Below are 57,671 nucleotides of genomic sequence, written 5' to 3' on the forward strand. Positions count from 1 at the left end.
CTGAGCCCTTTTTCTTTGCTCCGCAAAACACGGTTTGCTCCGCAAATCTTCGATTGTTCTACAATGGCGCCGACCATCAGCGCCGGGCCGGCGCCGAGACTCATACAAAAAATCAAGCGCCGCGAGCATTCGTAATCGCAGTAGCTCGCTGACAAATCGACAACAAAGAACGATTCCAAATGGCTGCGAGCATCCAACTCACACTCGACGGCGGACTGCTGCAAGGTCCGCACAACGTTACGGTCCGTACGCTGAGTCGGTCCATGACGAGTATCCAAGCGGCAGTAGACCGAGCCTTCCTCGATATCCGCTTCGGGCAAGTCTTTAAGCATGCGAGGCTCAGAGTAGTTGACTACGCCGATGCCGATTTCCTTGTCGGCGAAATGTATGAAGGCAGCTTCGTAATCGACTTTCTGTCCGATCGCGGCGGACCGATCGTTCGGCGCATGATCGAAGCGATCAAAAATCCGTACGAGCAAGCTGTTGCGGGAGCAGATCAGGAAGTACACGATATTGCGAGGCAGATTGAAGGCGTCAAAGGTCAGGTGCTAAACAACATCGTGCATCCCCAAGCCTACGAGGACTTTCTCAACGCGCCGGATCCTGAAGCGACCCGCGCCTACGGAGATAGATCGATAACGAAGAACATCGATCATATGTTAACCCCGGTGCGCAAAATCGAGGATGCAACCCTGAAGCTCACCATGAAAGCAAGCGACGAGGAAGGGGCGCAAACTTTTGATTTTAATCCGGCCATCGCAAGTGACTTCTCCCGTATCGTCAGCAGCCGCAAACTCGGTGCCCCGGTGATCTTTCGAGGTAGTCTGAGAGCCTTGGATCGCGGACACCGAAAATCAAATTTCAAAGGAAAGTTTACTAACTTTGTCAATAACAAGGACATGATCCTTCAAATTCAATCGGAAGCAGACTTGGTTCAACTGGTCCCCTATCTGAACGAAGAAGAAATGACTATCATCGCCTGCCCAATTATTGAATACGATGCCTTTGATCCAAACGCTGGCGATATCCAGTTTTTGAGCATTGTTCCATGAGCGAAAAAACAACCGATAAGATCAAGGAGCAATGCCTAGAGACGATACTGAGTGTCGTCCCAATGGGACAATTTATTTTCGTCCTTGCAACAGCCGTAATCCTGTTCCGCATAGATGCGAACGGAGCAGCCTCACCAATCCTCGCTTTAAAAGACCTTGGAATTAAAGGACTCGTCGGCTTCGAAAAGGGGCAGTTTTGGTTGATAGGCGCTCTATATATACTTGCGTCTTTTTTTCTCGCTCTACTCAACGATTATCTTTTCAAACTAGGGCTGAAACGATCTTATGACGCAAGCAAAGTTCTCAGCAAAATCGACGGCTGGATGGCGCGATCCAATACGGCAATGGACCGAGCCGACAAAGACTTGCGAACGTCAGTCCACGATTCGATATCGAAGGAGCTAGACAAGAGAATTTCGCGCTACCGATCAAAAAGGCTTCTTTGCGAAATGTCCATCTCATTTGGATTGACGATTATTTATGCTTCCGCGTACCTGTGTCTGCGCAATACGTCTGCATTCGGACACATCCATTTTTCTACAGTCGATTTCTTAGCCACTGTTTTCTGCTTCGTTGTGGGGTGGGCTCATCATCGCTCATCCGTGATTTACGCAATACGAAAAATAATTCCGCTACAAGTTTATCTCAGCGCTTCGACGGGCGAACTGGCATTCTTCATTGATATTGATTGATTCCACACGACTTAGCGGCCGAACGTCGCCGCTATTTTGTCGGATCGACCCTATCTCCTTTACGCTCCCTCACGTAATGTTCAGTCATTTGCAAAGACTTGTGGCCAAGTTGACGCTGAGCTGCGCGAATATCGCCCGACGATTCGGCTTTATCTGTCCCAGCCTTTGCACGTAGATCGCGGAACTGGAACAGGTCTTTCTCCACGTTGGCCGCGAGCCGCGCCCGATCAAAGCGAAACCGTAGTGCGTCGCGCATCAGTCGCTCACCCGTTTCATTCACGACAAAGAAGTCACATTTCGATTGGCACGCCAGCTTGCGCTCGCGGATTCGCTGAATTACTACGGCAAGATCGCCCGAGACTGTGATGCGCAGCTTCTTACCTCGCTTGCCCTGCTCCACCCACAGCTCCCCCGCCCGTATATCGCTCTCAGCAAACTTTAACGTATCCGCTGGGCGCTGCCCGGTTAGATAGGCTAGATCCATCGCATCACGCGTCGGTTGGTCCGCCACGGACCACACACGCTGAAATATGTCGTCCTCGACGTAGACCGTCCGCCCTTCCTCTTTATGCCGCCGAACGCCCACACAAGGATTAACTGCGTCCGTGATGCCATGTTCACGTGCGAAGTTAAAGATGTGCGAAAACAACGCAATCTCTCGATTCCCCCGGACATGGCCAGGCCGAATCGGAACCACCCTGTTCTGTGCGACGTACCATTGCCGAGCTTGGTCGCCGCGCCACGCAAGATATTGCTTCACGTGAACCGGCCTAATTTCATGAAGTTGCGCCGGCGGATCGTCAAAAAACCTGTAGAGATTCGCTAGCTCAAGCATATTGTCCCGCTGTGTACGACGCGCTTTCGTGGGCAATACTTCGCGTACGTAACGCTCGGCCGCATACCTGAACGTTACCAGCTCCGAGTGCCTGTCGCGCCCTTGAGCCTCTAGCTCAGACCATTTCCTCACCGCCTCGATAAAATCTGCCCCCAACGGCACCTCGCGGCGCGGAACGCCACCTACATCAAAATAGTAATAAACAACGCCGCTGCGTTGCTTGCGAGCACGCATGCCAGGCGGCAGGTTAAGGTTCTTCGACGGACGACGGCCCATGTCAACCCACCACGACACGAGGTTGCCACACAGCGCGAGGCGCGCGTTCGCTTACGACCGGTGTTCTACCTTCGACGGCGACGCGTGCGACAACTGGCTGCCCCAGCGCATTGACAAAGAAGGGAACGGCCATAGAACGCAAAGCCTGTATCTGCTTCGCTTTCACTTTTCTACCCGTAAGTTGTACTAATTCTTGTGGTGAAAGAAACATATCGCAATCGCTCAATTTTCCCGAGTGGACAACCAAAAACACCCTAGCTCTTGATTCCAATATGCTTGACATCTGTCGAGAGTTGACCCAACTCTAAGGGCGGAATCGAAAACCAGCTTAATCGCATCGACAGGGCTATCGGCTAACAGATGCGCAATCGGCAAATCCTCCGGAACAGCAATGCCTCTGCTCGTCCAATATCGCTTCTCGTTCACTGCGTGCTCCGCGAAGTCCTTCGTCATGTACTTGCATAGGTACGACGCCAACTTATGGCGCAGTCCCTTTTCTCGGAACGGGTTGCGTACGTCGATATTTCCATTGTCCTGCCCCACGACGCTTCGCCAAATTGCACGCAAGACCCGATAGTTTTGGCGCCCCTTTACAGCGACATGCAGATGCCATGCCCCGCGCTTCTGGCGTTCAGCGACGGCAACATACTGAAAATCGACCAGGCGGCCAAGACGTCTGCGTAGAGCGTCAAAATCCTTTTTCAGCCGGTCCTTGTCGGTCATGTTTTCACGGTAAGTCAGGGTAATCATCCGGTCAGCGCGAATCGCTTTGCAACGAAGCCTCACCTGCTTCTTCGCGCGCTTAGCTGCATCCATCTGGTTCTGCTCTGTGTTCTCCGACTCACCGCGTTTAGCCCGAGGCAATGTACTCAGGTGCTGAGCACCCATATAACGATCGAATCGAGTCGCCGTTACCTCCACCTGACCATCACCAAAATTGCGCCCGCGGACCACCCATTCGCGGCGAAACGCCGAGAAATTGCCTATACTGTCGTCGTGCATTGCAACTAGTCCTTGTAATGCTGTTGTACGAGCCTCGAACCGTTGCAGCGGTCGGGGCTTTTTTTATTGCCGTTTCCTACAAAACATCGCGCCACCTACGACCGACGCCCCCGCAAACGCGGCCGCCTACCGCGCACCGGCAATACCACCGGACCCAGAAGGTCAATAGGCCTCAGACGACATCGAACGATGAACCTTCGACCGCTCTTCACCCGCTTAACCAACTTATAACGCCAGCCCTTCGCTGCTGCGACACTCACCATCTTGGGCCGCCACGAACTGAAAAACCTTTTGGCTAGCTTTGACGCCAATCTCTCGCGCATCATTTAGCCTTGTACGTTAAGTGTCCCTGATATAAATCTAGGCGCGCTTCGCGCGCCGGCTGTCCTCGCTGCCGCTGCGGGCAGGCGGCCGCACGAAGCACCCCTAATACCCCACCGCAGGCAGCTTGGCATGGGCTTCGCCGACCTGCGGCCGCCTCTGCCCACACCAATAGCGTACGCGTCCACTACCGATGTCAAGGCCGAGCCGCTGCGCGGTCGGCTACGCCGAGCCCTGACATCGGCGGCCAGGCATCTGCCAACTTCACCGACAGCGGACCGCATACCGCCTCAAATCCTGTTGATCTGTAGGACAAGCACGATGTCAGACCGAGCCCTGTCTGTTGACGGCCACCCAAAATTGACCCGGATGCAGGGAAAATTTTCATCGAAAATTGACCCACATGTTCGAACGCCTGCTTGGGAAGCCAAGCGGGAGAACCGGAGTGATTACGGTGAGCATGTTGGCCAAGATCAGGCGGATGCATTTCCGCGATGGCATCCCGCTAAGGGATATTTCTAGACGCACCGGGTTGTCTAGAAACACGATCCGACGATGGCTTCGTGAGCCTGCAAATGAAGACCCGCATTATCCGAAGAGAGTCAACGCGAGCGTCGTTGACCCATGGTCGGAGCAGTTGCGTCTGTGGCTCGTCGCCGACTCCCGGCGATCAAAACGTGAGCGACGAACGGCAATGCAGATGTACGAGGCCTTGCGGGCCTCCGGATATGACGGGAGCTATGGACGCGTTTGCGCGTTTGTACGTCAGTGGAAAGACAAACGCGATCAAAACCCGCAGCGCGGCGCGTTTGTGCCCATGTCATTCGAATACGGCGAAGCGTTCCAGTTCGACTGGAGTTGCGAGTACGTCTTCATAAGTGGACTTCGTAGACGTATTGAAGTCGCCCATATGAAGCTCGCGGCAAGCCGTGCGTTCTGGCTTGTGGCGTATCACATGCAAAGCCACGAAATGCTGTTCGATGCGCACGCCCGCTCCTTCACGGCGTTTGGAGGCATTCCGCGCCGCGGCATCTACGACAACATGAAAACCGCGGTAGACAGAGTCGGCCCGGGCAAGGAACGCGCTATCAATGCCCGGTTCCATGCAATGTGCAATCACTACCTGTTTGAACCCGAGTTCTGCAACCGGGCCGCTGGGTGGGAAAAAGGTATCGTCGAAAAGAACGTCCAGGACCGCCGTCGCCAGATCTGGTATGAGGCTCTACGAATCCGCTGGGAGTCGCTAGACGTACTCAACGTCTGGCTGTCAGAGCGATGCTATCAGGCATGGCATGAACTGCGGCATCCGCAATGGCCGGAACTAACGGTTGCGGATGCATTGCAGGACGAACAGCCACGCCTGATGCAGAACCCGAAACCCTTCGACGGCTATATCGAACAACCCGTAAGGGTTTCGTCCACCAGCCTGATTCACTTCCAGCGCAATAGATACAGCGTACCCACCGAACACGCCAATCACGTCGTCAGCCTACGAATCTATCCGGCGTTCTTGAGCATCGTTGCCGACGGTGGCGAAATCGCAAGACATTCAAGGAGCTTTGATCGGTACCAGACCTTCTATGACTGGCGCCACTACATCGGCCTGGTTGCGAGAAAGCCTGGAGCGCTGCGCAACGGTGCTCCGTTCCTCACTATGCCGGAACCGATGCAGCGGCTGCAACGCCATCTACTGCGGCAGGAGGGCGGCGATCGTGTGATGGTGCAGGTGCTATCAGCCACCCCCATACACGGCTTGGAAGCCGTGCTGGTTGCCGTCGAATTGGCATTGGAATCCGGCCGTCCCAGCGCTGACCATGTGTTGAACATACTGGCCCGCCTGAAATCGCCGGCAACCCGACAGGGGGGGAAAGTACAAACAGCGATCAGGCTTCGTATCGAACCGCTCGCCGACGTCGATCGCTACGAGCAACTTCGTTTGCAACCCGGCCAGGAGGATGATCATGTCGAATGAGACCGCAGCACAGCTGAAAGCACTCAAACTCCACGGCATGGCTCAGACATGGCCAGAATTGCTAGCGCAGGCCCGACATAACGAGTTCGACCCGGAGATGTTCATGCAAACGCTGCTGAAAGCTGAAGTTGCGGAACGCACAGTCAGGTCGATCAACTATCAGATGGGCTCTGCGCGCTTCCCGGCTCATCGGGATCTGGCGGGTTTCGACTTCTCCCAGTCAAGCATCGACGAGGCACTCGTACGTGAACTCCACACTGTCCGGTTCTGCGATTCAGCACAGAACATCGTGTTCATCGGCGGCCCAGGTACCGGGAAAACACATCTCGCAACAGCGCTCGGAATCGAGGCCATCCAGCGACATGCAAAGCGCGTCCGTTTCTTTACCACCGTGGAACTGGTCAACCAGCTTGAGGCTGAGCAAGTCGCCGGCAAACCTGGGCAACTTGCCACACGTCTGATGTATGTGGACGCTGTAATCCTGGACGAACTGGGATATTTGCCGTTCACTCAAAACGGTGGCGCACTTCTCTTCCACCTATTCTCCAAGCTTTACGAGCGAACGAGCATCATCGTCACAACCAACCTTAGCTTTACCGAGTGGTCGAGCGTATTTGGGGACGCAAAGATGACAACCGCGCTGCTCGACCGCCTCACCCATCACTGTCATATTGTGGAAACCGGCAACGATTCGTGGCGGTTCAGAAACAGCACGGCGGGGCAGCCCGCAAAGCGGGCTGCAACCCGTAAAAGCTCACCTAAAACAACTGAAAACACAGAAATTGAAGCCCCAGATTAGCGCTCGTGCGCTTACAGGGTGGGTCAGTTTTAGATGAAAACGGTGGGTCAAATTCTGGTGAAAATCAACAACAAAATGCGTCTGAGCCACGAATCTATTGCTCCGCAAAGATTGCCACATCCCTTACAAGACGGGGCTGCGCAGAATACGAATGCGCGATAATTGCGGAGCGAAATTCGATGGATTAACTTTGTTTTTATTACGTTTTTATTCGGACTTTTAATCCGTTGGTCACAGGTTCGAATCCCGTACGGCCTACCAAAAGATTCAAGGGCTTGCACGCGTCAGCGTGCAAGCCCTTTTCTCTTTAGCGCGCACTTTCACTCTGCCCCACCCCCGCGCGCCCATTCATTCCCCCGAATAGTTCGCCACCTCACAGACCGCGCGAGTCCTCCGCTCGCATGATCGCTTCACGGCGCCTGTAGAGCGTTCTAAAAAAGACCACACGACAGGGTTCCCGGGCAAAAGACCCGTGGCCCAACCGCCCAGGGGGGCGCCCATGAAAACTGCAAAAGTAATCTGGGTAGTAGGTTTGACGGGTTTGACGATCTCGATCGGAACGGCGCACGCCCAGCAAGTCTTCGTCGAAGGCGGCACGCTCGGCGTGGGTATCGGCGCGGCGCTGAACGTCACGTCATGGTTTGGCGTGCACGCGGACTTCAACGCGATCAACTTCTCGCACAACTTCACGGTGGGCGGCAATCGCTACGAGGACGGTGTACGGCTTCGCCAGGGCGGCATCTATGGCGATCTCTTTCCGTGGACGACCAGCGGCTTTCGCATCACCGCCGGCCTTCGCTTCACCGACGACGAAGTCAGCGGCAATTCCGTTCCCACCAACGGCACTTACACCTTCAAAGGCAAGACCTCGCAGGCCTTCCCAGGCGAATACGCGACAGCCACCGTGAAGTACCCGACCGTCATGCCGTATCTGGGCGTGGGCTATGGTTTGCGTCCCGCAGCCAAAGGGTTCGGCCTGGTCGTCGACGTGGGCGTAGCTTATGGCTTACCGCGCTCTTCGTACACGTTATCGCCAGCACTCGCCCAAGCCGCAGGGCCGACGATGAGCCAGGATATCGCCGCAACCGGCTTGCAACAACTGCGGGATAAGGCATCCTCCTATCGGTGGTATCCGACGCTGCAAATCGGCGTCTCGTACCACTTTTGACTAAACACCGGAACCGGGACCCAGCACTTTCCTACACACAACATCCACGCCACTGACAGAACAACGCCAAGCCCGAACCTAATTATTTATTGAGACGTAAAGACGTGCAATGATCGCCGCCGGTCCAGCAAAACACGCTTACGGGCCGGATCGCAAACACTTCGGCAATGCCGCAAACCCTGCGCTTTCATTCCGTCGACATGTCCAATTTTCTGTTCGGTATCCTCTCGAACCTCGCGTTGATGGCGGTCGTGCTGATCGCTTGCCACGTGTACAACCGGCTCACACCCGGCACGGCGCTCAATGGCGCACGCGTGTTCGTCGCGCTGGAGTTCGCCGCGTTGCTGCTCGACACCGCGTTAACTTTCCTGGTCTTCGCCGACGCGCAAAACCGCTACGGCCAGTTCTGCACGCCTGCGGCATTCTTCAAGCGCGTCGGCACATACGGCGTCGCCGTGCTTGCCGCGTTCGGCTGGCACTACGTCGCGTGCCGCCGCACGCGCTCCAGGAAAACGCGCACCGGCAAAACGCTCGTGATCCGCACTTCGCCGTATTCAGAATCGCATCTGCCCATGTGAATCGCCGCAGCGTCGGCACGATCGTCTCGTCGCACGGAGTAGGCTCCACCTGCAATCCGCGAGATCCTCACACGCGACCGCCTCAATGCCTGGCATTCCCCGCCAGCCACCAGGCATAGCCGTCGCGGACACGCCTGGAACGGTCCTTGCGCATGCGCGCGCCGTCACCTATAACTTCCGAAGATCGCGTGTTACCGTTCGCGCCCATCGCCGGGCATGTGCCGCTGTATTGCGCCACCACCGTCCAATCAGTAGAAGGCAACTTACCCAACGAGGCACATCTTGGATCTCGAAACCGTTCGCGTGTTCATCATGACCCGAGGCATCGACCTCGGCACCAAGGTCCTCGGCGCGATCGTCCTGTGGATCGTCGGACGCTGGCTCATCGGCCTGATCACCGGCCTGCTGCGCAAAGTGCTGGCGCGCAATGGCAAGGTCGATCCCACGCTCGCGCATTACCTCGCCTCGATTCTCGGTGCGCTGCTGAACCTGCTGCTGATCCTCGCGATCCTGCAGGTGTTCGGTGTGCAGACCACGTCGTTCGCTGCCCTGCTCGCGGGTCTGGGTCTCGCGATCGGCACCGCGTGGGGCGGCCTGCTCGCGCACTTCGCGGCGGGCGTGTTCATGCAAGTGCTGCGACCATTCAAGGTCGGCGATTTCGTCACCGCGGGCGGCGTGACCGGTACGGTATCGGAATTGGGCCTGTTCGGCACGACCATCGTGACGCCGGACAACGTGACGACCATCGTCGGCAACAACACGATCTTTTCCGCCACGATTTCGAACTACAGCGTATTGCCGGTCCGGCGCGTCGAGCTGACGGCCAAGATCGCCAACGGCGTCGATCCGACCGACGCGATGAATCGCCTGAAGGCCGCCGTTTCGCAGATTCCGAACGTTGCCGAGAGCCCCGCGCCGGACATCGAAGTACTCAGCTTTACGCCGGAAGGTCCGTTGCTGTGCGTGCGGCCCTATACGAACAATGCCCATTATTGGCAGGTCTATTTCGATACCAATCGCGCGATCATCCAGACGTTCAAGGAAGCCGGCTATCCGACGCCGGAAACGCCGCTCGCGCCGCGCGCGGTGACTTGATCGGGCGCATAGGGACTTTAGCGTCTGCCGGGACGAAGCGTTCGTCGCGTTGCCCCGGCATCCAGAGGCACGCATCCGCTCGATTCAAAAGCACAAACAAAAACGGCGTCGCGAATCGATTCGCGACGCCGTTTCTTCATGCGCCGATACAAGCGCGCAATGCGTTTCAGCGACTACCCGCCTTAGCCCCATTCCTGCGCAACATCTTCCACAGCGCACCGAGCACGACCGGCACCACGGCCGCGCCGATACCCACCAGCACGATCACATTCAGATACTGGCGAATGAACCCGATGTTGCCGAAGAAGTAGCCGAGCAACACAAGCAACAGCACCCAGAACAACGCACCGGCCACATTGAAGAACTGAAACCGGCTCACCGTCATTTCCGATGCGCCCGCAACGAACGGCGCGAAAGTCCGCACGACCGGAATGAAACGCGCGAGCACGATCGTCTTGCCGCCGTGCTTCTCATAGAAGTTATGGGTTTTCTGCAGCGCGCTGCGATCGAGAAAACGCTCCAGCAGAGGAATGTGCGAATTGAACACACGCGGCCCGATGGCCCGTCCGATCATATAGTTGAGCGTATTGCCGCCCACCGCCGCGACCAGCAACAGCACGATCAGCAGACCGAGGTTCATCTCGCCGGTCGCGCAGAACGCGCCGCCGATAAACAGCAGCGAATCGCCCGGCAGAAATGGCAGAACGACGAGGCCCGTTTCACAGAACACGATCAGGAACAACACGGCGTAGACCCACGCGCCGTACATGTGAATGAACTGTCCCAGGAATTTGTCGATGTGCAAGACCAGATCGACGAAATGTAGCAGCGTATCCAAGAAGCGTCCTTTACTAAGCGTATTAGCGTATTAAGCGTGCTGAGCGAATCAGGCAAATGAGCGCGTGGCCGTACGTGCGACCTCGCAGGCGATGCTGGCAGGCACGAGCCTACCGCCGGAAATTGACCGCGTCATGATACCGAAAGTGCCCGGCCGCGATTAAAAAACTCAGGGAGTTCAGCGCGTCTGGGGCTCGCCGCGTCGAATCGCTATAATTTCGCCATGTCCGAAATCTCCGAAACGCCTGACGGCGCCGCCGCTGCGGCCAGCGCGGCTGCCACGGCCGCCGCCACGCCCGCCCCGCGCCCGTTGCGCGCGATCCTGCCCCTGCCCGATCAGTTGATCAGCCAGATCGCCGCCGGCGAAGTGGTCGAACGGCCGGCGTCGGTGGTCAAGGAGTTACTGGAAAACGCCCTCGACGCGGGCGCGCAAACGCTGCGCATCCTGCTGGACGAAGGCGGCGTCAAACGTATCTCGATCACCGACGACGGCTGCGGCATTCCCGAGAACGAACTCGCGCTTGCGCTGATGCGCCACGCCACCAGCAAGATCCGCTCGCTGGCCGAACTCGAAGCGGTCTGCACGCTCGGGTTCCGTGGCGAAGCACTGGCGTCGATCGCGTCGGTCGCGCAAATGTCGATCACGAGTCGCACCGCCGACGCGCCGCATGCCGTACGCGTCGACGCACAAACCGGCGTGCTGAGCCCCGCCGCCGGCACGCAGGGCACCACGATCGAGGTCCGCGAGCTGTACTTCAACACGCCCGCACGCCGCAAATTCCTGAAGAGCGAACAGACCGAACTCGGGCACTGCCTCGAACAGATTCGCCGCGCGGCGTTGGCGCGGCCGGACGTCGCGATTTCGGTGTTGCATAACGGCAAGGCGGTCGAACACTGGAATGCCACCGAACCACCGGCGCGGGTCGCGAAGATTCTCGGCGAGACCTTCGCGACGGCGCATCTGCCGCTCGACGAATCCGCCGGGCCGCTGGCCGTCTACGGCTGTGCGGGTCTGCCCACGGCGAGCCGCGGCCGCGCGGATCAGCAGTATTTCTTCGTGAACGGGCGCTTCGTGCGCGACAAGCTGCTCACGCACGCCGTGCGCGCCGCTTATGAAGACGTGCTGCATGGCGATCGCTATCCGTCGTATGTGCTATTTCTCGATTTGCCGCCTGAAGCGGTCGACGTGAACGTGCATCCGTCCAAGATCGAAGTGCGGTTTCGCGATTCACGCTCGATCCACCAGTTCGTATTTCATGCCGTACAGCGTTCGCTCGCGCGGCACGCGGGCGCGTCGCCGGAAACCACCGCGGGTGGGCATGCGGCGCATCTGGAGCCGGCGGCGGGCGGACCGGCTTCGTTTGGCGCGACGCCGCTGGGTGGCGCGGGTTTTGGAAATGGCGGCGGGGGTTTTGCCGGCAGCGGTTTTGGCGCGGGTGCAAGTGCGGGCAGCGGCGCAGGCGGCAGCGGTTTCACTAACGGCAATGGCAATGGCAGCAGCGGCTTCGGCGCCGCGCAGTCCGGCAACACATGGATGCGCCAGGCGCGCATGACGCAAGGCACATTGCCGGTCGCACAACCGCTCGCATTCTACGACGCCTTGTTCGGCCGCAAAGACCCCAGCGTCGGCACGACCGAAGGCGCCACGCTCTTCGAAGCGCGCGACTCGGCGAACGAAACCGCGTCGCCCTACGCCACGTCGGCGTACACATCACCCGGTTTCAACGCGGCCGACGAACAACCGCTCGGCTTCGCGCTCGGCCAGATTCACGGCATCTACGTGCTGGCGCAAAACACGCACGGGCTGGTGATCGTCGACATGCACGCCGCGCACGAACGCATTCTGTATGAGCAGTTCAAGAACGCGCTGGCCGATCGCTCGATCTCCGTGCAACCGCTGCTGATACCGCAGAGCATGCAGGCCGATCCGATCGAAATCGGCACCGTCGAAGAAGAACGCGACACGCTCGACGCCCTCGGCTTCGACCTCGCCGTGCTGTCGCCCACCACGCTGGCGATCCGCGCCGTCCCCGCGTTGCTGAAAGATGCCGACCTGCCCGCGCTGGCCCGTGCCGTGCTGTCCGATCTGCACGCGTTCGGCGGTTCACGCGTCTTGACCGAGCGTCAGCACGAACTGCTCGGCACGCTGGCGTGCCATCACGCAGTGCGCGCAAACCGGCGTCTCACGCTCGACGAAATGAACGCGCTGCTGCGTCAGATGGAAGCGACCGAGCGCGCCGATCAGTGCAATCACGGGCGTCCCACGTGGTATCAACTGACTCTGTCCGATCTCGATCGGCTGTTCATGCGCGGGCAATGATCGTGCGCTTGACGATGTCGCTGCAACCCGGGCGGGTACACCCGTGACTTCCAGCATTCAAACGCCGATCCCTTGCCTGCTGGGCCCGACCGCGTCCGGCAAAACCGCCGCCGCGCTGGCGCTGGCCGCGCGGCGGCCAGTGGAAATCATCAGTGTCGATTCGGCGCTGGTATATCGCGAGATGAACATCGGCACCGCCAAGCCGACCGCCGACGAGCGCGCGGTGGCGCCGCATCATCTGATCGATATCGTCGATCCCACCGACGCCTATTCGGCCGCCCAATTTCGCGCCGATGCATTGCGGCTGACCAGCGAGATCCACGCGCGCGGGCGGCTGCCGTTGCTGGTCGGCGGCACCATGCTGTACTACAAAGCGCTCACGCAAGGCCTGAACGACCTGCCCGCCGCCGACACCGACGTACGTGCCACGCTCGACGCCGACGCTGCCCGCGAAGGCTGGCCGGCCATGCACGCGCGGCTTGCAGCCGTCGACGCCGTAACGGCCGCACGCCTCGCGCCGAACGACTCGCAGCGGATTCAACGCGCGCTGGAAGTGTTCATGCTGACGGGCCAGCCGATGTCGGTCTTGCTGACGGCGCCCGCCCGAGTGGACGACGCCGCCGCGCAATGGCGCTTCATGCCGATCGCGCTCGAACCGTCGGATCGCAGTTGGCTGCATGCGCGCATCGAGACGCGCTTCGACGCGATGCTGGCGGGCGGTTTCATCGACGAAGTGGTGAAGCTGCGCGAACGTGGCGATCTATTGCCCGAGATGCCGTCCATGCGCTGCGTGGGTTACCGGCAAGTCTGGGAATATCTGGACGGCGCGGTCGATTACCCGACCATGCGCGACAAGGGCGTCTTTGCGACCCGGCAGTTGTGCAAGCGGCAGCTCACGTGGCTACGCGGCATGACAGAGCGGGTGGTGGTGGATTGCTGTGATCCGCACGCGACGGCGCGGGTGCTTGAAGCGATTGAAGCGTTGCTTTGAAACGTTGGTGTTTGACGCGTTGCGCTGCGGGCTTCGGAACGTAGAAACAACGAAGCATTGAAGCATTGGAACTTCAAACCCACGCGGCGCATGCTCATCACACACCGCGCAGGCTACCTACCTTTAAATCACGACCGTCGGCGCTTCACCGGCCGCGCTTTCGCGGATCACGCCGATCTTCCAGACCTGCTCGCCCGCTGCCGACAGCAAACCGATCGCCGCATCGGCGTCAGCCGCCGACAACACGACCGCCATGCCGATCCCGCAGTTGAACACGCGATGCATTTCCGCATCCGCCACGCCGCCGTGCTTTTGCAGCCACGAGAACAGCGGCGGCATTGGCCAGCAGCGATGATCCAGCTCAGCCGTCAGACCTTCACGCAGCACGCGCGGAATATTCTCGACCAGGCCGCCGCCGGTAATGTGCGCCATGCCCTTCACCGTGATTTGCTGCATCAGCGCCAGCAGCGGCTTCACGTAGATATGCGTGGGCGCCATCAGCGCGTCGGCCAGCGTCCGGCCGTCGAAATCCGCGTTCAGATCCGGCTGCGCGCGCTCGATGATCTTGCGCACCAGCGAGAAACCGTTCGAATGAATGCCGCTCGATGCCAGACCCAGCACCACGTCGCCCGGGGCGATCGTGCTGCCGTCGATAATCTTGCTTTTTTCCACCGCGCCGACCGCGAAACCGGCCAGATCGTACTCGCCGTCCGGATACATGCCCGGCATTTCCGCCGTTTCACCGCCGATCAACGCGCAGCCCGACAGTTCGCAACCTTGCGCGATACCCTTCACGACGGTGGCCGCCGTGGCGACGTCCAGCTTGCCGCACGCGAAGTAGTCGAGGAAGAACAACGGCTCGGCGCCTTGCACGAGAATGTCGTTCACGCTCATCGCCACCAGATCCTGGCCGACGGTGTCGTGTTTGTTCAGTTGAAACGCGAGGCGCAGCTTGGTGCCGACGCCGTCGGTGCCGGACACGAGCACCGGTTCCTTGTATTTCTTCGGCACTTCGAACAGCGCGCCGAATCCGCCGATGCCTGCCAGCACGCCGTCGCGCATCGTCTTCTTGGCAAAGGGCTTGATCGCGTCGACCAGGGCGTCGCCTGCGACCATGTCTACGCCAGCGTCGCGATACGACAAACCTTGGGCCGAATCAGTTGAATTCGGGGCGGATTTCGGTTGATTCATGGGGAAGAGCTCGAAGGTCGGTAAAATGCGATTTTACCCGATGCCGGCCGGCTGGCTGGAATTTGATTAATCCGGTCCGACGACACCTGGGAAGCAAACTTTGCAACAGAACTCCTCGATTCTGACGCCCGTTCAGCGCCGCGCCTTCGTCTGGCTCGCCATCGCGCTGGGCGTCGGCATTCTGCTGTGGCTGCTGAGTCCGGTCCTCACGCCATTTCTGCTCGGCGCGATTCTCGCGTACATTCTGCAACCGGGCGTGGCGTGGATGGTGCGCCGGCGTGTGCCGCGCGGCCTCGCCGCCTTGCTGATGATGCTGGTCTTCTCGCTGCTGATGACCCTGCTCGTGTTGCTGGTGCTCGCCGTGATCCAGAAGGAAGGGCCGCAATTGCGCCAGCAGGTGCCGGTGCTGTTCGCGCATGTGAGCGCATGGCTGCAGCCCAAGCTGGCGCTGCTGGGGCTCGCCGATTCACTCGATTTCGCCAGCATCCGCGATCTCGTGATGGGCCAGCTCGAAGGCAGCGCGCAAACCGTCGCACTGTACGCGTGGACCTCGATCCGCACCAGCGGCAATCTGATGATGACGGTGGTCGGCAATCTGGTGATGGTGCCGCTCGTGCTGTTCTATCTGCTGTACGACTGGAACCGCATGCTGGTGCGCCTGCAGAGCGTGGTGCCGCGCCGCTGGCTCGACAAGACGCTGCAACTCGCGCGCGACATGGACCAGATGCTGTCGCAATACCTGCGCGGCCAGTTGCTCGTGATGGCGGTGCTGGCCGTGTATTACGCGATCGCGCTGACCATCGCCGGGTTCGAGATTGCGTTGCCGGTCGGCATTTTCACCGGCATCGCAGTGTTCATCCCGTATATCGGATTTGCGACGGGCCTCGCGCTGGCGCTGCTTGCGGCGCTGCTACAGTTCGGCACCTGGTACGGTTTCGGCGCGGTTGCGCTGATTTACGGCTTCGGCCAGATCGTCGAGAGTTTTTATCTGACGCCGCGTCTGGTCGGCGAACGGATCGGCCTGCACCCGCTCGCGGTCATTTTCGCGTTGCTCGCGTTCGGTCAGCTATTCGGCTTTTTCGGCGTGCTGCTCGCGTTGCCGGTGAGCGCGATCCTGTCGGTGGCGGTGCGCGAGTTGCGGCAAAGCTATCTGGCGAGCACGCTGTATAACAACTAACGGCTGATTGACCCATTTTGGCCCGGAAGTCCGGGCCATCCGCGGTTTAGCGTTTTTCGGCTGCGTTTTTTGGCCTCATTTTCGGCCTTGTTTCCGGTCTTATTTCCGGCCTCATTTTCGGCATTGACCTACTGTGCTTCGTCAACTGACGCTCGATCTCGGCACCCCGCCGCCATCGACATTCGACAATTTTTTCGCCGGCGCCAACGCCGAGCTGGTCACGCGTCTGCGTGAGCTCGACAACGCGCTCGCCGCCGGGCCGGTCGCCGATCGCACCTTCTACGTGTGGGGCGAGTCGGGCAGTGGCCGCACGCATCTGTTGCAGGCGCTCGTGCACGAAGCGCCGCCGGGTCACGCGCGTTTTGCCGGCCCGCAAAGCAGCCTCGCCGCGTTCAGCTTCGACCCGCGCGTCGCGCTGTACGCAATCGACGATTGCGACGCCCTGTCCGCCGCCCAGCAGATCGCCGTCTTCAACCTGTTCAACGAAGTGCGCGCGCATCCCACCAGCGCGCTGGTCGCCGCGGGCAACGCGCCGCCGATCGGCATGACGGTGCGCGAGGATTTGCGCACCCGCCTCGGCTGGGGTCTCGTGTTCCATCTCGCGCCGCTGCCGGACGAAGGCAAGGCCGCGGTGCTGAAACACGCGGCGCGCGAGCGCGGCATCATGCTCGCCGACGACGTGCCGGCGTACCTGCTCACGCACTTCCGGCGCGACATGCCGAGCCTGATGGCGCTGCTCGACGCACTCGACCGCTTCTCGCTGGAACAGAAGCGCGCGGTCACGCTGCCGCTGTTGCGCACCATGCTCGCTTCACCGGACGCGGAAGAACGGCGCGGCACGCCGGCCACCGGCCCGGAGACCGGTTCCCACGCCGCGTCATCCGCTTCAAGTAAAATAGGCCCCCATGGCTAATCTCGCACTCTTCGATCTCGACCACACGCTCATTCCCACCGACAGCGACCACGAATGGGGCCGCTTCATGGTGAAGCAAGGCATGGTCGACGCCGAAAACTTCGCCCGTGAAAACGACCGCTTTTTCGCCGACTACAAAGCCGGCAAGCTCGACATTCACGCCTATCTGATCGCCATGCTCACACCGCTCGCAAAATACACGCGCGCGCAACTCGCCGAGCTTCACGCCCAGTACATGCATGAAGTGATCACGCCGGCCATTTTCCCGGTCGCGCTGGAACTGGTGAGGCAGCATCGCGAAGCCGGCGACCTGTGTTGTGTGGTCACGGCCACCAACGAATTCATCACCCGCCCGATCGCCCAGGCGTTCGGTGTCGACGCGTTGATCGCCTGCGAAGCGGAAACCGTCGACGGCCAGCCGCATTCGCCTTACACCGGCCGCCCCACCGGCACGCCGAGCTATAAGGAAGGCAAGATCGTCCGCACCGAAGCGTGGCTCGCCTCGCTCGGCAAGAGCTGGGGCGATTTCGAGCACAGCTATTTCTATAGCGACTCGCACAACGACATTCCGCTGCTCGACAAGGTCACCGATCCCATCGCGACCAACCCGGACGACACATTGCGCGCCCATGCGCAGGCCAAAGGCTGGCGCATCCTCGAACTCTTTCAAGCCACGTGATCAAAAAACTTATCCGCAAGCTATTCGGCCAGGACTCGGCGCCCGCTGACAACACTGCGCCCGCCGACACCGAAGCAGACGAATCCGGCAGCGCACCGGCACGCAACCGATCCGATACGGCCGGCGCCACCAAGGCCCGCCGCAAACCCGCACGCGCCGGGTCCGCCGCCAAGGCGGTGCGCGATCCCGACGTGCCGGTCATCATTCCGCACGACGTGCACGGCATCGACCCGTCGCTGATCTCCAGAAACGCGATTCGCGTGACCGAAGGGCTGCAACAGGCGGGCCACCGCGCGTTTATCGTCGGCGGTGCGGTGCGCGATCTGCTGCTCGGCATCAAGCCGAAAGACTTCGACGTCGCGACCGACGCCACCCCCGAGCAGGTGCAGAAGCTGTTCCGCCGCGCGCGCATTATCGGTCGCCGGTTTCAGATCGTGCACGTGCAGTTCGGCCAGGAAATCATCGAGACGTCGACGTTCCGCGCGCTAGTCGATCCGCCCGCGGCCGACGCGCCGCCCGCGCGACGCCTCAAGCGCGACGAGCTCGACCGCCGCACCCACGCGGTGGACGCCAGCGGCCGCGTGTTGCGCGACAACGTGTGGGGTGAACAGCACGAAGACGCCACCCGCCGCGACTTCACGATCAACGCGATGTACTACGATCCGGCCACGCAAACCGTGCTGGATTATCACAACGGCATGGCCGACATGCGCGCGCGTCTGCTGCGCATGATCGGCGACCCGGCCACGCGTTATCGCGAAGATCCGGTGCGCATGCTGCGCGTCGTGCGGTTCGCCGCGAAGCTCGACTTCGAGATCGAAACCAGCACCCGCGCGCCGATCGTCGAGATGGCCGATCTGATCAACAACGTGCCTGCGGCGCGTCTGTTCGACGAAATGCTCAAGCTGATGCTGTCGGGCCACGCGCTCGCCTGCCTGAAACGTCTGCGTCAGGAAGGCCTGCATCACGGCCTGCTGCCGTTGCTCGACGTGGTACTGGAACAGCCGATAGGCGAAAAATTCATTACGCTGGCGTTGAACAACACGGACGCCCGTGTGCGCGCCGGCAAACCGGTGTCGCCGGGCTTCCTGTTCGCCACGCTGCTGTGGCACGACGTGCAGCAGCGCTGGCAGAAATTCGAAGCGAACGGCGAGTACCCCGTCCCCGCATTGCATCGCGCCATGGACGACGTGCTCGACATGCAAACCGAGAAACTCGCGATCCACAAGCGCTTCTCGGCGGACATGCGCGAGATCTGGGGCCTGCAGTTACGCCTCGAAAAACGCTCGGGCCGAAGCGCGCTGAAGCTGCTGGAACACCAAAGATTTAGAGCGGGGTATGATTTCCTCCTGTTGCGCTGCCAATCGGGCGAACTCGACGAGTCGGTCGGTGCGTGGTGGACGGAGTTCATTGAAGGAGACATTGCCGCGCGTGAAGCGTTGCTCACGCAAGGCGGGAAGGACCGGAGCCCTCGAAAACGACGGCGGCGCGGCGGTGGCGCCAGAAGCCGCGCGCCGGGCGACGGAATGGAGGGCGGCACGCCAGCCGAACGCACAGATAACGGCGCGGACCACGACGGCCCGCACGAAGACTGACAGAGCGTTCGCTGAAGCCGTCGAACGATAGTTGCAGGAAGTTATGCCATGACGGTTGCTTATCTCGGCCTCGGCGCGAATCTCGGGGACGCGCGCCAGACCCTGAAAGACGCGGTGGTGTGCCTCGCACAACAGCACACGATCACCGTGCTCGCCAAGTCGAGCCTGTATCGCACCGCCCCGATCGACGCGGGCGGTGACGATTATTTCAACTGCGTCGTGAAGGTCGACACGACGCTCCCCGTGCGCCATCTGCTGGCGCTGTGCCACAAGATCGAGCATCAGTTCGGCCGCGAGCGGCCGTTTCGCAATGCACCGCGCACGCTCGATCTCGACATTCTGCTGTTCGGCGATCAATCGATCGACGAAGCCGATCTGATCGTGCCGCATCCGCGTCTGGTCGAGCGTGCTTTCGTGCTGGTGCCGCTGGTCGAGATCGACCCGACGCTGGTCATCCCGCAGCGCGGCCGCGCCGACGCACTGCTGCCCGGCGTGAGCGATCAACGTATCGAAAAGGTGAAGGGACCGTGCCAGTGCCCTATGCTCAATGCATTAACCCCCGCTGAGAGTACACCCGGCAAAGGCCGCTGCGAATGAACTCGCCGCCGCTCACTGTCACCGCGCCGCAACTGCGGCCGCCGTTCGGCTATCTCGCGATCGAAGGACCGATTGGCGTCGGCAAAACCTCGTTGGCGCGGCGCCTTGCGCAACGCTGGTCGATGCAGGAATTGTTCGAGCGTCCGCAGGACAATCCTTTCCTTGAACGCTTTTACCGCGACACCGCACGTTACGCGTTGCCCGCGCAGTTGCACTTCGCCTTGCAACGCGCGCAACAGGCGCAGGAAGTCGCTGCGGCGCAAGTGTCCGCCACCCCGCTAATCGCCGATTTCATGACGCAGAAGAACGACATCTTCGCGCGTCTGACGTTGCAGGAAGACGAGTGGCAGCTGTATCGCGCGCTCGCCGCCAGGCTTGAAGTCAACGCGCCGGCGCCGGATTTCGTGGTCTATTTGCAAGCCAGTCCCGAAGTGCTGTTCGCACGCATCCAGAAACGCGCGGTGCCGATGGAGTTGCAGATTTCCGACGCCTACCTGCACGCGCTGTGCGACGCGTACAACGAGTTTTTCTATCATTACGACCGCGCCCCCGTGCTGACGGTCAATGCCGAACATCTGAATCCGCTCGACTCCGACGCGGACCTTGCGCTGCTCGCCGAACGCATCGAAACCATGCGCGGCCGCAAGGAATTCTTTGTCAAAGGCACGTCGCTCTGAGCGACGCGGCCCTCTCTTTTCCAACGGATTGACCCATGACCTATTTGCAGGAAGCGAGCCGCAACGCCATCACCGTGCCGAAGCTACAGGCAATGCGCGACGCCGGTGAAAAAATCGCGATGCTCACCTGCTACGACGCGAGCTTCTCCGCGCTGCTGGACCGCGCGGGCGTCGACGTGCTGTTGATCGGCGACTCGCTCGGCAACGTGTTGCAAGGACAGACCACGACGCTGCCGGTCACGCTCGCCGACATCGCGTATCACACGGCATGCGTGGCGCGTGTGCGCCCGTCGGCGCTGGTGGTGGCCGACTTGCCGTTCGGCACCTACGGCACGCCGGAAGAGGCGTTCAGGAATTCGGTTGAATTGATGCGCGCCGGCGCGCAGATGGTGAAGCTCGAGGGTGGCGAATGGCTGGCCGACACGGTGCGCTTTCTGGTCGAACGGTCGATCCCCGTGTGCGCGCACGTCGGGCTGACGCCGCAATCCGTGCACGCGTTCGGTGGCTTCAAGGTGCAGGGCAAAACCGAGGCCGGCGCGAGCCAGTTGCTGCGCGATTCACTCGCCGTCGAAGCCGCCGGCGCGCAATTGATCGTCATCGAAGCCGTGCCGTCGCTGCTCGGCACGGAAGTCACCAAGCAGTTGCGAATTCCGACCATTGGTATCGGCGCCGGTGTGGAGTGCTCGGGTCAGGTACTGGTGCTGCACGACATGCTGGGGATCTTCCCCGGTAAGCGGCCGCGCTTCGTGAAGGATTTCATGCAAGGGCAACCGAACATTCAGGCTGCAGTGGAAGCGTATGTGCGCGCGGTGAAGGATGGGACGTTTCCTGGCGCCGAGCATCAATTCTGATTTTTCTTGAGTTGCCGGCGGCTTGACCGCTGAGCGGTGCGGCTGCTTATGCAATTCGATGCGATGCGGTTCAATGCGCTGCGTTCAGGATCGCGTATGCCGTACGTGATTCGAAGCCGAGGCTTGCGTTCCGGCACGTTGCTTTTGGCACCTCTAGATTCGTCGAAGCGCTCCGCTCGCGGTCTACCGGATAAGCCGCGCCGGCATCGCACCGCGCAATGCGTTGCAGATCAGCAGCGCTTCGGCATTCAGCAAGTCCGCTTGCGTCAGCACTTTCTCAGCCGCTTGCAGGTCTGCGTCCTGTTCGAGCAGAGCGCCACGCATCACACCCGGCAAGACGCCCGACGCGAGCGGCGGCGTCCACCACCGCCCCGCCAGTTTCACGAAGACGTTCGACCGGCCGCCTTCGGTCAGCTCGCCTCGTTCGTTGAAGAACAGCGTGTCGAATGCGCCCTTCGCCTCGGCTTCGCGCCAGCCGCGATCGTATTCGGCGCGGCGGGTGGTTTTGTGGCGCAGCAGCGGGTCGTGCGCTTCGGTTGCGAGGAAATTCTGGTCTGAAGCCAGCAACACACCCACCGTCGGGTCCGATAGCGGGGTTAGCACCGCGGCCGTGATGTGGATCGCGCCGTTCTTGCTGAGCGCGAGTCGCATGCGATGCGGTGTGCGCGCCGCCAGCGACTCACATGTCGCTGCGATCTGTGCGCGAATCGTCTCTTCTGCGCCGAGACTGAAACCCAAGCTTGCCGCGCTGCGCGACAGCCGTTCGAGATGACGCGACAGATGCCGCACGCCCTCCTCGCGCGTCGCGAGCATCGTTTCGAACAGATCGAAGCCCGGTTCGGCGCCGGTTAGAAAACTGGCCTTCAATTGACACTCCGCGAATTCGTCGGCGGCCACGCTGTCGAGGACAATGCCCGCGCCGACGCCCATGGTGCCTCGCAACTCGCCGGTTTGTGCGGCATGGCTCAGCGTCAACGTTCGAATAGCGACGGAGAGGCAGAAATCGCCGCACACGCCCGAGTTTGTCTCCGCAGCGCCGTCGGCCACCCCCGAAGGCGCGTCGAGCCAGCCAATCGCGCCGGTATAAAGCCCGCGCGGCGTGCTTTCAAGTTCGTCGATCAACTGCATCGTCCGATGCTTCGGCGCGCCGGTAATCGACCCGCACGGAAACAACGCGCGCAGAACGCCGGCGAACGACATGCCGGGCCGCAAGCTGGCCTGCACCGTCGACGTCATCTGCCAGACCGACGCATACGGCTCGACTGAAAACAGCGCGGGCACCTTGACCGAGCCGGTTTGCGCGACTCGCGACAGATCGTTGCGCAACAAATCCACGATCATCACGTTCTCGGCGCGGTTTTTCGGATCGTTACGGAGAAACTCGGCTGCGCCCTGATCGGCCTGCGGATCGACCGAGCGCGGTGCGGTGCCTTTCATTGGCCGAGCCTGCAACATCGCCCCGTCCTTTTCGATGAAAAGCTCCGGCGAACACGACAGCACCCACTGGCTTCCCGGCAACGCGATCAAGGCCCCGTACGGAACCGGCTGCCGCGCTCTTAATCGACGATAGAGCGCGATCGGCGAACCGAACACATCGAAACCCAGGCGGTACGTGTAGTTGACCTGGTAGGAGTCGCCCGCTTCAAGCGCGGTGTGGATTGCAGCGATCGCCGCGTCGAACTGTGCGCGCTCGACACTCGCGCACACGTTCGCCGTGCCCGCTACCGACGGCTCGATCGCGCCGCCGTCGGCCCCGGTCAACCACGCGTCGACTTCCTCGCGGGAGCGCTTCTCGCAGCGTTCGAACAATAAAAAACGCAGCGTGGCCTGGCCACGCTGCGTTTTCGGAAGCAGGCGCGAATCTCCGTCGAGAAGATGGCGCCCAAACTCATAATCGGCGAGCACGACGGCATGCAGCCCACGCAAGGTATCCGCCGCCACGGACTCGCATACGGTCTCGAGTTGCGCGGCGTCCGCGCACACCCGTTCCCGCACAAAACCCGTGTACAGACGACTCGAACGGCGCGCCGCCGTCGCGTCGCAATCGTCGAGCAACGCGAAGACCGCGCCGCGCTGATCTGCCGTCATGCTTACCGCCAACTTCAAACCGCCATTAATCGAAGAAGCTCTTCACCCGGTCGAACCAGCTCTTGCTTTGCGGGCTATGCCGCGAGCCGCCCTCCACCAACGCCTTCTCGAACTGCTGAAGCAATTCGCGCTGCGAGTCGGTGAGCTTGACCGGCGTTTCGACTTGCACGTGCACGTACAGATCGCCAGCAATGCTCGAACGCAGCCCCTTGATGCCCTTGCCGCGCAGACGGAACGTCTTGCCCGACTGCGTGCCTTCCGGAACGGTGAAGCTGGCGCGGCCTGCGAGGGTCGGCACTTCGATTTCGCCGCCGAGCGCTGCGGTGGTGAACGGAATCGGCATCTGGCAGTGCAGATCGTCGCCGTCGCGCTCGAACACCGAGTGCTGCTTGATATGAATCTCGACGTACAGATCGCCCGACGGACCGCCGTTGATACCCGGCTCGCCGTTGCCGGCCGAGCGGATGCGCATGCCGTCGTCGATACCTGCCGGGATCTTCACTTCCAGCGTCTTGGTTTCCTTCACCTTGCCCGCGCCGTGGCAATGGCCGCAAGGGTCGGGGATATAGGTGCCGGTGCCGTGGCACTTCGGGCAGGTCTGCTGGATGCTGAAAAAGCCTTGCGACATCCGCACCGAACCCGAACCGCTACAGGTCGGGCAGGTTTCCGGCTTGGTGCCGGGCTTGGCGCCCGAACCGTGACAGATTTCACACGAGACCCAGCTCGGCACGCGAATTTGCGTGTCATAGCCGTGTGCGGCCTGTTCCAGCGTGATTTCCATGCTGTAGCGCAGATCGGCGCCGCGATACACCTGCGGGCCGGCACGACCGCCGCCGCCGCGTGCGGCACCACCGGCCGCCTGGCCGAAGATGTCGCCGAAAATATCGCCGAATGCATCGGCAAAACCGCCGAAGCCCTGTGCGCCGGCTCCGCCCATGTTCGGATCCACGCCCGCGTGGCCGTACTGGTCGTACGCGGCACGCTTTTGCGAGTCCGACAGCATTTCATAGGCTTCCTTCACCTCTTTGAAATGCTCTTCCGCATCCTTGTTGCCCGGATTCCGGTCGGGGTGGTGCTTCATCGCAAGCTTGCGATAAGCCTTCTTGATTTCGTCGTCGCTCGCGTTCTTTGCGACGCCCAGAACCTCGTAGTAATCCCGTTTCGCCATATCGGTTCAACGCCACTCGCGCAATGCAACGCGGTGGCTCCTCTTGAATGCTGGAGTCTCACGACTCGTCCGGCCGCTGTTTTTTGCCGCTCGAAACCGGCTCGAAACAACGCCCTCCATAAAACAAACGTGCCCGGAGAGCCCCAAAAGGCTCGCCAGGCGAGATAACCGCTCTTGCACGTTGCTGCGGCCCGAATGGGTGCAGGGGATTGTGCAGCCGGGCCGCACACGTTGCCGTGTGCGGCTTTACGGTCGAAATGCGACCTGGCTTTAGTCTTTCTTGACTTCCTTGAACTCGGCGTCGACCACGTCGTCCTGCTGCTGGCTCGCGCCGCCCGCCGATGCACCCGCGCCCGCCGCGCCTGCTGCCGCTGCTTCGGCACCTTGCGCTGCCTGCATGTCCGCATACATCTTCTCGCCCATCTTCTGCGAGGCGGTTGCCACGACTTCGATCTTGGCTTCGATCTCTGCCTTGTCGCTCGAACCGCTCTTCAGCGTTTCTTCGAGGTCCTTCAGCGCGGCTTCGATCTTGTCCTTCTCGCCCGCGTCCAGCTTGTCGCCGTATTCGGTCAGCGCTTTCTTCGTGCTGTGGACCAGCGCGTCGCCCTGGTTGCGGGCGTCGGCCAGCTCACGCAGCTTGTGATCTTCTTCGGCGTTGGCTTCCGCGTCCTTCACCATCTTTTCGATCTCGGCTTCGGACAGACCCGAGTTGGCCTTGATCGTGATGCGGTTTTCCTTGCCGGTCGCCTTGTCTTTCGCGCCGACGTGGAGAATGCCGTTCGCGTCGATGTCGAAGCTCACTTCGATCTGCGGCGTGCCGCGCGGTGCCGGCGGAATGCCTTCGAGGTTGAACTCGCCCAGCAGCTTGTTGCCAGCTGCCATTTCGCGTTCGCCCTGGAACACCTTGATCGTCACGGCGCCCTGATTGTCGTCGGCCGTCGAGTAGACCTGAGCGTGCTTGGTCGGGATCGTGGTGTTCTTGTTGATCATCTTCGTCATCACGCCGCCGAGCGTTTCGATGCCGAGCGACAGCGGGGTCACGTCGAGCAGCAGAACGTCCTTGCGGTCACCCGACAGAACCTGACCTTGAATCGCGGCGCCAACGGCCACGGCTTCGTCCGGGTTCACGTCACGGCGCGGGTCCTTGCCGAAGAATTCCTTAACCTTTTCCTGCACCTTCGGCATACGCGTCATACCGCCGACCAGAATCACGTCGTCGATTTCGCCGACCTTCACGCCCGCGTCCTTGATCGCCATGCGGCACGGCTCGATGGTGCGTTCGATCAGTTCTTCAACCAGCGCTTCCAGCTTGGCGCGCGTGATCTTCAGGTTCAAGTGCTTCGGACCCGACGCGTCGGCCGTGATGTACGGCAGGTTGATTTCGGTTTGCTGGCTCGACGACAGTTCGATCTTCGCCTTTTCAGCCGATTCCTTCAGGCGTTGCAGTGCGAGCACGTCTTTCGACAGATCGACGCCCTGTTCTTTCTTGAACTCGCCGATGATGTAATCGATGATGCGCTGGTCGAAGTCTTCACCGCCCAGGAACGTATCGCCGTTCGTGGACAGCACTTCGAACTGCATTTCACCGTCCACATCCGCGATTTCGATGATCGAGACGTCGAACGTACCGCCGCCCAGGTCATACACCGCGATCTTGCGGTCGCCCTTTTCGGCCTTGTCCAGACCGAATGCCAAAGCAGCTGCGGTCGGCTCGTTGATGATGCGCTTGACTTCCAGACCGGCGATGCGGCCGGCGTCCTTGGTTGCCTGACGCTGGCTGTCGTTGAAGTACGCGGGAACCGTGATCACGGCTTCGGTGACCGGCTCGCCGAGGTAGTCTTCAGCGGTCTTCTTCATCTTGCGCAGCGTTTCCGCGGAGATTTGCGGCGGCGCCAGCTTCTGATCGCGCACTTCGATCCATGCGTCGCCGTTGTCGGCCTTCATGATCTTGTACGGCATCAGAGCGATGTCTTTCTGCACTTCTTTTTCTTCGAAGCGGCGGCCGATCAGGCGCTTGACCGCGTACAGCGTGTTCTTCGGGTTCGTGACCGACTGACGCTTCGCCGGCGCGCCGACGAGAATCTCGCCGTCTTCCATGTAAGCGATGATCGACGGCGTGGTGCGCGCACCTTCCGAGTTCTCGATCACCTTAACCGTGTTGCCTTCCATGATCGCCACGCACGAGTTGGTCGTGCCGAGGTCGATACCGATGATTTTGCCCATTTTTACTATTCTCCTGACTTTGATCGCTGCGGAAATCGCCTTGTTTGGCATCTGGCGGCAAGGCGATCCGCTCTCAATTCCTACCTGCACTCAACATAAGTGCGTCCGCATCGTTTTCAAGACCTCTTTTACGATGCGGTCTTTAATTCTTTTCAATCGGTCGAACTTTTTCCGCTTCTTTTACTGCTTTCTCGCCGCCGCTCGCCGCACGACCGGTCGAAGCGCCCGAATCGAATGTCCGAACCTTCCCGCAAACCGCGGCGACCGCGGCTTCGAACTGCCCGAGGCCGCGCCAGCCAGTCGCCCGGCCGAGACTTTTGCCGCGCAGAAGAAGAACCATGCGGGCCCGCCGTGAAGCATGAAGCGCCAGCCCAGACCGCAATGCTCGCAGACGTTGCGATGAAACCACCTCAGACCGGGCGCGCGGAGCGCTTCCGGTTGTGCCAGCATCGCCTTCGTCGCGACTTCGTAGTTGAAGCGGTTGCTGCCCCAGAAAAACACCGCCGCGAGCTCGTCGCCGGCTAACGCCAGCCCAGCGTCGAGTTCATGCATGTCGAAGACGGTGAACGCGGTGGCGTCGACGGGAAGCTTGGCCATGGCGGTTGCCAGGCCGACTTAATTAACGCGCTGGCGACCGTCCGGCAAACAGATCAAGCGCCAGCAAGCCGCGACGTTTACTTCGGCGCCGCGACGGTCACGAGTGCGGGACGCAACACGCGGTCGGCGATCACGAAGCCTTTTTGCAGCACCGCCACGACGGTGTTCGGCTCCTGATCGGCCGGCACCATAGAAATAGCCTGGTGGCGATGCGGGTCGAACTTCTCGCCGACCGGATTCAGGGCGACGACCCGGCCCTTTTCCAGCGCGCCGTTCAATTGACGCAGCGTCAGTTCGACGCCTTCACGCACCTTTTGCAGATCGTCGGACGAGTGAGCGACGGCCGCTTCGAGGCTGTCCACCACCGGCAGCAAATGCTCGGCGAAGCTCTCGATCGCAAACTTATGCGCCTTGGTCACGTCTTCCTGCGCGCGGCGACGCACGTTTTCCGTCTCGGCCTTCGCCCGCAGGAAGCTTTCCTGCAGTTCGGCGATTTTGGCGTGAGCTTCCGCCAGCGCGGCCTGCTCGAGGCCTGCCGGCGCCTCGGTCGCGGCGCCTGCGGCGGCTTCCTGCTGGGCTGCCGCAGCCTCGGCGGCCTGGCGCTCGGCTTGGTCCGCGGGCGTGGGATTCTGGCTCGTCGGGTTCTCTTGCGTGTTTTCCATGTCGCTGAAAGTCGTAAAAAAGTAAAAACCAACGGTGGCGGCAGCGCGCAAATGCGGGCGCGATTTGTGCGTTGCAAAATAGCGACAGACTAGCTGGCGCGCCACCGCATAACGGAACAGCAGATGGGGCCGGAAAGACCCGTTTCAAGCGGGTCCCGAGCAACTTTTCGCACCACGGACGTGCGGCCGAAATGCCCGGTTACAACCATTATTGCGACGCAATCAGATTGAGATTGAGTGCGGCCAACAAGTGGCCTATGCTCCACTAAAGCGTCGAAAAAGACACGTTAACCCTAATCTGACGTAAGCCTTACCGACGTTTGCAATTCCACCTGATTCGCCTGTTTCCGTCCTGAATCTTCCCAAGGGGAGTACCGTGAAACTGACCTTCGCAATCTCGGTGGTCGCATTGGTACTGATTTTGGGCACCACGACCATCTGCATGTCCGGGGCTGTCAACGATCACACTACCGAATACGGCGGTGTGCACGCGACCATGGAACAACTGTTCAATCCCCACCTGAAAGTTTGTCGATAGTGCGCCTGTCGCGCTTGGTCGGCCGGCCGTGCAACGCGGCCGCCGGCTCGCGATACGTTTTGCGCCGTTCCTGCTCGACCTGCCGCTTCACCCTGCTTTCCTCGGTTTCCGCATAGAGCGTCTGCGCGACGCTTGCCGGGCCGCGCACGTCGCATACGCCCAGCACTTCCACCTGCCACACGATCCGCTCGATTTCGATCTCCACCAGATCGCCGACACGCACGTCTTTCGCCGGCTTCACGCTCACGCCGCCAATGCGCGCATGACCTTTCTCGACGGCATCCGCAGCAAGCGAGCGCGTCTTGAAGAAGCGCGCCGCCCAAAGCCATTTGTCGATGCGTAGCTTCGCACCCGTTTCGGTCGAAATCTGGTAGTTCATTGCCGTTCAAGCCTCTGTCGAATGCGGCACCGGCATCACCTGAACCGGCCAACCCTGCAGATTCTGCGCGACGATTTCGCCGAGCGCGGCAATCCACGCCGGCGACGCGTTCACACAAGCGATCCGATGGAACTCCTTGCCACCGGCGTGCAGGAACTCGTCGCGCACTTCCATGCCGATTTCCTCAATGGTTTCAAGGCAGTCGGCGGTAAAGCCCGGGCAGAAAACGTCGGCGCGGCGCACGCCCGCCGCGCCAAGTTCCTTCAGCGTAGGCGCCGTGTACGGCTGCAACCATTCGGCTTTGCCAAAGCGCGACTGGAACGTGATGCGGCACTCCACGGACGTCAGTTCCAACGCCTGCATGAGCAGCGCGCCGGTCTGCTGGCATTGCTCGTGATAGGGGTCGCCGAGATCCATGGTGCGCTTGGGCACGCCGTGAAAACTCAACACCAGCTTGTCGCCCGCCGCGAAGTCGGGCCGGCCGTGCTGATGCCAGTATTGATGCACCTGCGCGGCCAGCGCCGAAATATACGCGGGATGGTCCGCGTACTGACGCACCGTGCGGATTTCCGGCTGATTGCGCATGCGCTTGAGCGCTGAAAAGGCGTCGTCGAAAGCGGTGGCCGTGGTCGACGACGAGTATTGCGGATACATGGGCACCAGCAACACACGCTCGGCGCCCGCCAGCTTCAACTGATTAAGCATGGCCGGAATGCCCGGCGTGCCGTAACGCATCGCGTAGTCCACCAGCACCGTGTAGTCGTTCAGTTGCAACAGATGGCGCAAGCCCTCCACCTGCTTCTCGGTATAGACGCGCAGCGGCGAGCCTTCCGGCATCCAGACCGCGGCGTACTTTTTCGCCGACGCCGGACTGCGGAACGGCAGGATCAGCAACCGCAGGATGATCTGCCACAACAGCGACGGAATTTCGACCACGCGAGGATCGGACAGAAACTGCGAGAGATAGCGGCGGACCGCGCGCGGCGTCGGCGCGTCGGGCGTGCCGAGATTGATCAGCAGTACGGCGACACGGTGTGACGTGGCGTTCTGGGAAGGCCGCTCGAGGTCGAAGCGCATAGGCAGCAGAGGTAACCGCTTGAGGCGGAGAGTCGATTCAGGTGGGTTTCATTATAGCGGCGCGGTCTGGCGACCGGTCCGCCGTACACCCCTGGCCATTCGGCCAATTGGCAAGCCGCGCGCCGTCGCGCATGATGACCGGACTTGAAATGAGCGCGTGAGTTGCCGCCTCCGGGCAACCCGCTACTGCTGGCTGAGGGTCAGGGAAAGCAGGCGCGCGGTGATATCCACGATCGGAATCACGCGGTTGTACGCCATGCGGGTCGGCCCGATCACGCCGAGCGTGCCGACGATCTTGCCGTTCACTTCGTACGGCGCGGTGACCACGCTCATTTCCTCGATCGGCACGAGATTCGATTCGCCGCCAATGAAAATCTGCACGCCCGCCGCGTGGCTCGACACGTCGAGTAATTGAAGGAGACTGGTCTTTTGGTCGAACACATCGAACAGCTTGCGCAGGCGCGCCATGTCGGACGAAAGGTCGGCGACCTCCAGCAGGTTGCGCTCGCCGGAAATCAGCACGTTCTCGCCGGTGTCGGATTCTTCGGTGCTGGCCGTGACGGCGGCGTGCATCAGCGTGGTCATGTCGCCGCGCAGTTCGTCGATTTCCTCGCGCAGGCGGCGGCGCACGTCGTCGAACGAGAGGCCGGCGAAATGCGCGTTGATGTAATTCGACGCCTCCACCAGTTGCGACGGCGAAAAGTCGCGCTGCGTCGCCATGATGCGGTTTTGCACGTCGCCTTCCGGCGTCACGATGATCAGCAGAATACGCTTGTCGGACAGCCGCATGAACTCGATCTGCTTGAACACGTGGCTGCGCCGCGGCGTAAGCACCACGCCGGCGAACTGCGACAGATTGGACAGCACGCTGGCCGCCGCGGCGACGATCTTCTGCGGTTCACCCGCCTGCAGCGTGGTCTTGACGACGCGCATGACCGCTTCTTCGTCCGCGGCGGATTCGACGGTCAGCATCGTATCCACGAAAAGGCGATAGCCGCGCGGCGTGGGGATGCGCCCGGCGGATGTATGCGGACTGATCACGAGCCCCAGGTCCTCGAGGTCGGACATCACGTTGCGGATCGTCGCCGGACTGAGTTCCAGGCCGGAGTAACGTGACAACGTGCGCGAGCCGACCGGCTGACCTTCGGCGATGTAGCGCTCGATCAGCGTTTTGAGGAGGGTTTGTGCGCGAGGATCTAGCATGACGGAAAATTTTAGCTTAATGACACGGCTATCGCGAGCGCTAACGGCGCTCACCGTTGACGAATGCACCACGGCTCGCCCGGGCGCCGCTTTGTCTTCGATCCACTGCGTGAGCCGGCGCGTGGCCCGAGGTTCGGACCGCCACCTCGACAACGGCGCGCCGTGGCACGCTAACCGGCACGCATGTCATCAACGCTTCACCATTCTAACGATAATCGCGAAATACGCCGGCAGCCCACCCGCGCCGGCCCGCTACCGGGTCTGTCAGCGGTTCTTTTCAAGCCCTACCTATGGTGTAATGCCGGCATGCAAGTGACCAGCCAGTTCAAGACCGTCGCGCTCGTCGGGCGCAACAATACGCCGGGCATCGTCGAGCCCTTGACCGCGCTCGCCTCGTGCATCGCGAAGCGCGGCTTCGAGGTCGTGTTCGAAGCCGACACCGCCGCCGAAATCGGCGTCACCGACTACCCGGCGCTGCGTCCCGCCGAGATCGGCGCGCGCGCCGACGTGGCCGTCGTGCTGGGCGGCGACGGCACCATGCTGGGCATCGGCCGCCAGCTCGCGCCCTACCGCACGCCGCTGATCGGCATCAATCACGGCCGGCTCGGCTTCATTACCGACATTCCGATCTCCGACATGCGCGAGATCGTGCCGCAAATGCTGGCGGGCAATTTCGAGCGTGAAGAGCGCGTGCTGCTCGAGGCGCGCATCATGCGCAACGGCAATCCGATCTATCACGCGCTGGCCTTCAACGACGTGGTGGTCAACCGCAGCGGCTTTTCGGGCATGGCGGAGCTGCATGTCTCGGTCGACGGGCGTTTCATGTACAACCAGCGCTCGGACGGCCTGATCGTCGCTACGCCGACCGGCTCGACCGCTTACGCGCTTTCCTCGCAAGGGCCCATCCTGCATCCGCAATTGGGCGGCATCGTGCTGGTGCCGATCGCGCCGCACGCGCTGTCCAACCGGCCGATCGTGCTGCCGGACGACTCGAAGGTGAGCATCCAGATCGTGTCGGGCCGCGAGGTCAACGTGAACTTCGACATGCAGTCGTTCACGTCGCTGGAATTGAGCGACACGATCGAAGTGCGCCGCTCGCGCCATACGGTGCCCATGCTGCATCCAGTCGGCTACAGCTACTTCGCGACGCTGCGCAAGAAGCTGCACTGGAACGAATACCCGTCGCACGAAGAAGACACCAAGCCCTGAACCGCGAGCAGCCTCTGGAAAGCCACGCCGCCGCTGCCGAACCCTGAATTCAAGCTCACCAGACCACCTCCATGCTGCGCCACCTCTCGATACGCGACTTCGTCATCGTCGCCGCGCTCGACCTCGAATTCGACACCGGCTTCACCGTTTTCTCCGGCGAAACCGGCGCCGGCAAGTCGATTCTGATCGACGCGCTGGCACTCGCGCTCGGCGCCCGCGCCGACGCGAACGTCGTGCGTACCGGCGAGAGCCGCGCCGACATCACTGCGGAGTTCGAGATCCATGCGCAGGTCGAACAGTGGCTCGACCAGCAGGCCTTCGGTGCAGCCGACGACGACGGCCAGCACGGCGGCACGGTGATGCTGCGCCGCGTGGTGGACGCCAACGGCCGCTCGCGGGCGTTCATCAATGGCACCGCGGCCACCCTCACGCAGTTACGCGAGCTCGGCGAGATGCTGGTGGACATTCACGGCCAGCACGCGCACCAGTTGCTGATGCGCCCGGACGCGCAGCGCGAACTGTTCGACACGCACGCCGGACTGACCGACACGGCGGCGACCGTCTCGCGCGCCTGGCGCACGTGGCGCGAAAAAGTGCAGGCCGTCGAACATGCGCAAACCCGCGACCGCGAATTGCAACTGGAGCGCGAGCGGCTCGCGTGGCAGCTCACCGAACTGGACAAACTCGCGCCGCAGCCGGGCGAATGGGAAGAGGTCAACAGCGAGCACCGGCGGCTATCGCACTCGGCGAATCTGATCGACGGCGTGCAAGGTGCGCTCGGCGCGCTATCCGAATCGGACGAGGCGATGATCACGCATCTGGCATCGATCGTTTCGAAAGTGCGCGACCTGGCCGAGATCGATCCGGCGTTGAACGACGTGCTCGCCGCGCTCGAACCCGCCGAGATCCAGCTGCAGGAAGCCGCGTATTCGCTGAGCCATTACGCGCAAAAGCTCGAACTCGATCCGGACCGGCTGGCGCAGGTCGAAAAGCGCCTCGACGCGCTGCATTCGGCGGCGCGCAAATTCCGCCTGAAACCTGAAACGCTGCCTGAAGAACACGAGGCGCGGCGCGCGCAACTAGCCGCACTCGACGCCGCCGCCGACCTCGACAGCCTGCACGCCGCCGAAGCCAGGGCCAAAGAGACCTTTCTCGCCGAGGCAAAAAAACTGTCGAAGGCACGCGTCAAGGCCGGCAAGGCCTTGGGCGCGGCGGTCACCACCGGCATGCAGGAATTGTCGATGAAAGGCGGCAGCTTCGAAGTCGCGCTGGTGCCGCTGCCGGAAGGCGGCGCGCATGGGCTGGAACAGGTCGAATTCCGCGTGGCCGGTCACGCGGGCGTGCCGCTGCGGCCGCTCGCCAAAGTCGCCTCAGGCGGTGAACTGGCGCGTATCAGTCTGGCGCTCGCCGTGATCGCCAGCGCGGCCAGCCCTACTCCCACGCTGATTTTCGACGAGGTGGATACGGGCATCGGCGGCGGCGTCGCCGAAGTAGTCGGACGGCTGCTGCATCAGCTCGGGCAAGCGCGCCAGGTGCTCTGCGTGACTCATCTGCCGCAGGTCGCGGCGCGCGGCGACCATCACTTCCAGGTCGCGAAAGCGGGCAACGGCAAGGGCGGCACGGTGAGCAGCGTCACATCGCTCGACAAGGCGAGCCGCGTGGAGGAAGTCGCGCGCATGCTCGGTGGTCTGGAGATCACACCGACCACCCGCAAGCACGCGAAGGAAATGCTGGCGGCTTAGTGCCGGGCGCGGGACTCGGCCAAGGCAGCCACTTTGGCCGGTCGTGCAGCGCGAACGCGAACCGGCGGCTACGCTGAAATCTCGCCCCGTCAAACGCAGCGAGGTGCCGTATGCCGCGCGCACCCCCGCACTCGCGCAGGATTGCGGCGGCCGCGGCGCGAAACCCTGCCCGCCTCACCCGAACACCCGCTCCCACAACCCCAACACCGCCTCGCGCTCGGTCTCCACCAGCGCCGGCACGACACGCGCCTTTTCCATCCCGTCCAGCCGCAGCTTGTGCTGCAACTTGCGGTAAGTGCGATACGCCGCGCCGACCGTCTCCGCTTCCGCCTCGCTCATCAAACCGAAGCGCGACACTTCCCGCAGCAACGCGATATTGCCGGTATTGCGGATCAGCTCGGGATCGCTCGCCGCGTGCAGCAGCACCCAATACTGCACGGTGAACTCGATGTCGACCATGCCGCCGCGATCGTGCTTCAGGTCGAACAGCGCCGTATGGTTCGGATGCCCCGCCTCGACGCGCTCGCGCATCTCGACGATCTCCCTGGCGAGCGGCGCTGCTTCGCGCGGCGTGGTCAGCACCTGTTCGCGGATCGCCTCGAACTTCGCGCCGATCTCGGCGTCGCCCGCGCAGTAACGCGCGCGGGTCAGCGCCTGGTGTTCCCAGACCCATGCGGTATTGGCCGCGTCGCCCTCGCGTAGCTGGTAGCGGCGGAACGCGTCGAGGTCCGTGACGAGCAGGCCCGATTCGCCGTTCGGCCGCAAGCGTAGATCGACGTCGAACAGTGTGCCCGCGCCGGTCGCAGTCGTCAGCCAGGTGATCAGGCGACGGGTGTAGGTGGAGTAAACCTCGGCGGCGGCATCGTCGGTGTCGTCGTAGAGGAAGATCACGTCGAGGTCGGACGCGTAGCCCAGCTCCTTGCCGCCCAGCTTGCCGTACGCGATCACCGCGAAGCGCGGCACCTCGCGATGACGCTTGGGCAACTGCTTCCACACTGCTTCGAGCGTGACGTCGAGCACGGCGTCGGCCAGCTCGGACAACCGGTCGCTCACGTGTTCGACGCTCAGCTTACCGGCCAGATCGATCAGCAGGATGCGGAACACTTCGGCCTGATGCGCGTGGCGCAGCAGGTCCATCTGCTGTTCGACGCCGTCCGCGGCGGCGAGACGCAAGCGCAGCGTGCGCTTGAATTCGGGCCAGTCGAACGGGCTGTTGATCGCTTCGTCGTCGAGCAGTTCGTCGAGCAGTTGCGGATGGCGGATCAGATAGCCGGCCGCCCAGCGCGACCCGCCCAGCACCGACAGCACCCGATGCAGCGCCTGCGGATATTCGGTCAGCAACGCCAGATACGCGCCGCGCCGGCTCACCGCTTCGAGCAGATCGAAGAAGCGCGCCACGGTATCGCCGCGCCGCTCGGGCGGCTCGAGCGTGCGCGCGGCCTCCAATGCCCGCTGCGCGACGACGTCGAAGCGTTGCCGGCTACGCTCGGCCAACCCGGCGTAGCGCGACGACTGCCACACGCCGCGCAGTCGCGCGAGCAAATCGCCGGGTTCGGCCACGCCGAGTTCGACGAGCCGTGCCTGCAAGGCGTCGTCCGCGCTGTCGTCGGCGAGCGCGCTGCTCCAGACCCATGCGGCGGCGCCGTCTTCGGGCGCGCCGCAGCCGTCGCGGCCGCTCACCTTGTCGGCGAAAATCTGGTCGAACTGCTGCTCGACGAACTCGCGATGCGCGTCGAGCCGGGCCATCAATACGGCGTAGTCGTCGCAACCCATCGCGCGGGCGAGCGCCGCGCGCTCTTCCGGATCGACCGGCATCGCATGGGTTTGCGCGTCGTTGCGATACTGCAGCCGATGTTCGAGTTCACGCAGAAAACGATAAGCCTGCGAAAGCTTCACACAGACCGTCGTGTCGATCAGTCCATGCGTCGCCGCGTGCCGCAGCACGGCCAGCGTTGGACGGACGCGGAAACCGGCATCCTGGCCGCCGCGAATCAACTGGAACACCTGCGCGCTAAATTCGATTTCGCGGATGCCGCCGCGCCCGAGCTTGATGTCGTCGGCTTTGTCGGGCCGCATCGACGCACGGCGCTGCGCTTCCTGGCGAATCTGCAGATGCAGCGCGCGAATCGCGCTGATCACGCCGAAGTCGAGATAGCGGCGATAGACGAACGGCGTCACGATCGCGTCGAGCTGTTTCTGCAGCCGCTGGGCCGCGTCGCTCGCGCCTTCGGACACGAGCCGGCCCTTGATCCACGCGTAACGCTCCCATTCGCGGCCCTGCACGTAGAAATACTCTTCGAGCATGCCGAGGCTGCACACCAGCGGCCCGGAATCGCCGTTCGGCCGCAGCCGCATATCGACCCGGAACACGTAGCCGTCGGCGGTGACTTCGGCCAGCGCGCCGATCAGCCGTTTGCCGAGGCGCGTAAAAAAGTCTTGCGTGGCGATCGGCGAACGTTGTCCGCCCGAGGTCTCGCCGTCCTCTTCATAAATAAAGATCAGGTCGATATCCGACGACACGTTCAGCTCGCGCCCGCCCAGCTTGCCCATGCCGACCACGCCGAGCGAGAGCCGTTCGCCTTCGGGTCCGCGCGGCTCGCCATAGAGCGTTTCGAGATCGGCGGACAACACGGAGAGAGCACGCTGGATCGTCGTTTCGGCCAGATCGGTCATGGCACCGGTGACTTCGGCGACGTCCGCCTCGCCGGCCAGATCGCGCTCCATCACGGCGCAAAACACCTCGGTACGCAACTGACGCAGGGCCCGTTTGAGTGCATCCTCGCTCAACGGCGCGCCCAGTGTCCAATCGGCGCCGGCACCGGCCGCTTCCCCGCACAACGCGTCGAAGCGCGCGTCGATGCGCTCGCGCGTGAGCGGCGCGGCGGCCAGCGCCGCGACGTGCGCCACGATTTGCGGACGGGCCGCGGCAGCCCGCGCCGCGTAATGTGAATAGGTGGAACTCAGGAGAGTTGCGTCGGTCATCAAGGGTCTGGCTCGCTCGTTGCTTGATCAGCTTGTTCAGTTCGCGGTAACACCGGGTCCGGCACCCTCGCGCAAGTCGCGAGGCGGCATGCAGACAGGGTTTGCAGGAGGTCCGCCTGCGCTTTCCCGTGTGTTACATTTCGTCGTTAATTCGCAAAACTACCATACGCCCACCCGCCGCAGCATGTCCGAGCGAAACGAATCCGCCGACCCGCACGAAACCGGGCAGGTCCGGCCAGTGAGCGGAAGCGACCACATCGTGCTGCGTCGGACCTTTCACGTGGTCCTCGCGGTCGCGCTCGTGCTCTACTTCATCGCGGCCGGCCTGTTTCTCGGCTTGCGTTACGTGCTGCTGCCGCGCGTGGACGCGTTCCGTCCGCGGATCGAAGCGACCGTCTCTGACAAACTGCACACGCAGTTCACCATCGGCAAACTGGCGCCACACTGGAGCGGCTTTCAACCGGGTCTCGACGTCACCGATCTGGTAATCCGCGACCAGGAAGGCAAACCCGCGCTGACCATTCCGCACGCCACCGCGACGCTGTCGTGGAAGTCGCTGTGGCAATTCCATCCTGCGCTGTCCAGCCTGATCGTCGATCAGCCCGACGTGCTGGTATCGCGCAGCGGCGACGGCGTGATGTCGGTGGCGGGCGTGCCGATCCCCACCCGCCACAGCGGCAACGACACGCTCTCCACCTGGCTGCTGCGCCAGCAGGCGATCGTGGTGCGCGGCGGCGTGCTGCGCTGGCGCGACGCCACGCACGACGCATCGGAACTCGCGCTGCGCGACATCCGCATTGCGATTCTCAACGACGGCTACGAACACCGCATGGCGCTGCAGGCGCCCGCCGACGGCCAGGTGCTGCACGGCCCGCTCGATTTCCGCACGCATTTCCGGCACACGCCGCTCTCCGCGATCGGCAAGCCGATCAACTGGACCGGGCAGGTGTACATGTCGACCGGCCCCGTCGATCTGCCGGCGCTTGCGCGCTATATCAATCTGCCGATCGAGATGTTCGCGGGCCGTATCGACAACGCGATCTGGGCCGACTTCGCCGACGGCCGCATGACCCGCGCGCGCGGTCAACTCTCCGGCACGGACGTCGCGATGCGCGTGCGTCCCACCCAGCCGAAGCTGCTGGTACCGGTCGCCAATTTCCAATGGCAGGTCGAAGTCGAACCGGGCGACTACAAGCTGCAACTGGATCACCTGCATGCCGAACTTGGCCAGCCGCCGCTCGACGACGGCACGCCGCTCACCCGCACGCTTGCGCTCACCACGTTGAACGGCCGCTACCGGCAGGCTTCGCTGCAGCACGGACAACTGGTCAGCGTGAGCGGCGACCGGGTCGATCTGGGCATCCTCGCGGAATTCAGCCGCGCGCTGCCGCTACCGCGGCGTCTGCTGAACAACCTCGTGCGCTTCAATCCGCGCGGCATGGTGGCGAACTACGTAATCGAAGTGGAGCGCGGCAAACCGGAGGCGGGCGAAGCGGGCAGCGACCATCAGACGAGCGGCGCCGAACCGATCGAACGTTATCGGTTCAAGGGCGACTTGCAAGGCATCAGCCTCGCCGCGCAGGAGCCGCCGCCGGGGCTCACGCCGCTGAATCACCCGCGCGCCGGCATTCCCGGTATCGAAAATCTGTGGGGCAGCGTCGACGCCGACGAGAAACATGGCACCGCGCTGCTCGACACGTCCAATGTGGCGATTACGCTGCCCGGCGTGTTCGACGACCCGCGTCTGCAGCTGGACCGCCTGCATGGCCGCGCCGACTGGACCATCACGCCGAAGGCGCCCGGCGAGAATCATCCTGGCTTTGCCGTCAAGCTGGCCGACTTCGCGATCTCGAACGTCGATACCGCGGCCACCGCGACTGCCAGTTACAGCAATCCCGGTCACGGGCGCGGCTCGCTCGACCTGAAGGCCAACTTCGAGCGCGCCCAGGTGACGCGCATCGTCCGTTATCTGCCCACCAGCATCAGCGAAAAGTTGCGCATCTATCTGGGCCACGGGCTGCAGGCGGGCATGTCGCGCGGCGCGACGATCGAAATTCATGGCGATCTGACCAAATTCCCCTACTCGCGCGACCCGAGCGCGGGCATTTTTCAGATCGTCGCGCCGTTCAAAGGCGGCAAGTTCGACCCGTCGCCGTTCCCGCCGCGCAAGATGCGCAACGGCACGCCGAACGTGTGGCCGGCGCTGGACGGCATCGACGGGGTGTTCGCGCTGAAGCAGAACGTGTTGCGCTTCGACATCGACCGTGCGCGTTACCAGCGGGTGGCGCTGACACGCGTCAGCGGCAAGATCGACGATCTCGGCACCAAGGCGTCGAGCCTCGTGATCGACGGCGACGCGCGCGGCCCGCTCGCCGATATGCTCGACTACGTGAACCAGAGTTCGCTCGGCATCATGGCCAAACACCAGACCGACAAGCTGCACGCGGAAGGACCCGCGTCGCTCGCGCTCAAGCTGACGGTACCGCGCACGCCGATGCCGCACATCGCCGTGGAAGGCGCGGTCGGTTTCCAGAATAACCGCCTGAGCGTGGACAACGTGCCGCCGCTGTCGCAACTGAAGGGCAAGGTGCGCTTCACCGAACATACGGCGCAGGTCGACCGGCTGTCCGGCCAGTTCCTCGGCGGCGACGTGCATGCGAACGGCGGCCTGCAGCAGAACGGCACGTATGCGCTCGACCTGAACGGCCATATCGCCGTCGATGCCGCGCGCGGCCTCGATCTGCACGGTCCCGCCGCGCAGGTGCTGACGCGCATGAGCGGCAGCGCGCCCTACGCGCTGAACCTGCACGGCGCCAAAGGGCGTCTGCCGGAAGTGACGGCGAACTCCGATCTGACCGGCCTCGCGCTCGACTTCCCGGCGCCGTTCGGCAAGCCGGTCGGCACGCCGATGCCGCTGCACTTCGCGGTCAATCCGTCCGCCGCGTCGGGCGAAGCCGGTCTGGAGCGCGCCGATCTCACCTTCGGACCGGTCGCCGCCACCTATCTGCTGCAATACGAGCCGAAGTCGCCGCCGACCGTGGTGCGCGGCGCAATCGGCGTCAACAAGCCGGCCGATCTGCCGTCCGACGGCGTGATCGCCGCTGTCGATCTCGACACCTTCGACGCCGACGCATGGCGCGCGCTCGTCACGCAACTGCGCAGCAAGGAAGCGCCCGCGCCCGCCGTCGCTACCGCTACACCCGCGCCGCCGAAGCCGACCGTCGCGCAATTCCTGCCGAACCGCTTCGCGCTGCACATCGGCACGCTGACGCTGCTCAAGCGTCACTGGGACAGCGTGATCGTCGGCGCTTCGCATGCGGACGGTAAATGGCAGGCGAACATCGCGTCGAACCAGGTGTCCGGCCATGTGTCGTGGCTGCCGGGCGCCAGCAAGGAATCGCCGGGCACGCTGCAGGCGCGCTTCGCCCGCGTGGTGATTCCGTCGGCCGCCGACAAGGATCTGCTCGGCCAGGCGATGTCGGCGCCGGCGCAGAACATGCCGTCCATCGATCTGGTGGTCAACGATCTGATCGTGCGCGACCGCGATATTGGCCGCCTCGAAGTCGACGCCCACAATTTCACCGAAGACGGCGTGCCGGTCTGGCAACTCGACAAGCTCGACATCACCAACCCCGCAGCGACTCTGACCGCCACCGCGAACTGGCGCACCTCGACCGACCTCGGCAACGCCGCCGACGAAACGACGCCGCGCCGCACCGTGTTCGATTTCAAGCTCGACATCAAAGATGCCGGCGCGCTGCTTGAACGCTTCGGCCAGCCGCGCACGCTCAAGGCCGGCGCCGGTTCGCTGTCGGGTAAGGTGGTGTGGCGCGGCGGCCCGACCGCGATCGACTATCCGACGCTCAACGGCAACCTCGCCGTCGACCTGCGCCACGGCCAGATTCTCAAGGTCGATCCGGGCGTCGCCAAGCTGCTCGGCGTGCTCAGCCTGCAAAGTCTCGCGCGCGTCGCCACGCTGAACTTCCGCGACGTGATCGGTGAAGGGCTGCCGTTCGAACGTGTGACCGGCACCGCGCAGATCCACGACGGAATCGGCCGCACCGAGAACTTCGAAATGGTCACCGCGCCGGCTCGCGCCGAGATGAAAGGCACGCTCGATCTCGCGCAGGAAACCCAGGATCTGCACGTGCAGATCGTGCCGACGGTCAGCGCCGGCGCTGCGGTGGTCGCCGCTGCGGTGATCAATCCGCTGCTCGGCGTGGGCGCGCTGGTGGCCGATCTGGCGTTCAGCAAATCCGTCTCGCACGCGTTCGCGCGCGAATATGCCATCACCGGTTCGTGGTCGAAACCGCACGTTGAGCGGGTCAAGGGCGATCGCGGTAAGATGGACGCTCCGGCTTCGACCGTGGAAGCGCACTGAGCTCTATTCGACCCTTTGCCCGGTCGAACACGCGCGGTGCCGCACCGGCGGCCCAGCCAGCCTTGAACGACGTAGGCGGCGCCAGCGGGTCGCGCCGCCGCCCTGCCGGGAGTTTTCCGAAACGCTCATGAGCGAACCACACGTCTCTTCAACCGTATCCAGCGGCTCTCTGGACAGCGTCTTTCGCGTCGCCGCGTTGCAGATGGTCAGCACACCGGATCGCGACCGCAATCTCGCCGAAGCGCAACGCCTGATCGCCGAAGCCGCCGCCGACGGCGCGCAACTGGTCCTGCTGCCCGAATACTTCTGTTTCATGGGCTTCAAGGACACCGACAAGCTGGCGGTGCGCGAACCCTATCAGGACGGCCCGATCCAGCGTTTTCTCGGCGACGCCGCGCGCCGTCACAATGTCTGGGTGATTGGCGGCACGCTGCCGCTCACCGCGCCGGAAGCGTCGCGCGTGCTGAACACCACGCTGGTGTTCGACCCGCAGGGCAACGAGGCCGCCCGCTATGACAAGATCCATCTGTTCAACTTCGAAAAGGGTGAGGAATCGTTCGACGAGGCGCGCACCATCCGTCCCGGCGACGCAGTCCGCACGTTCGAAGCGCCGTTCGGCCGCGTCGGCCTGTCGGTCTGCTACGATCTGCGCTTTCCGGAGTTGTACCGGCGCATGGGCGACTGCGCGCTGATCGTGGTGCCGTCGGCGTTCACGTACACCACCGGCCGTGCCCATTGGGAAATGCTGCTACGCGCCCGCGCGGTCGAAAACCAGTGTTACGTGCTGGCCGCGGCACAAGGCGGCAAACACGAAAATGGCCGCCGGACCTGGGGCCACAGCATGCTGATCGACCCTTGGGGTGAAATCGTCGCGGTGCGCGACGAGGGCGCCGGCGTGGTCGCCGGCAATCTGGAGCGTGCGCGCATCGACGAGGTCCGACAGAGCCTGCCCGCCTGGCGTCATCGCGTGCTCAGTTGATTGCTGGGGCGAATCCCGCGCGGCATTGAAAGTGCGGCGCCCGCCACTCATATAGTGAGCGTGGCGCTAACCGAATCCTTCGTATCGAGCAGAACATACTTCGCATGAACATCATCGAACCCGGTATCCGTAATCTCGCCACCGCCAAGGACATCCTCCTGACGCCCTACGGTCTCGACGAAGCCCTGCTCACCCGCACGCTCGCCGAAATCTTCACGCACAAGATCGACTACGCGGACCTGTACTTCCAGTACACGCGCAGCGAGGCGTGGAGTCTCGAAGAAGGCATCGTCAAGTCGGGCAGCTTCAGTATCGACCAGGGCGTGGGCGTGCGTGCCGTATCGGGCGACCGCACGGCGTTCGCGTATTCGGACGACCTGTCGCCCGAAGCGATTCGCCAGGCCGCGCTCGCCACGCGTGCGATCGCCAAAGTGGGCGGCGGCAAGCAGAAAATCAAGGCGGCTTCGTCGCTGGTCGGCATTGCCGGGCGCGATCTGTATCTGCCGTCCGACCCGCTGCATTCGCTCGACGCCACCGCCAAGGTCAAACTGCTCGAACGCATCGAACAGATGGCGCGTGGCCGCGATCCGCGTATTCAGCAGGTCATGGCCGGCCTCGCCGGTGAATACGATGTGGTGCTGGTGGCGCGCAGCGACGGCGGCTTCGCGGCCGACATCCGGCCGCTGGTGCGCGTGTCGGTCACGGTGATCGCCGAGCAGAACGGCCGGCGTGAAATCGGCAGTGGCGGCGGCGGTGGCCGCTTCGACTACGGCTATTTCACTGACGAGGTGCTGTCGGGCTACGTCGACGACGCCGTTCACGCCGCGCTGGTAAATCTGGACGCGCGTCCGGCGCCGGCCGGCGCGATGACCGTCGTGCTCGGACCGGGCTGGCCCGGCGTGCTGCTGCACGAAGCGATCGGCCACGGGCTCGAAGGCGACTTCAACCGCAAGGGCTCGTCGGCATTCGCGGGACGCATCGGCGAACAGGTCGCCGCCAAGGGCGTCACCGTGGTCGACGACGGCACGCTGCCGAACCGCCGCGGCTCGCTGAATATCGACGACGAAGGCAATCCGACCCAGTGCACCACGTTGATCGAAGACGGCATCCTGAAGGGCTACATTCAGGACACGCTGAACGCGCGCCTGATGAAGATGCCGGTCACCGGCAACGCGCGCCGCGAGTCTTACGCCGCGCTGCCGATGCCGCGCATGACCAACACGTACATGCTGAACGGCGACAAGGACCCGAAGGAAATCATCGAGTCGGTGAAGAACGGCTTGTATGCGGTGAACTTCGGCGGCGGTCAGGTGGACATCACCAACGGCAAGTTCGTGTTCTCGGCTTCCGAGGCGTACATGATCGAAAACGGCAAGGTCACCTACCCGGTAAAAGGCGCGACGCTGATCGGCAGCGGCCCGGAATCGCTGAAATTCGTCAGCATGATCGGCAACGACATGAAACTCGATTCGGGCGTAGGCGTATGCGGCAAGGAAGGCCAGAGCGTGCCGGTGGGCGTCGGCCAGCCGACGCTGCGGATCGACCGGATGACGGTGGGCGGCACGGCCTGATCGTGAAGCAAATGCATACTTCGTGAGCATTTAGCACGAAGTATGCGGATTTCCCGCATTTTTGCACCCCACGGCTTGCACCGCACGGTCTGCCCGGGTTATAAAGTCACTCACCCTTTTTACCAGCCACCCCATTTCGCCATGTCCGCCAAGTTTTACTTTTACTTTTTTTGGCATCTCAGACCGCTGGCGGATCGAGAGGGGTGTTAGTGCACGCAAGACACCAAGAATTCCCGAAAAACCGCCAGCCAGTCTGGCGGTTTTTTTTCGTCTCACGCCTTTGAAACCGAACACGCTACGAACCGATTCAGGAGAAACACCATGCCCCCGCACAACACCGACGATGTCCGTATCCGCGAATTGAAAGAACTCACGCCGCCCGCTCACCTGATCCGCGAATTCGCCTGCGACGAAACGGTGTCCGACGTGATCTACCACTCGCGTAACGCGATGCATCGCATTCTGCATGGCATGGAAGACCGCCTGATCGTCATCATCGGGCCGTGCTCGATTCACGACACCAAGGCGGCGATGGAATACGCCGGCCGCCTCGTCGAGCAACGCAAGCGTTTCGCCGGCGAGCTCGAAATCGTGATGCGCGTGTACTTCGAAAAGCCGCGCACCACGGTGGGCTGGAAGGGTCTCATCAACGACCCGCACATGGACAACAGCTTCAAGATCAACGACGGCCTGCGCACCGCGCGCGAGCTGCTGTTGCGAATCAACGAACTCGGCTTGCCGGCCGGCACCGAATACCTCGACATGATCAGCCCGCAGTACATCGCGGATCTGATCTCGTGGGGCGCGATCGGCGCGCGCACGACCGAATCGCAGGTGCACCGCGAGTTGGCCTCGGGGCTGTCGTGCCCGGTCGGCTTCAAGAACGGCACGGACGGCAACGTCAAGATCGCCGTCGACGCGATCAAGGCCGCCTCGCAGCCGCATCATTTCCTGTCGGTGACCAAGGGCGGCCACTCGGCGATCGTGTCGACCGCGGGCAATGAGGATTGCCACATCATCCTGCGCGGCGGCAAGACGCCGAACTACGACGCGGACAGCGTGAACGCCGCCTGCGCGGACATCGGCAAAGCGGGTCTGGCCGCGCGTCTGATGATCGACGCGAGCCACGCGAACAGCTCGAAGAAGCACGAGAACCAGATTCCGGTATGCGCCGATATCGGCCGCCAGATTGCTTCGGGCGACGAACGGATCGTCGGCGTGATGGTGGAGTCGCATCTCGTGGCGGGCCGCCAGGATCTGCAGGAAGGCTGTGCGCTCACTTACGGCCAGAGCATTACCGACGCCTGCATCGGTTGGGACGAAAGCATCGCCGTGCTGGAAGGTCTCGCCGACGCGGTCAAGCAACGGCGTGTGGCACGCGGCAGCGGCAACTGAAACGCGCTGCGATCGCGGTAAGGCGTCATCGAAAAAACCCGGCTCAAGCGAGCCGGGTTTTTTTTGGCCGAACGGACGAATGGTGCTCGGCAAGCCACCTCTGTACCGTAACGATTCATCGCCGGGTCGAAGAGGACTTGACGGGGTGGGAGGTTACGTATAATATTTTGTACATGAAAGGTGGTTATGGCTTGCGAAAAAGAACTCCGCTGGATGGGCTCCAGCTATCGCGATTTACTCGCCTTTCCCGAAGAAGCGCGCCGGCAAGCCGGGTTTCAGCTTGGCAAAATTCAGGCAGGTCTCGACCCCGACGACTGGCAATCGTTTGATTCGATCGGACCGGGCACGCGTGAAATTCGCATCAAAGAGGCTAACGGTATTTTTCGCGTCATGTACGTGAGCAAGTTTGTGAATGCGCTATACGTGCTTCACTGTTTGCAGAAGAAAACGCAAAGGCTCACGCCGCATGACAGAAAGATTGCCGAAACGCGTTATCGTGCCATTATTAATGATAGGAAAACTTAACAAATGACGATCGACACCCAAATTCGTCACGTCTCCAAGCCGGGCGCCAATCTGTTCCTCGAACTCGGCTTTTCCGTCGAGGAGGCGAAGCGCCTGCATGCCGCGTCGCAAAAGCAGATCAACGACACGCGGCTGCTCAAGGAGCAGCTCATGACAGAACTGTCCAGCTGGATCGAACAGCATCATTTGAAGCAGGCGGAAGCGGCCGAAGTTTTGATGGTGTCGCGCCCGCGTGTGTCCGACGTGGTCAACAAGAAGACCACCAAGTTCACCATCGACACCTTGGTGGAAATGTTGAGCCGGATCGGTAAGCCGGTCAGGTTGGCGGTTGGGTAACGCGCGCGGCGCGCGGGTCGCACGCTTTTGCGCGCGTTCATGCACGGCTTGCCGCTAACTGTCATTGCGTCTCGCCAGTTTTTACAGCCGGTGTTTATTGGGCCCCGCGCTCGTGTTGCCACAGCACATCGGTACCACCGTCCGCACGATTGAGCACCCGTGCGAGCACGAACAGCAGATCGGATAAACGGTTCACATACTGGCGCGGCGCGGCGTTGATCTCCTCCTGTTCGCCTAGCGTAACGATCGCCCGTTCGGCACGGCGGCACACGGTGCGGCTCACGTGAGCGAGCGCCGCCGCGCGCGAGCCGCCGGGCAGAATGAATTCCTTGAGCGGCGGCAAGCTGGCGTTGTAGTCGGCAAGCCAATCGTCGAGTTGGGCGAGGTGCCGGTCGGTAATCATCGTGTGGCCGGGAATGCAGAGTTCGCCGCCCAGGTCGAACAGATCGTGCTGAATCGCGATCAGCGCCACGCGCACCTTGTCGGGCAGCGTTTCGCAAAGCAGCACGCCGAGAGTCGAGTTGAGTTCGTCCACATCGCCGATCGCGGCGATCCGTGCGCTGTCCTTGCTTACGCGGCGGCCGTCGCCCAAGCCTGTGGTGCCGTCGTCGCCGGTGCGGGTGGCGATCTTGCTCAAGCGGTTACCCATGCTGTCTCCCATGCAATTCAGTGGCAATGCGTGCATGCGCGGCGGCCGGCCGGTTCCAGAACCGCTCATCGGCCACCGCGTTTATCCATATTGCGCGCATCGTGAAGTCGCCGCCATTATAGGAGCCCGAGCCGGCCCGAACGCCGGCCCATGGGCGATCGGCGTAAAATGAAGCGTATGCTGCAGAACCGCTTTGCCCCATAGATCAGGAGACATGCGTGAACCATCCCGTGCCGCCGGCCCCGCTGCGCCGGCCGTTTCCCGCCGAATTGCTGAGCGCGCTCAGGGCCGCTTTCGGCGAGCGCGTGTCGGTGGCTGAAGCCGTACGCGCCCATCATGGCCGCGACGAGTCGCCGTTCGATCCCCAACTGCCCGACGCGGTCGTTTTCGCCCGCACTACCGAAGACGTGCAGACCGTCGTCACGCTGTGCGGCCAGCATAACGTGCCGATCATTCCGTACGGCAACGGTTCGTCGCTCGAAGGACATTTGCTGGCGGTGCATGGCGGCGTCTCCATCGATCTGTCGGAAATGAACCGGGTCCTGTCGATCAACGCCGAAGACCTCACGGTCACCGTGGAACCGGGCATCTCGCGCAAGCAGTTGAACGAGGCACTGCGCGACACCGGCCTGTTCTTCCCGATCGACCCCGGCGCGGACGCGAGCATCGGCGGCATGTCGGCCACGCGAGCGTCGGGCACCAACGCCGTGCGCTACGGCACGATGCGCGAAAACGTACTCGGTCTGACCGTGGTGCTGGCCGACGGCCGCACCATCAAGACCGGCACGCGGGCACGCAAATCGTCCGCAGGGTACGACCTCACGCGCCTGTTTGTCGGCTCCGAGGGCACGCTCGGCGTGATCACGGAAATCACCGTGCGCCTGTATCCGCAACCGGAAGCCGTATCGGCCGCGGTTTGCGCGTTTCCGTCCATGGGCGACGCAGTGCGCGCCGTCATCGAAACGATCCAGATGGGCGTGCCGATCGCGCGTGTCGAGTTCGTCGACGCACTCGCCATCCGCTCGATCAACCGTCATTCGAATCTGACGCTGCAGGAAGCGCCCACATTGTTCTTCGAATTTCACGGCACGCAGGCGGGCGTGAAAGAGCAGGCGGAACTGGTGCAGGAAATCGCCGCGCAGAATTCGGGTGAAGGCTTCGAATGGGCCACCCGGCCGGAAGACCGCAGCCGTCTGTGGAACGCCCGTCACAATGCCTATTTCGCGATGCTGCAACTGAAGCCCGGTTGCCGCGCCGTGACCACCGACGTCTGCGTGCCGATCTCACGCCTCGCGGAATGCGTGCAGGAAACGGAACTGGACCTGAAAGCGTCGCCGTTGCCCTGCCCGATCGTCGGCCATGTCGGGGACGGCAATTTCCACGTGGTGATCCTGATCGATCCCGACAAGCCGGAAGAACTCGCCGAAGCCGAGCGCCTCAACCATCGGATCGTCCAACGCGCGCTGCGCATGGACGGCACCTGTACCGGCGAGCACGGCGTCGGACTGCACAAGATGGGCTTTCTGCTCGAGGAACACGGCGACGTCGCCGTCGACACGATGCGCTCGATCAAGCACGCCCTCGACCCACGCAACCTGATGAACCCCGGCAAGATTTTTAGCTGGGCGGCTTGACGGGTTGACGGGTTGACGGGTTGGCGGGCCCGGCCGTCGCGTGACGAGATGGCAACAGCAGTAACAACGGCAGCAGCGGCAGCAACCACGGCGGCACCCACGCCGCACAGCACCCCAGGCGAGACGCACGAGGAGACGAGCAACATGAACGCACCCGCTGAACTGACGGCAGAAGTACTCGCCCAGCGCCAGCGCGAAGTCGTGCAGGCGCTAATGGCCGTATTGCCGACCCACTGTCTGCTGTATCGGGAAGAGGACACCGTCGCTTACGAATGCGACGGCCTCGCCGCGTACCGGCGTCTGCCGCTCGCGGTCGCGTTGCCGGAAACGGAGTCGCAGGTGCAGCGCATCGTGCAGATCTGCCACCGTCTCGACGTGCCGATCGTGCCGCGCGGCGCGGGCACCGGTTTGTCGGGCGGCGCAATGCCGATCCGGCACGGCGTGGTGGTCTCGCTCGCCCGCTTCAGGAAAATCGTCGAAGTCGATTCCTACGCGCGAACCGCCACCGTGCAACCCGGCGTGCGCAATCTGTCGATCTCCGAAGCCGCCGCGCCGTACGGCTTGTACTACGCGCCGGACCCGTCGTCGCAGATTGCCTGCACGATCGGCGGCAACGTGTCGGAGAATTCCGGCGGCGTCCACTGCCTTAAATATGGCCTTACCGTGCACAACGTGCTGCGCGTGCGCGCGGTGACCATGGAAGGCGAGATCGTCGAATTCGGCTCGCTCGCGCCGGACGCGCCCGGTCTCGATCTGCTGGCGGTGCTGATCGGCAGCGAGGGGATGTTTGCGATCGTCACGGAAGTCACCGTCAAGCTGATCCCGAAACCGCAGTTGGCGCAGGTCATCATGGCCAGTTTCGACGACGTCGTGAAAGGCGGCGACGCGGTTGCCGGCATCATTGCCGCGGGCATCATCCCGGCGGGCCTGGAGATGATGGACAAGCCGGCCACGCGCGCCGTCGAGGAATTCGTCAAGGCCGGCTACGACCTCGACGCGGCGGCGATCCTGCTGTGCGAATCGGACGGCACGGTCGAAGAAGTCGCCGACGAAATCGTCCGCATGACCGCGGTGCTGCGTGAACAGGGCGCCACCCGCATCCAGATTTCGCGCTCGGAAAGCGAACGGCTGCGCTTCTGGTCCGGGCGCAAGAACGCGTTTCCCGCCGCCGGCCGCATTTCACCCGACTACTACTGCATGGACGGCACCGTGCCGCGCCGCAGTATCGGGCCGCTGCTGGCGCGCATCGAAGACATGGAGAAGAAGTACGGCTTGCGCTGTATCAACGTATTCCATGCTGGCGACGGCAATATGCATCCGCTGATCCTCTTCAACGGCAACGATCAGGACGAGTGGCACCGGGCCGAGGCGTTTGGTTGCGACATCCTCGAAGCCTGCGTGGAACTCGGTGGCACCGTGACCGGCGAGCATGGCGTCGGGATCGAGAAGATCAACTCGATGTGCGTGCAGTTCTCGCCCGAGGAGCGCGACACGTTCCACGCGGTCAAGCGGGCTTTCGACGCGCCCGGTTTGCTCAACCCCGACAAGGGCATTCCCACCCGGGCGCGCTGCGCGGAGTACGGCAAGATGCACGTGCGGGGCGGTTTGCTGCCCCACCCGGACCTGCCGCGTTTCTAGCGCCTGCGTCACAGAGAGCGTCACAGGGGGCGTAACCGAGGACACAACCCAAGGCCTAGCCCCAGACCAGCGCCGCGCCTGGCCTGCCACCGCGGCGCTTTCAACCCACTACCCTGATTACCCGATGCGGGTCCGCTCCTGGTTGCCAGCGAGCCCCCGCCCGGTACAATCGATCGAAACACAACGAAGCAGGACACCATGGAAGAGGACGACATCGTCGCCGTATGGTCGGAACGCGTGCGTTCCGCCAGCGCCGAGGGACGCGCGTTGCGCATCCGTGGCGGCGGCACCAAAGACTGGTACGGCCAGGCGCTGGAAGGTGACATCCTCGATACGCGCGCTTATCGCGGCATCATTGCTTACGATCCGGCGGAGCTGGTCATCACCGCGCGCGCGGGCACGCCCTTGCTGGAGATCGAAGCCGCGCTCGCCGAACATCATCAGATGCTCGCCTTCGAGCCACCGCATTTCGGGCCGCAGGCCACCTTCGGCGGCTGCATCGCGGCCGGCATCGCCGGGCCGCGCCGTCCTGCGGCCGGTGCGGCGCGCGACTTCGTGCTGGGCGCCGTGATCATGAACGGCCAGGGGCAGAAACTGCACTTTGGCGGCCAGGTCGTGAAGAACGTGGCCGGTTACGACGTCTCGCGTCTAATGGCGGGCTCGCTCGGCACGCTCGGCCTGATCCTCGAACTGTCGATCAAGGTCCTGCCGCTGCCGCAGGCCGAAACCACCCTCAAGTTCGACATGAACGGCACGGACGCGGTCCGCAAGCTCAACGAATGGGGCGGCCGGCCGTTGCCGATTACCGCGAGCGCATGGCGTCACGGCACGCTTGCCGTGCGCCTGGCCGGCGCGGAATCCGCGGTCAAGGCGGCGCGCACCGCGCTCGGCGGCGAAGTCGTCGACGCGGTCGAAGCGGAACGCTTCTGGGCCGGTCTGCGTGAACAAACCGACTCGTTCTTCGCGGCGATTCCGCCGAAAGCCGCGCTGTGGCGCCTGGCGTTACCGTCGATCACCGAGCCGCTGCAATTGCCCGGCGCGCAATTGATGGAATGGGGCGGCGGCCAGCGCTGGTGGATCACCGACACCGACGCGCAAACCGTGCGCATCAGCGCCAAGCAGGCCGGCGGCCACGCCACGATTTTCCGCACCGGCCTCGGTTACGACCGCGGCGCCGGGGTCTTCACGCCGCTCCCCACGCCGTTGATGAAAATCCATCGCGGCCTGAAAACCGCTTTCGACCCGGCCCGCATCTTCAATCGCGGCCGTCTCTACCCCGACTTCTGAGCGACGCGATGCAAACCAACCTCGCGGACTTCATTCGCAATACACCCGACGGCGACGAAGCCGACGCGATCCTGCGCAATTGCGTGCACTGCGGTTTCTGCACGGCCACCTGCCCCACCTATCAGATTCTCGGCGACGAACTCGACGGCCCGCGCGGGCGCATCTATCTGATCAAGCAGATGGTGGAAGGCGCGCCGGTCACGCGCAGCACCCAGGTTCACCTGGACCGCTGCCTGACCTGCCGTAATTGCGAAACGACCTGCCCGTCCGGCGTGCAATACGGCCGGCTGGTGGAAATCGGCCGCAAGATCACCGAGGAAAAAGTTACGCGACCGGCCGGTCAGCGGCTGGTGCGCCGGTTGCTCGCGAGCTTCGTGCCGAACAGCGCGCTGTTCACGCCGACCATGCGGATCGGCCAGCACTTCCGCGCGCTGCTGCCGAAGAAACTGCGCGACAAGGTGCCCGCGCGGCAACGTCCGCTCGAATGGCCGACGGCGAAGCACGAGCGCAAGATGCTGATGCTGGCAGGCTGCGTCCAACCGTCCATGATGCCGAACGTGAACATCGCGACCGCCCGTGTGCTCGACGCGCTCGGCGTGGAAACGCTGATTGCGCCGGACGCCGGCTGTTGCGGCGCGATCCGCCTGCATCTGGGCTACAACGACGAAGCGCTCGACGATCTGCGCGCCAACATCGACGCATGGTGGCCGTATGTCGAGCAGGGCGTGGAAGCGATCGTCATGAACGCGTCCGGCTGCGGCGCGACGGTCAAGGAATACGCGCACCTGCTGCGCGACGATCCGGCGTACGCGGAGAAGGCCGCCCGGATCGTGGCGTTGACGCGCGACATCGCGGAAATCCTGCCGGAGTTCGAGGAAGCACTGGTCGCCGTCACCCGCCGCCGCGCGGTGCATACGGTGGCGTTTCATCCGCCTTGCACGTTGCAGCATGGTCAGCAGGTGCGCGGCCGGGTCGAACACGTGCTCGCCGCACTCGGCGTCGACGTTCGGCTGCCCGCCGACAGTCATCTCTGCTGCGGTTCCGCCGGCACTTACTCGCTGACGCAACCCAAGCTCTCGTATGCGCTGCGCGACCAGAAGCTCGAACGATTGCAGGCGCAGGAGCCGCAGGTCATCGTGTCGGCGAACGTCGGCTGCATTGCGCATCTGCAAAGCGGCACGCAGACGCCGGTCGCGCACTGGATCGAACTGGTCGAACACATGCTGTCCGTATAATCGGGACATCGCCTTAACCGGTTTCAGCTTACGCGCCATGCCCGATCTGATTCACAACCTCGAAGCGGTGCAGCAGCGCATCGCCGCGGCCGCGCAGGTGGCCGAACGCGACCCGCGTTCGATCACCCTGCTCGCGGTGTCCAAGACCTTCCCTGCCGAAGACGTACGCGCCGCGCACGCCGCCGGCCAGCGCGCCTTCGGTGAAAACTACGTGCAGGAATCGCTGACCAAGATCGACACGCTCGCCGATCTGCGCGCGTCGCTCGAATGGCATTTCATCGGCCCGTTGCAGTCGAACAAGACGCGGCCGGTCGCCGAGCAATTCGACTGGGTGCATTCGGTCGACCGGCTGAAAATCGCGCAGCGGCTGTCGGAGCAGCGGCCCGATCATCTGCCGCCGCTGAACGTGTGCCTGCAGGTGAATATCAGCGGCGAGGCGTCGAAAAGCGGCGTGAGCGTGGCCGAGGCCGTGGAAGTCGCGCCCGCGATCGCCGCGCTGCCGAAGCTGAATTTGCGCGGCCTGATGGCGATTCCGGAGCCAGCCGGCAGCATCGACGATCAGCGTGTGCCGCATCGCCGGTTGCGCGAGTTGTTCGAGCGTTTGCGCGACGACGGACTCGAACTCGATACGTTGTCGATGGGCATGTCGAGCGACCTCGAAGCCGCGGTGCTCGAAGGCGCCACGATCGTGCGCGTCGGCACCGCGATTTTCGGCGCACGGGATTACTCCAACTGACTCGTGCAAGCCCTTTGACGATTCATTGGGCGCTGCACGGCACTACTCTTTAAACATCATGAAAATTGCTTTTATCGGCGGTGGCAATATGGCCGCCGCGTTGATCGGCGGTCTTATCAAGCGTGGCGTCGCGCCGGCCGACCTCTACGCGATCGATCCCAACGAAGCGACCCGCGAGCGCAATGAGCAGCAGTTCGGCATCAAGACCGGCGCGGCTGCCGATACTGCGCTCGCCGCGTACGACGCCGTCGTGCTGGCCGTGAAGCCGCAGATACTGAAGAGCGTCGCCGAAGGGCTGGCGCCGCATCTGAACGCGTCGCAACTGGTGGTCAGCATCGTCGCCGGGATTCGCATGGAAGACATGTCGCGCTGGCTTAACGGTCATGCGCGGGTCGTGCGGGTGATGCCGAATACGCCTGCGTTGATCGGCATGGGCGTGACCGGGTTGGTCGCCACCGCAAGCGTCGACCAAGCGGGTCGTGCGCTCGCGTCGCAGGTGCTGGGCGCGGTCGGCGAAACGGTCTGGTTCGACGACGAAGCGAAGATCGACGCGGTCACCGCGATCTCGGGCAGCGGGCCGGCCTATGTGTTCTATTTCATTGAGGCGCTGCAGGAAGCCGCGCGCCAGCTCGGCATGGATGAAGCGCAAGGCCGCGCGCTCGCTGTCGCCACTTTCACCGGCGCGGCGCAACTGGCGGCGAATTCCGACGAAGCGCCGAGCCTGTTGCGCGAACGGGTGACGTCGAAAGGCGGTACGACGGCGGCGGCGCTGGCATCGTTCGACGCCAGCGGAATCAAGGACGCGATCGTACGCGGCGTACTCGCCGCCGACGCGCGCGCCAAGGAAATGGGCGGCGAGTTCGGCAAGCTGTAAGCGCAGCGAGGTGTCGGAAAGGATGTTGTAGCGGGTCAACGCCCCGGTTCACGCTGGGGCGTTGTCAACCACGCCGGAACGAAGCGTAAAGCGCGACCCGCCGATTCGAGCCGCTGCGGCCTGTGCGCCGCCAAACCGGAGCCGCCGGTGCGACGCCGGCGCCGAACACCTAGAACGAGGCCGCCGCGTAGTGCGCGGCAATGCCCACGAACAGCACGCCGCCGAGCCAGTTGTTGTGCCTGAAGGCCGCGAAGCACGCCATCCGCTCGCGATGGCGGATCAGCCTGTAGTGATAGATCGCGCAGCCCAAGGCCGCCGCCCATCCCAGCCAGTACAACCAGCCGAACCCCAGCTTCACGCCGACGCCGACGTAGATCCCCAACGTCACCGCGTAGCACAGCATGATCGCGGCCACGTCGAAGCGGCCGAAGGTCAGCGCCGAAGTACGAATGCCGATCTTGATGTCGTCGTCACGATCCACCATCGCATACTCGGTGTCGTACGCGACCGACCAGAACACGTTGGCGAGCAGCATCACCCACGCGAGCAACGGCACGTGGCCCTGCACGGCGGCGAACGCCATCGGGATACCGAAGCCGAACGCGATGCCGAGATACGCCTGGGGAATCGCCAGAAACCGCTTGGTGAACGGATACGAACCCGCGACGAACAACGCCGCCACGGAAAGCTCTTTAGTCAGCGCGTTGAGCGGCAGAATCAGCAGGAACGCGATCAACGACAACCCGGCCGCCACGGCCACCGCTTCCCACGCCTTGATCTTGCCCGACGTGACCGGACGGTTTTCAGTGCGCTTCACATGACGATCGAAATCGCGGTCCGCATAGTCGTTGATCGCGCAACCGGCCGAGCGCATCAGCACGGTGCCGACGCAGAAGATCACCAGCAGCGGCCACGTCGGATGGCCGTCCGAAGCGATCCACAACGCGTTGAGCGTCGGCCACAGCAGCAGCACCGTGCCGATCGGCTTGTCCATCCGGACGAGGCGCAGAAACAGGGGAAGTCGGGCGAACATGGGTCGATTCGGTGAAGGGCGAGAACGGTGCCGCTATTTTACGGGATGCGCAATGCGAGCCGCTGCCAGTCGGGCCGGACTGCTTTATGAAACTGCAGCGAAAACCGTTGCCGCAAAAAACAAAGCCTCCCAAACGGAGGCTTTGTTTTTATTCAAGCTCGACGACAACGCACGAACTCAATGTGAAGCGTTGGCCGTACGTAATCAAGCCAGCATCGAACGCAGCATCCACGCGGTCTTTTCGTGCGTTTGCATGCGTTGCGTCAGCAGGTCGGCGGTCGGCTCGTCGTTCGCGGCTTCCGTCGACGGGAAAATCGCGCGCGCGGTGCGCACCACGGCTTCCTGGCCTTCCACCAGCTGGCGGATCATTTCTTCAGCAGCCGGCACGCCGTCCGCTTCCGGAATCGACGACAGCTTGGCGAATTCCTTATAGCTGCCCGGCGCATGCACGCCCAGCGCGCGAATCCGTTCAGCGATCGAATCGACCGCCAGCGCGAGCTCGTTGTACTGCGTTTCGAACATCAGGTGCAGCGTGTTGAACATCGGACCCGTCACGTTCCAGTGGAAGTTGTGAGTCTTCAGATAGAGCGTGTAGGTGTCGGCGAGCAGACGCGACAAACCTTCGGCGATCTTCTTGCGATCCTTGTCGGTGATACCGATATTGACGTGCTGTACGGCTTCTTTCTTGGCCATGATGACTCCTTTGAAGAGTGATACGAACCGGTCGGCATAGTGACGATCTGCCAATGGCGAACCCGGCAAACCCGGCACTTCGAACGCCCGACAGTTTAGCGTAGAAAACTGCCGCGTTCGTGTGACGCGTGGTCGCCTGCCGCACCCACGGCCACGCCGCGATCAACCGCCGAGCGCGTGTTGCAGCGCTTGCGAGACGAGCACCGCGAGTCCGCTCGAGACGATCGCGAAACCCAGCGCGCGCCGCAGCATGGCTGCCTGTTGCACGGCCTGTTGCCGCTGTCCGCCGCGCGCGGCGGGCGAGCCACCGATGGTGGCCATCATCATCTGGATCATGATCGTGCTCCGTCGATTCGTAGTCGATTCGTATCGTTTCCGGCGGGACGCCCATGCGCCCCGCCGTTGCTGCATCACTTCAATCAAGCTTGCCCGCTTACTTCTTGCGGCTTTCCGCGAGCTCCGCCAGCGCGGCGATCACGCCTTCCGCGTAAGCCGGGTCGGCCCGGCGGAAATGCTCGATCTGACGCGCGACGATCTCCTGCGGCACACCGTCGATATGACGCGCGATGTTGCCGAACAGACGCTGACGCTGCGCCGCGTCGAAGAGCGCGAACAGCATGCCCGGCTGCGTGTAGTAGTCGCCGTCCTGACGATGATCGTAGCGATCCACCGCGCCGGCCGCGAGCGGCGGTTCCGCCGCGTTCACGTCTTGCGCGAAGTCGCCGAAACGATTCGGCTCGTAATTCACGTTACCGCCGAGGTTGCCGTCCGTGCGCATCGCGCCGTCGCGATGGAACGAATGCGGGCTCGGCACGCGCGACGCGTTCACCGGAATCTGATGGTGATTGATCCCAAGGCGATAACGCTGGGTGTCGCCGTACGAGAACAAGCGGCCCTGCAACAGACGATCCGGCGAGAAACCGATGCCCGGCACCACGTTGGCCGGCGTGAACGCCGCCTGTTCCACGTCCGCGAAATAATTGGCCGCGTTGCGGTTCAACTCGATCGTGCCCACGTCGATCAGCGGATAGTCCTTCTGCGACCACACCTTCGTGACGTCGAACGGATTGAAGCGGTAGGTGGCGGCTTCCGCTTCCGGCATCACCTGGATCGCGAAACGCCACGTCGGGAAGTTGCCCGCGTCGATGTTGCCGATCAGATCGCGTTGTGCGCTTTCACGGTCTTGCGCGACCACCTGCGCCGCTTCGGCATCGGTGAA

General features: G+C 62.8%; 50 protein-coding genes (2 of these 50 only partly in view). 30 read left to right on the forward strand and 20 right to left on the reverse strand.

All coding sequences use genetic code 11. The features are described from left to right. Positions 1-224, reverse strand: partial view of a hypothetical protein gene (locus BX591_RS36585; RefSeq protein WP_167444611.1) — the 5' portion only. 10 nt of this gene lie to the left of the window's left edge; the window shows 224 of its 234 coding nt (coding positions 1-224); the start codon lies at positions 222-224; its stop codon lies beyond the left edge, outside the window. A 39-nt stretch (positions 225-263) separates the two neighbouring features. Between BX591_RS36585 and BX591_RS25815 the strand changes: the two genes are divergently transcribed. Both BX591_RS25815 and BX591_RS25820 read left to right on the forward strand, forming a co-directional pair. Continuing rightward, positions 264-1,052: a hypothetical protein gene (locus tag BX591_RS25815; protein WP_244147114.1), complete on the forward strand. Its 789-nt coding sequence runs from the start codon at positions 264-266 to the stop codon at positions 1,050-1,052. Then, a complete protein-coding gene (locus BX591_RS25820) occupies positions 1,049-1,744 on the forward strand; it encodes a hypothetical protein (RefSeq protein WP_111934162.1) in 696 nt (231 codons plus the stop codon). The genes BX591_RS25815 and BX591_RS25820 overlap by 4 nt, the downstream gene beginning before the upstream one ends. Positions 1,745-1,775: 31 nt before the next feature. On the opposite strand, the gene BX591_RS25825 is transcribed toward BX591_RS25820, so the two are convergent. From BX591_RS25825 to BX591_RS25835, 3 genes are read right to left on the reverse strand one after another with little or no spacing between them, the layout of a single operon-like run. Beyond that, complete coding sequence (locus BX591_RS25825) at positions 1,776-2,855, reverse strand: tyrosine-type recombinase/integrase (RefSeq protein WP_111934163.1); 1,080 nt, start codon at positions 2,853-2,855, stop codon at positions 1,776-1,778. 1 nt (position 2,856) lies between these two features. Further along, positions 2,857-3,138: a DUF4224 domain-containing protein gene (locus tag BX591_RS25830; protein WP_167444614.1), complete on the reverse strand. Its 282-nt coding sequence runs from the start codon at positions 3,136-3,138 to the stop codon at positions 2,857-2,859. After that, positions 3,078-3,857 carry a rolling circle replication-associated protein gene (locus BX591_RS25835; RefSeq protein ID WP_111934165.1) on the reverse strand — a complete coding sequence of 260 codons (780 nt, stop codon included), beginning with the start codon at positions 3,855-3,857 and terminating at the stop codon, positions 3,078-3,080. Before BX591_RS25835 ends, BX591_RS25830 begins: the two co-directional genes overlap by 61 nt. Positions 3,858-4,632: 775 nt before the next feature. On the opposite strand from BX591_RS25835, the gene istA reads away from it, so the two are divergent. The 5 genes from istA (at position 4,633) to BX591_RS25860 (ending at position 9,790) form a co-directional block, all read left to right on the forward strand. Then, on the forward strand, positions 4,633-6,150 hold the full coding sequence (gene istA / locus BX591_RS25840; RefSeq protein WP_111934213.1) for an IS21 family transposase: 1,518 nt from the start codon (positions 4,633-4,635) through the stop codon (positions 6,148-6,150). Next, on the forward strand, positions 6,140-6,949 hold the full coding sequence (gene istB / locus BX591_RS25845; protein WP_111934166.1) for an IS21-like element helper ATPase IstB: 810 nt from the start codon (positions 6,140-6,142) through the stop codon (positions 6,947-6,949). The genes istA and istB overlap by 11 nt, the downstream gene beginning before the upstream one ends. 499 nt (positions 6,950-7,448) lie before the next feature. Further along, complete coding sequence (locus tag BX591_RS25850; protein WP_111934167.1) at positions 7,449-8,117, forward strand: hypothetical protein; 669 nt, start codon at positions 7,449-7,451, stop codon at positions 8,115-8,117. A 167-nt stretch (positions 8,118-8,284) separates the two neighbouring features. Continuing rightward, positions 8,285-8,695, forward strand: a complete 411-nt coding sequence (locus tag BX591_RS25855; protein WP_338068907.1) for a hypothetical protein — start codon at positions 8,285-8,287, stop codon at positions 8,693-8,695. A gap of 282 nt (positions 8,696-8,977) precedes the next feature. Then, positions 8,978-9,790, forward strand: coding sequence for a mechanosensitive ion channel family protein (locus BX591_RS25860; RefSeq protein ID WP_111934168.1), 813 nt, complete (start codon positions 8,978-8,980; stop codon positions 9,788-9,790). Between the two features lie 166 nt (positions 9,791-9,956). On the opposite strand, the gene BX591_RS25865 is transcribed toward BX591_RS25860, so the two are convergent. Then, positions 9,957-10,628 (reverse strand): VTT domain-containing protein, encoded by a 672-nt coding sequence (locus BX591_RS25865; RefSeq protein WP_111934169.1) that lies wholly within the window; start codon positions 10,626-10,628, stop codon positions 9,957-9,959. Between the two features lie 222 nt (positions 10,629-10,850). Between BX591_RS25865 and mutL the strand changes: the two genes are divergently transcribed. Both mutL and miaA read left to right on the forward strand, forming a co-directional pair. After that, the gene (gene mutL, locus BX591_RS25870) at positions 10,851-12,947 is read left to right on the forward strand and encodes a DNA mismatch repair endonuclease MutL (protein ID WP_111934170.1); all 2,097 of its coding nucleotides are present in this window, start codon (positions 10,851-10,853) and stop codon (positions 12,945-12,947) included. A gap of 43 nt (positions 12,948-12,990) precedes the next feature. Then, complete coding sequence (gene miaA / locus BX591_RS25875; protein ID WP_111934171.1) at positions 12,991-13,938, forward strand: tRNA (adenosine(37)-N6)-dimethylallyltransferase MiaA; 948 nt, start codon at positions 12,991-12,993, stop codon at positions 13,936-13,938. A 123-nt stretch (positions 13,939-14,061) separates the two neighbouring features. On the opposite strand, the gene purM is transcribed toward miaA, so the two are convergent. Then, positions 14,062-15,129, reverse strand: coding sequence for a phosphoribosylformylglycinamidine cyclo-ligase (gene purM, locus BX591_RS25880; protein ID WP_111934172.1), 1,068 nt, complete (start codon positions 15,127-15,129; stop codon positions 14,062-14,064). Positions 15,130-15,229: 100 nt separating this feature from the next. Here purM and BX591_RS25885 point away from each other — a divergent pair, with 100 nt between their 5' ends. The 7 genes from BX591_RS25885 to panB all read left to right on the forward strand — a co-directional run bounded on the left by BX591_RS25885 (position 15,230) and on the right by panB (position 21,618). Further along, positions 15,230-16,306 carry an AI-2E family transporter gene (locus tag BX591_RS25885; protein WP_105507319.1) on the forward strand — a complete coding sequence of 359 codons (1,077 nt, stop codon included), beginning with the start codon at positions 15,230-15,232 and terminating at the stop codon, positions 16,304-16,306. 133 nt (positions 16,307-16,439) lie between these two features. Continuing rightward, the gene (gene hda, locus BX591_RS25890) at positions 16,440-17,219 is read left to right on the forward strand and encodes a DnaA regulatory inactivator Hda (protein ID WP_035553244.1); all 780 of its coding nucleotides are present in this window, start codon (positions 16,440-16,442) and stop codon (positions 17,217-17,219) included. Further along, a complete protein-coding gene (locus BX591_RS25895) occupies positions 17,212-17,898 on the forward strand; it encodes a histidinol-phosphatase (RefSeq protein WP_111934173.1) in 687 nt (228 codons plus the stop codon). Before hda ends, BX591_RS25895 begins: the two co-directional genes overlap by 8 nt. Then, positions 17,895-19,493 (forward strand): polynucleotide adenylyltransferase PcnB, encoded by a 1,599-nt coding sequence (pcnB, locus tag BX591_RS25900; protein WP_111934174.1) that lies wholly within the window; start codon positions 17,895-17,897, stop codon positions 19,491-19,493. Before BX591_RS25895 ends, pcnB begins: the two co-directional genes overlap by 4 nt. 48 nt (positions 19,494-19,541) lie before the next feature. Further along, positions 19,542-20,090, forward strand: coding sequence for a 2-amino-4-hydroxy-6-hydroxymethyldihydropteridine diphosphokinase (gene folK / locus BX591_RS25905; protein WP_111934175.1), 549 nt, complete (start codon positions 19,542-19,544; stop codon positions 20,088-20,090). Beyond that, positions 20,087-20,767 (forward strand): deoxynucleoside kinase, encoded by a 681-nt coding sequence (locus BX591_RS25910; RefSeq protein ID WP_111934176.1) that lies wholly within the window; start codon positions 20,087-20,089, stop codon positions 20,765-20,767. Before folK ends, BX591_RS25910 begins: the two co-directional genes overlap by 4 nt. A gap of 35 nt (positions 20,768-20,802) precedes the next feature. Then, entirely contained in the window at positions 20,803-21,618 is an 816-nt protein-coding gene (gene panB, locus BX591_RS25915; RefSeq protein ID WP_111934177.1) for a 3-methyl-2-oxobutanoate hydroxymethyltransferase, read from the forward strand. A 183-nt stretch (positions 21,619-21,801) separates the two neighbouring features. Here the strand turns inward: panB and pabB are convergent, their stop codons facing one another. The 8 genes from pabB to hrcA all read right to left on the reverse strand — a co-directional run bounded on the left by pabB (position 21,802) and on the right by hrcA (position 31,553). Continuing rightward, positions 21,802-23,706 carry an aminodeoxychorismate synthase component I gene (pabB, locus tag BX591_RS25920; protein WP_111934178.1) on the reverse strand — a complete coding sequence of 635 codons (1,905 nt, stop codon included), beginning with the start codon at positions 23,704-23,706 and terminating at the stop codon, positions 21,802-21,804. Positions 23,707-23,731: 25 nt separating this feature from the next. Beyond that, entirely contained in the window at positions 23,732-24,874 is a 1,143-nt protein-coding gene (gene dnaJ / locus BX591_RS25925) for a molecular chaperone DnaJ (RefSeq protein ID WP_105507311.1), read from the reverse strand. 270 nt (positions 24,875-25,144) lie between these two features. Beyond that, positions 25,145-27,097: a molecular chaperone DnaK gene (gene dnaK, locus BX591_RS25930; protein WP_111934179.1), complete on the reverse strand. Its 1,953-nt coding sequence runs from the start codon at positions 27,095-27,097 to the stop codon at positions 25,145-25,147. Positions 27,098-27,277: 180 nt separating this feature from the next. Further along, on the reverse strand, positions 27,278-27,694 hold the full coding sequence (locus tag BX591_RS25935; RefSeq protein ID WP_420849420.1) for a thioredoxin: 417 nt from the start codon (positions 27,692-27,694) through the stop codon (positions 27,278-27,280). A 77-nt stretch (positions 27,695-27,771) separates the two neighbouring features. Next, positions 27,772-28,356 carry a nucleotide exchange factor GrpE gene (gene grpE / locus BX591_RS25940; RefSeq protein ID WP_111934215.1) on the reverse strand — a complete coding sequence of 195 codons (585 nt, stop codon included), beginning with the start codon at positions 28,354-28,356 and terminating at the stop codon, positions 27,772-27,774. 509 nt (positions 28,357-28,865) lie between these two features. Next, positions 28,866-29,273: an RNA-binding S4 domain-containing protein gene (locus tag BX591_RS25945; RefSeq protein WP_111934180.1), complete on the reverse strand. Its 408-nt coding sequence runs from the start codon at positions 29,271-29,273 to the stop codon at positions 28,866-28,868. 6 nt (positions 29,274-29,279) lie between these two features. Then, positions 29,280-30,350, reverse strand: coding sequence for a ferrochelatase (hemH, locus tag BX591_RS25950; protein WP_111934181.1), 1,071 nt, complete (start codon positions 30,348-30,350; stop codon positions 29,280-29,282). Positions 30,351-30,533: 183 nt separating this feature from the next. Beyond that, positions 30,534-31,553 (reverse strand): heat-inducible transcriptional repressor HrcA, encoded by a 1,020-nt coding sequence (gene hrcA / locus BX591_RS25955; protein ID WP_111934182.1) that lies wholly within the window; start codon positions 31,551-31,553, stop codon positions 30,534-30,536. A gap of 306 nt (positions 31,554-31,859) precedes the next feature. On the opposite strand from hrcA, the gene BX591_RS25960 reads away from it, so the two are divergent. Together BX591_RS25960 and recN are read left to right on the forward strand one after the other, a co-directional pair. After that, complete coding sequence (locus BX591_RS25960) at positions 31,860-32,762, forward strand: NAD kinase (protein WP_035553273.1); 903 nt, start codon at positions 31,860-31,862, stop codon at positions 32,760-32,762. A gap of 71 nt (positions 32,763-32,833) precedes the next feature. Continuing rightward, the gene (gene recN, locus BX591_RS25965) at positions 32,834-34,504 is read left to right on the forward strand and encodes a DNA repair protein RecN (RefSeq protein WP_111934183.1); all 1,671 of its coding nucleotides are present in this window, start codon (positions 32,834-32,836) and stop codon (positions 34,502-34,504) included. A 174-nt stretch (positions 34,505-34,678) separates the two neighbouring features. Here recN and glnE read toward each other — a convergent pair whose 3' ends face one another. Then, positions 34,679-37,486, reverse strand: a complete 2,808-nt coding sequence (glnE, locus tag BX591_RS25970) for a bifunctional [glutamate--ammonia ligase]-adenylyl-L-tyrosine phosphorylase/[glutamate--ammonia-ligase] adenylyltransferase (protein WP_111934184.1) — start codon at positions 37,484-37,486, stop codon at positions 34,679-34,681. A gap of 184 nt (positions 37,487-37,670) precedes the next feature. On the opposite strand from glnE, the gene BX591_RS25975 reads away from it, so the two are divergent. The 6 genes from BX591_RS25975 (at position 37,671) to BX591_RS26000 (ending at position 46,673) form a co-directional block, all read left to right on the forward strand. Continuing rightward, a complete protein-coding gene (locus BX591_RS25975) occupies positions 37,671-41,867 on the forward strand; it encodes a YhdP family protein (protein ID WP_111934216.1) in 4,197 nt (1,398 codons plus the stop codon). A gap of 127 nt (positions 41,868-41,994) precedes the next feature. Further along, positions 41,995-42,846: a carbon-nitrogen hydrolase family protein gene (locus tag BX591_RS25980; protein WP_111934185.1), complete on the forward strand. Its 852-nt coding sequence runs from the start codon at positions 41,995-41,997 to the stop codon at positions 42,844-42,846. Between the two features lie 104 nt (positions 42,847-42,950). Further along, a complete protein-coding gene (gene tldD / locus BX591_RS25985; protein ID WP_111934186.1) occupies positions 42,951-44,417 on the forward strand; it encodes a metalloprotease TldD in 1,467 nt (488 codons plus the stop codon). A gap of 321 nt (positions 44,418-44,738) precedes the next feature. After that, positions 44,739-45,812, forward strand: a complete 1,074-nt coding sequence (gene aroG, locus BX591_RS25990) for a 3-deoxy-7-phosphoheptulonate synthase AroG (protein WP_111934187.1) — start codon at positions 44,739-44,741, stop codon at positions 45,810-45,812. Between the two features lie 186 nt (positions 45,813-45,998). Next, positions 45,999-46,337, forward strand: coding sequence for a type II toxin-antitoxin system RelE/ParE family toxin (locus tag BX591_RS25995; RefSeq protein WP_111934188.1), 339 nt, complete (start codon positions 45,999-46,001; stop codon positions 46,335-46,337). Positions 46,338-46,340: 3 nt separating this feature from the next. Then, positions 46,341-46,673 (forward strand): helix-turn-helix domain-containing protein, encoded by a 333-nt coding sequence (locus tag BX591_RS26000; protein ID WP_111934189.1) that lies wholly within the window; start codon positions 46,341-46,343, stop codon positions 46,671-46,673. A 94-nt stretch (positions 46,674-46,767) separates the two neighbouring features. Here the strand turns inward: BX591_RS26000 and BX591_RS26005 are convergent, their stop codons facing one another. Continuing rightward, a complete protein-coding gene (locus BX591_RS26005) occupies positions 46,768-47,322 on the reverse strand; it encodes a cob(I)yrinic acid a,c-diamide adenosyltransferase (protein ID WP_111934190.1) in 555 nt (184 codons plus the stop codon). A 218-nt stretch (positions 47,323-47,540) separates the two neighbouring features. Here BX591_RS26005 and BX591_RS26010 point away from each other — a divergent pair, with 218 nt between their 5' ends. From BX591_RS26010 to proC, 6 genes are all read left to right on the forward strand, one after another. Next, the gene (locus BX591_RS26010; protein ID WP_111934191.1) at positions 47,541-48,956 is read left to right on the forward strand and encodes an FAD-linked oxidase C-terminal domain-containing protein; all 1,416 of its coding nucleotides are present in this window, start codon (positions 47,541-47,543) and stop codon (positions 48,954-48,956) included. Between the two features lie 144 nt (positions 48,957-49,100). Further along, the gene (locus BX591_RS26015) at positions 49,101-50,594 is read left to right on the forward strand and encodes an FAD-linked oxidase C-terminal domain-containing protein (RefSeq protein WP_111934192.1); all 1,494 of its coding nucleotides are present in this window, start codon (positions 49,101-49,103) and stop codon (positions 50,592-50,594) included. A gap of 198 nt (positions 50,595-50,792) precedes the next feature. Further along, complete coding sequence (glcE, locus tag BX591_RS26020) at positions 50,793-51,881, forward strand: glycolate oxidase subunit GlcE (RefSeq protein WP_111934193.1); 1,089 nt, start codon at positions 50,793-50,795, stop codon at positions 51,879-51,881. 8 nt (positions 51,882-51,889) lie between these two features. Then, positions 51,890-53,116 carry a glycolate oxidase subunit GlcF gene (gene glcF, locus BX591_RS26025; protein ID WP_111934194.1) on the forward strand — a complete coding sequence of 409 codons (1,227 nt, stop codon included), beginning with the start codon at positions 51,890-51,892 and terminating at the stop codon, positions 53,114-53,116. A 37-nt stretch (positions 53,117-53,153) separates the two neighbouring features. Then, positions 53,154-53,852 (forward strand): YggS family pyridoxal phosphate-dependent enzyme, encoded by a 699-nt coding sequence (locus BX591_RS26030; RefSeq protein WP_111934195.1) that lies wholly within the window; start codon positions 53,154-53,156, stop codon positions 53,850-53,852. A 58-nt stretch (positions 53,853-53,910) separates the two neighbouring features. Further along, positions 53,911-54,726 carry a pyrroline-5-carboxylate reductase gene (gene proC / locus BX591_RS26035; RefSeq protein ID WP_111934196.1) on the forward strand — a complete coding sequence of 272 codons (816 nt, stop codon included), beginning with the start codon at positions 53,911-53,913 and terminating at the stop codon, positions 54,724-54,726. A 169-nt stretch (positions 54,727-54,895) separates the two neighbouring features. Here proC and ubiA read toward each other — a convergent pair whose 3' ends face one another. The 4 genes from ubiA to BX591_RS26050 all read right to left on the reverse strand — a co-directional run. Continuing rightward, positions 54,896-55,759, reverse strand: coding sequence for a 4-hydroxybenzoate octaprenyltransferase (ubiA, locus tag BX591_RS26040; RefSeq protein WP_111934197.1), 864 nt, complete (start codon positions 55,757-55,759; stop codon positions 54,896-54,898). A gap of 204 nt (positions 55,760-55,963) precedes the next feature. Further along, positions 55,964-56,452, reverse strand: coding sequence for a Dps family protein (locus tag BX591_RS26045; protein WP_035553319.1), 489 nt, complete (start codon positions 56,450-56,452; stop codon positions 55,964-55,966). A gap of 162 nt (positions 56,453-56,614) precedes the next feature. Beyond that, complete coding sequence (locus BX591_RS36590; RefSeq protein ID WP_167444615.1) at positions 56,615-56,788, reverse strand: hypothetical protein; 174 nt, start codon at positions 56,786-56,788, stop codon at positions 56,615-56,617. 97 nt (positions 56,789-56,885) lie between these two features. Then, positions 56,886-57,671, reverse strand: the 3' portion of a protein-coding gene (locus tag BX591_RS26050) for a catalase (protein ID WP_111934198.1). The gene runs 669 nt beyond the window's last position; only the last 786 of its 1,455 coding nucleotides appear in the window; its start codon lies beyond the right edge, outside the window; it ends in the stop codon at positions 56,886-56,888.

The organism is Paraburkholderia bryophila (assembly GCF_003269035.1).
Classification (GTDB): Bacteria; Pseudomonadota; Gammaproteobacteria; order Burkholderiales; family Burkholderiaceae; genus Paraburkholderia; species Paraburkholderia bryophila.

What these genes read in the sequence shown, in the direction of transcription:
- dnaJ (WP_105507311.1), bottom strand. Translation starts at nt 24,874, where the DNA reads ATGGCGAAACGGGATTACTACGAGGTTCTGGGCGTCGCAAAGAACGCG.
- folK (WP_111934175.1), top strand. Translation starts at nt 19,542, where the DNA reads ATGACGGTTGCTTATCTCGGCCTCGGCGCGAATCTCGGGGACGCGCGC.
- BX591_RS25995 (WP_111934188.1), top strand. Translation starts at nt 45,999, where the DNA reads ATGGCTTGCGAAAAAGAACTCCGCTGGATGGGCTCCAGCTATCGCGAT.
- BX591_RS25935 (WP_420849420.1), bottom strand. Translation starts at nt 27,694, where the DNA reads ATGGCCAAGCTTCCCGTCGACGCCACCGCGTTCACCGTCTTCGACATG.
- BX591_RS26045 (WP_035553319.1), bottom strand. Translation starts at nt 56,452, where the DNA reads ATGGCCAAGAAAGAAGCCGTACAGCACGTCAATATCGGTATCACCGAC.
- BX591_RS25825 (WP_111934163.1), bottom strand. Translation starts at nt 2,855, where the DNA reads ATGGGCCGTCGTCCGTCGAAGAACCTTAACCTGCCGCCTGGCATGCGT.
- panB (WP_111934177.1), top strand. Translation starts at nt 20,803, where the DNA reads ATGACCTATTTGCAGGAAGCGAGCCGCAACGCCATCACCGTGCCGAAG.
- dnaK (WP_111934179.1), bottom strand. Translation starts at nt 27,097, where the DNA reads ATGGGCAAAATCATCGGTATCGACCTCGGCACGACCAACTCGTGCGTG.
- grpE (WP_111934215.1), bottom strand. Translation starts at nt 28,356, where the DNA reads ATGGAAAACACGCAAGAGAACCCGACGAGCCAGAATCCCACGCCCGCG.
- BX591_RS25830 (WP_167444614.1), bottom strand. Translation starts at nt 3,138, where the DNA reads ATGTCAAGCATATTGGAATCAAGAGCTAGGGTGTTTTTGGTTGTCCAC.
- BX591_RS25820 (WP_111934162.1), top strand. Translation starts at nt 1,049, where the DNA reads ATGAGCGAAAAAACAACCGATAAGATCAAGGAGCAATGCCTAGAGACG.
- BX591_RS25895 (WP_111934173.1), top strand. Translation starts at nt 17,212, where the DNA reads ATGGCTAATCTCGCACTCTTCGATCTCGACCACACGCTCATTCCCACC.
- BX591_RS25855 (WP_338068907.1), top strand. Translation starts at nt 8,285, where the DNA reads ATGCCGCAAACCCTGCGCTTTCATTCCGTCGACATGTCCAATTTTCTG.
- BX591_RS25975 (WP_111934216.1), top strand. Translation starts at nt 37,671, where the DNA reads ATGTCCGAGCGAAACGAATCCGCCGACCCGCACGAAACCGGGCAGGTC.
- mutL (WP_111934170.1), top strand. Translation starts at nt 10,851, where the DNA reads ATGTCCGAAATCTCCGAAACGCCTGACGGCGCCGCCGCTGCGGCCAGC.
- recN (WP_111934183.1), top strand. Translation starts at nt 32,834, where the DNA reads ATGCTGCGCCACCTCTCGATACGCGACTTCGTCATCGTCGCCGCGCTC.
- BX591_RS25960 (WP_035553273.1), top strand. Translation starts at nt 31,860, where the DNA reads ATGCAAGTGACCAGCCAGTTCAAGACCGTCGCGCTCGTCGGGCGCAAC.
- BX591_RS26005 (WP_111934190.1), bottom strand. Translation starts at nt 47,322, where the DNA reads ATGGGTAACCGCTTGAGCAAGATCGCCACCCGCACCGGCGACGACGGC.
- tldD (WP_111934186.1), top strand. Translation starts at nt 42,951, where the DNA reads ATGAACATCATCGAACCCGGTATCCGTAATCTCGCCACCGCCAAGGAC.
- BX591_RS26030 (WP_111934195.1), top strand. Translation starts at nt 53,154, where the DNA reads ATGCCCGATCTGATTCACAACCTCGAAGCGGTGCAGCAGCGCATCGCC.
- BX591_RS25815 (WP_244147114.1), top strand. Translation starts at nt 264, where the DNA reads ATGACGAGTATCCAAGCGGCAGTAGACCGAGCCTTCCTCGATATCCGC.
- BX591_RS26000 (WP_111934189.1), top strand. Translation starts at nt 46,341, where the DNA reads ATGACGATCGACACCCAAATTCGTCACGTCTCCAAGCCGGGCGCCAAT.
- BX591_RS25980 (WP_111934185.1), top strand. Translation starts at nt 41,995, where the DNA reads ATGAGCGAACCACACGTCTCTTCAACCGTATCCAGCGGCTCTCTGGAC.
- purM (WP_111934172.1), bottom strand. Translation starts at nt 15,129, where the DNA reads ATGAATCAACCGAAATCCGCCCCGAATTCAACTGATTCGGCCCAAGGT.
- hemH (WP_111934181.1), bottom strand. Translation starts at nt 30,350, where the DNA reads ATGCGCTTCGACCTCGAGCGGCCTTCCCAGAACGCCACGTCACACCGT.
- aroG (WP_111934187.1), top strand. Translation starts at nt 44,739, where the DNA reads ATGCCCCCGCACAACACCGACGATGTCCGTATCCGCGAATTGAAAGAA.
- BX591_RS25850 (WP_111934167.1), top strand. Translation starts at nt 7,449, where the DNA reads ATGAAAACTGCAAAAGTAATCTGGGTAGTAGGTTTGACGGGTTTGACG.
- BX591_RS26015 (WP_111934192.1), top strand. Translation starts at nt 49,101, where the DNA reads ATGAACGCACCCGCTGAACTGACGGCAGAAGTACTCGCCCAGCGCCAG.
- BX591_RS25945 (WP_111934180.1), bottom strand. Translation starts at nt 29,273, where the DNA reads ATGAACTACCAGATTTCGACCGAAACGGGTGCGAAGCTACGCATCGAC.
- pabB (WP_111934178.1), bottom strand. Translation starts at nt 23,706, where the DNA reads ATGACGGCAGATCAGCGCGGCGCGGTCTTCGCGTTGCTCGACGATTGC.
- BX591_RS36590 (WP_167444615.1), bottom strand. Translation starts at nt 56,788, where the DNA reads ATGATCCAGATGATGATGGCCACCATCGGTGGCTCGCCCGCCGCGCGC.
- glcF (WP_111934194.1), top strand. Translation starts at nt 51,890, where the DNA reads ATGCAAACCAACCTCGCGGACTTCATTCGCAATACACCCGACGGCGAC.
- proC (WP_111934196.1), top strand. Translation starts at nt 53,911, where the DNA reads ATGAAAATTGCTTTTATCGGCGGTGGCAATATGGCCGCCGCGTTGATC.
- BX591_RS25910 (WP_111934176.1), top strand. Translation starts at nt 20,087, where the DNA reads ATGAACTCGCCGCCGCTCACTGTCACCGCGCCGCAACTGCGGCCGCCG.
- hrcA (WP_111934182.1), bottom strand. Translation starts at nt 31,553, where the DNA reads ATGCTAGATCCTCGCGCACAAACCCTCCTCAAAACGCTGATCGAGCGC.
- BX591_RS25835 (WP_111934165.1), bottom strand. Translation starts at nt 3,857, where the DNA reads ATGCACGACGACAGTATAGGCAATTTCTCGGCGTTTCGCCGCGAATGG.
- ubiA (WP_111934197.1), bottom strand. Translation starts at nt 55,759, where the DNA reads ATGTTCGCCCGACTTCCCCTGTTTCTGCGCCTCGTCCGGATGGACAAG.
- istB (WP_111934166.1), top strand. Translation starts at nt 6,140, where the DNA reads ATGTCGAATGAGACCGCAGCACAGCTGAAAGCACTCAAACTCCACGGC.
- glcE (WP_111934193.1), top strand. Translation starts at nt 50,793, where the DNA reads ATGGAAGAGGACGACATCGTCGCCGTATGGTCGGAACGCGTGCGTTCC.
- glnE (WP_111934184.1), bottom strand. Translation starts at nt 37,486, where the DNA reads ATGACCGACGCAACTCTCCTGAGTTCCACCTATTCACATTACGCGGCG.